Below are 54,641 nucleotides of genomic sequence, written 5' to 3'. Positions count from 1 at the left end.
GTAACGACTATCTACTGCCACCCCGAGCCCTGAAGCCCCGGGAGCAGGCGCCGTCGCCCACATGTCCCTTCATCTAAAACCTACAATGTCAAAGAACCGGTCCCTCGCGGAACCCGCCGAACAGTAAAGCCGGACAACTAGCGCTCCCCGCTTTCTTGCGATGGGGGAACAAGCTGTCCGTCTCTGCTGGCGACCGCTGCAAAACCGTGTGGTCCGCTGCGGTGAGAGGCCCTCTAAAAGCACCCCGTGATTCGGTCAAACACTAATTTCAAAAAAACGACATACTCGCCAAAAACACGGCCCGCCGCCGCTTTCCAATGGCCGCCGCCTTCCTGCTGCCTGAAGAGGTGCGGCCGGAGGCGAATCCTGGACCCGGGTGCCCAGGCTATATCCAACCCTTGCCGAAAGGCCTTAGAACGCCCCCTCAGGAAGGAGGTCTGCGGAAGTGGCTATCGACGATGAGGACATCAGCGGCGAGGACATCGTGCCGCTGCTCCATAGGCCAAACAGCCAGGCCCTGATCGAGGCGCTGGTCCATGGCACTTTCTATCTGGACGACCCGGATGACACGGCCACGATCCTCCGCGTGGATCCCCATACACGCGCGGTGCAGCTTCGCCTTGCCTCGGGCCGAACACGCAGCGTGCCCCTCGCCTCCGGATATGTGCTGATGACGCCTGCGCTGGCCGCTGCGATCGCGGAATTGCGCACGCCCGCCGACGCAGCGCGCGACAAGGCCGAGCGCGCGCTCATCGCATTCGGCTTTCGCGCCCGTGTCGAGGAAGACGATCGCCTGCCCCTGCTGGCGGCGGTAGAGGCCGCGCAGGCCTACCGCTTGCCCTGGCGAGAGGACCGCTTCGAAGGCCTTCGCCTGGCGCGCAAGTACGGGACCCCGCGTGAGGAGGCCAGACTTGCCGCCGCCTGGCTGGAAGGAGCGGGCGATCCACCTCCCGGCGACCTGGTTATCGCGCTGGTATCGGCCTTGCGGGAGTCGGGCCGGTTGGTGGAGGCTATCCCCCATACCGAGTTGGTGACGCGCAAGGCGAGCGGCCTCGACAAGGACGAGATGCGCATCCTCCTGATCCAGCGCGGCAACCTCTGGCTCGATCGCTACGAACTGGGCCGCGACACGGAACTGCTCGAACGCGCCCGGCAATGCGCGAGGCGAAGCTGGGCCATCGAGCCGAGCGAACAGGGCAGCGCGCTTTACAACCGCATTCGCAAGCTGGAGGACTGACACGCGCCAGCGCTCCCGGAACCGGCCGCCTTCAGATCGGCAGTTCCGTCGTGGCCTTGATCTCCGAGAGCGCGACGATCGAGTTGAGTTCCTGCACCCCCGGCAACTGGGAGAGCTTCTCGAAAAAGAACTTCTCGTAAGCCTCGATGTCGGCAGCGACGACGCGGATCAGGAAGTCGATCGAGCCCATCAGCACATAACAGTCCAGCACCTCGGGAAATTCGCGAATCTTGGCCGAGAATTCGTCCAAGTTCGCGCGGCCATGGGCATTGAGCTTCACTTGCGCAAAGACATGCGCGTCCAGCCCCACTTTCTTGCGATCTACCAGGGCGACCCGGCGCTTGATGAAGCCTTCGCGTTCCAGCCGGTCGATGCGGCGCCAGCACGGGGAGGATGACAGGCCAACCCGTTCCGCGATCTGGGCCGTGGTCTGACTCGCGTCGCGCTGGAGTTCGCGGAGAATCTTCCGCTCGTAGGGATCAAGATCGGTCATTTCTTCCCCATATCAGCATTTATGAGGTCAGTCTTGCTCTCAATCAGCCCGATCGGCCCGGAATGAGGAGAGAATGCCCTCGGCGGAACTGTCATAAGGCAGGCGGCAATCACGCCATCCTGACTGGAGTTCGAAAATGGTCGCCCGCGCCAGCCGCATGACGCCGCCGATGGAATATGTCCGTCTCTACGACGAAGCAGCCGGTCTCGACGGGGTGATCGCCATTCACTCGACCGCACGCGGCCCGGCCGCCGGCGGATGCCGCTTCTGGACCTACCCCGACGAAAGCGCCGCCATGGCCGATGCCGTGCGTCTGGCCGAAGGGATGAGCTACAAGAACGCCATGGCCGAACTGCCCTTCGGCGGCGGCAAGGCCGTATTGCGCCGCCCGGCCGGCGATTTCGATCGCGCCGCTCTGTTCGAGGCTTTCGGCCAGGCCGTCGCGCGGCTTGAAGGTCGTTACGTGACGGCCGAGGACGTGGGCACTTCCGTGGCCGACATGGAAGCGGTCGCCCGTTATACCGACCATGTCGCGGGCCGCACCGCCCTGCCCGGCCGCGCCGGCGGCGATCCCTCGCCCTGGACGGCGCTGGGCGTGTTCGAAGCGATGCGCGCGGCCGTCGCGCTTCGGTCCGGCAGCGGGCTTTCGAGCATGACCGTCTCGGTGCTGGGCGTCGGCAATGTCGGCGCGCACTTGTGCGATCTGCTGGCCGAGGCCGGTGCCGAACTGATCGTGGCCGACATCGACCCCGCGCGCTGCGCACGCATGGCGGAACGCCATGGCGCCCGCGTGGTCCCCATCCACGAGATCGCCGGGGTTGCGGCCGACGTCTTCGCGCCTTGCGCGCTCGGCGGCGCGCTCGATGAGGCCACGGTGGACGCGCTCAAGGCCCAGCTGGTCTGCGGCGCGGCCAACAACCAGCTCGCCAGCGAGGACATGGCCGCGCGCCTGCTCGAGCGCGGCGTGACTTACGTGCCCGACTATGTCGCCAATGCCGGCGGGATCATCAACGTGGCGGCCGAATACTTGCGCGAGAGCGCGGACGAAGTGCGCGAGCGCGTCCTCCAGATCGGCCCCCGCGTCGCCGCCGTTTTGGACGAAGCCGCAAGGCAGGGCCTCGCCCCTTCGACCGTGGCCGATCGCACCGCGGAACGCCTGATGCAGGAACGCGTGGCCGAACCGGCCTGACAGCTTCCGGAAAATCCGTCGTCCCGGGTCTGACCCGGGACGACGTTCTCCCTATAGGCGTCCGTCCGGGCCGATTTCAGCCAAACCCCTTTCAGCCCAGGCCCCCTTCAGCCCAAACAGGGCACTTCGAATTCGGTGGCGACGATCCGGTCCCGCCCGCTCACCTTGCTGAGGTAGAGCTGCTTGTCGGCCTCGGCGATCCAGCGTTCGGGCGAAGTGTCGCCCGTGCAGCGCGCGCTGGCGACGCCGACGCTGACCGTGACGCAAGGGCTGACGTTCGACGTTTCATGCGGGATCTGCAGGGCATTGATCTGCCGCCGGATCTCCTCCGCCACCTGCATCGCCGTAACCGGATCGGCGCCCGGCAGGATGCAGACGAATTCTTCACCGCCATAGCGCGCCGTCACCGCCGTCATCCGCCGCAAGGCACGGTTGAGCGAGGCGGCGATCATGACGATGCAGCGATCCCCCGCGACATGGCCATATGTGTCGTTGAACTGCTTGAAGAAATCGATGTCCAGCATGATGACCGAGAGCCAGTCCCCGGTCCGGCACAACCGCACCCACTCGCCTTCCAGCGTCCGTTCCAGCTGGCGGCGGTTGCTGAGGCCGGTGAGCGCGTCGGTTACCGCCAGTTCGGCCAGCTTGTCGCGCAGGCGCTTCAGCTCGACATGGTTGCTCACCCGCGCGCGCAGGACGGCGGGCTGGATCGGCTTGGCCACATAGTCGATCGCGCCCAGCGACAGGCCGCGCATCTCGTCCTCGGCATCGCCGAGGCCGGTCATGAAGATCACCGGCACGTCCGCCATGACGGGATCCGTCTTGAGCTGGCGGCAGACCTCGAAACCGTCGAGGCCCGGCAGCATCACGTCGAGCAGGATCAGGTCGGGATCGACCGACCGCGCCGTCTCGATCGCTTCTTCGCCGGTGGTGGCGAAGCAGACGTCGTAGTCGTCTTCGAGCACGGCGTTCATGATCTCGATATTCGCCACATCGTCATCGACGACGAGAATGGTCGCTTTGGTCACGAAGGGATTCCTTGAGAGACGGGGCCTTCAGGGGCCGGGTTACCTTGCGGAGCGCCCGGCAATTCGTCCAGCAGAGCCAGGGCAGTGGCATAGTCCAGCCGCTGCAAAGCCTCGTGCAGGGGGTGAGCGGCGCGTTCGGCTTCAGTGAGGCCCATATCGCGCGCCAGCCGGTCGAAGGCGCCGCGCGCGCTCAGGCTGCGGCGCCGCAGCAGGGCGCGCAGATCCTCGCGCCCGTCGGCCAGGTTGCCGGTGCGCGCGGCACCGGGATCGACATCGGCGGTCGGTACGACGGGATTGATCGCGGGCGTTTCGGCCAGCGACCGCGCCGCGGCGACGGCCCTGGCCAGTTCCGGTTCGAGCGCCGCCAGCGCGGCAGCGGCCGGTGCCGGATCGTGGCGCGCCAGCCAGTGTTCGACATCGGCGGCACAGGCCTGAAGCTCGCGCAGTTCCAGCGATCCTGCCACGCCCTTGAGGCTATGGGCCACGCGCCGGGCATCGGCAACTTGCCCCGCCGCGATCCGCTGCCGGATGTCCTGCGCGGCATCGGCGTAAGTTCCCGCGAAACTGACGATCAGCTTGCGGAGCAGAGACGCCTTGCCGTTCACGCGCTTCAGCGCCTCGGCAATGCCGAAGGGGCCGAGCCGGTCGGGCAGGTCGGTCATGGCCGCGCACGCTTTCGCGGTTTCTGCCGCGTCCGTTCCCACTTGCGCCTCCGCCACCACGCTCGCCGCAGGCGCGATGCCTTCGCGCGCGGGCTTCAGCCAGCGATTGAGCGTGCGGATCAGCTGAGCCGGATCGACCGGCTTGGCGACATGGTCGTTCATGCCCACGTCCAGGCAGCGTTGCCGCTCGGCATCGAAAGCATGGGCGGTGATGGCGATGACCGGCAGTTCCTCTGCGGGCCAGGTGCGGCGGATGACCGCCGTGGCCTCGATCCCGTCCATTTCCGGCATCTGCACGTCCATGAGCACGCCGGCATAGGCCCTGCCGTTCTGGGCCACCTTGTCGCAGGCAACCCGCCCGTTCTCGGCGCAATCCACGACAAGACCGGCATGAGTCAGCAGTTCGGTCGCGATTTCGCGGTTGATCTCGTTATCCTCGACCAGCAGCACCCGCAGGCCGCGCAGGCGGGGATCGACTTTGCCTTCCACTTCGGCGCCCAGCGTCTCGACCGGGGGCGGCGCCAGGCTGGGACTGCCCCGGCGCCGATGCGGCGCGGCATGGCCCGGGCCATGCTCGATGGCGGCTTCGGCATGGCCCGGGCCATGCTCGATGGCGGCTTCGGCAAAGAGCGAGGTGATGGTCTCCAGCAGGGCATGGGGCTCGATCGGCTTGGTCAGGAAGGCGGAGACCCCCGCCTCGCCCGCTTCGGCGGCCATTTCGTCCACGGAATACGCCGTGACGATCAGCGTCACCGGAGACGGCGCGCCGTGCTGCATGCGGCGAAGCTCGCGCACGGCTTCCATGCCGTCCATGCCGGGCATCTTCCAGTCGAGCAGGACGAGGTCGTAGGCCTGGTCGCGCCCGGCCGCGCTGCCGAAGGCGGAAACGGCTTCCTCGCCCGAAGCGACGAGGTCCACGCCCATGTCCCAGCCTTCGAAGATCTCCTCCACCAGATGCCGCGCCGCCGCGTTGTCATCGGCCGCGAGCACCCGCAGCCCGCGGATATGCGGCGCGGGGACGGCACCCTCACCCAGCGCCTTGCGCGCGGCGAAGCGCATCCGGCAGGTGAAAGTGCTACCCTGCCCGGGAGCGCTGTCCACGCGGATGTCGCCGCCCATCTGCTCGACGATCTGGCGGCAGATGGCCAGGCCCAGCCCGGTGCCGCCGAAGCGGCGGGTGGTGGAATTGTCCCCTTGCGAGAAAGAGCGGAACAGGCTGGCCTGCTGCTCCGCGCTCATGCCGATGCCGTGGTCGCGCACGGAAAGCGTCACTTCCAGCGCCTGGTCCCCGGCCGAGAGCAAGTCGAGGCCGATGGTCACCGCGCCCCGGTCGGAGAACTTGACCGCATTGCTCAGCAGGTTGAGCACCACTTGCGAGAAGCGGAGTTCGTCTCCCACCACGCTGACGGGCAGGCGATGATCGATCTGCGGCACGATCTGCACGCCCTTCGCCGCCGCCTCCACCGAGAGCAGCTGCACTTGCCCGGCAATAGCGGCGCGAAGGTCGAAAGGCCGTGCTTCCAGAGTGAGCTTGCCGGCCTCGTTCTTCGAATAGTCCAGAATGTCGTTGATCAGGCGCAGCAGGGATGCACCGGCACTGCTGATCCGCTCGACATAGCCGCGCTGGCGCTCGTCCAGTTCGGTGCGCGATACCAGGTGGCAGAAGCCCAGGATCGCGTTCATCGGCGTGCGGATCTCGTGGCTCATATTGGCCAGGAACATCGACTTGGCACGGGTCGCCTCTTCAGCCTCGTGCGTGCGTTCCTCCAGCGCGGCGTTCTTGGCGACGATTTCCTCGCTCATGCGCGCGCTGCGATCGAAACTGGCGTGGAGCATGTTGTTCAGCCAGACCAGCACGCCGGTCTGGAAAGCGACGATCGTGGCATGGAGCGCCACCCGCTCCAGGTTGCCCGCGCCCGGGAACACCGCATAGGGCAGGAGATAGAGCAATACGACGTGATGCGCGGCGATGGCGGCCGCGGCCACCAGGATCGCTTCCCGGTCCAGCCAGGCGATCGTCAGCGCCAGCATCGCGAAGAAGTACATGTGCATGTCCATCTGCCACGGGTGCCCGCGCAGCAGGAACAACAGCATGGCCGGTTCCGCCATGAGCGCCACGGCCGAGAGATAGCGCGTGGCCGGCGCCGTGCCGAACCGCCGCCAGGTGACATGATAGGCCGCGGCGACGATCGCTGCCGCGATCCCGGCCCGCAGCGCCGACCAGCTTCCCGAAGTGCTCAGCGTCTGGGCGACAGCAGCCTGGATGAGGACATGGCCCCAGAGCAGCGGGACCAGGATATGGCCGAACTGGTTGCGCAGCCTGTCGACAGCGGCGTTCACAGCACGGGCTCCAGGCTGGAATCGGTGCATCCGGCCGCGAGCGGCGCAGGCGCCACCAGCCAGGCGCCGGCCGCGCGGGCCCTGGCGGCAAAGGCAGGATCGGCCGAAGCGGCGAAGACCACGTTGGCGAAGTTTCCGGTGCGGACCAGCGTGCCGTCCATGCCGCGAACCAGTGCCACGGTCCGTCCCTGCGACCAGCCGGGCGGCGTTATCACCACGAACTTGTCGTCAGTGGCGTCGCTCCAGATCGAGGCCACGAGCAAGGCCAGCAGCCCCGCGCCCAGCAGAGAGAGGGCGGGCAACAGATCGCGGACTCGAAAAGCCTCGCCTTCCAACTTGAACGGCCGCGCCGTGTCATGGACATCCTGACTTCGCACTTCAACGTAGCTCGATCGCAAGTTTGTCCCCCCCGGGTCAAAGCGATAGCTTAAGCGCATCAGGTATTGTTTTCGTAAATGTTTCTCAAGTCGCCTTTGCCTATTCGCGATCAACCGAATGCTGCATTCGATTGTCGCACTCAAAGGAAACGATACTTTACCGTGTAGGAACGATTTCTCGGGGCCGGGGCGCGTCGACCGGAAGCGTCACAAGGGGGATGGCACTGCGAAAGGCGCGGTCGCGCGGCGCCGGGGGCGCTACCGATTCGGCGCCGACCTCGCGGTGGCTGGGCCGGTTTCGGCCCTGACGTTTGGCATCGTAAAGCGCGCAGTCCGCCACCCCGAACAGCGTCTCAAGGTCGATCGCGCCGCCCGACTGGGTCGCGCAGCCGATGCTGAGCGTGCCGCCGTTCCCGCGGCCACCGCCGACGCTGGCAAAGCCGCGGCAGAGCGCCTTGGCCAAGCTCTGCGCCGCGAAGGAATCGGTGCGGGGCAGCAGGATGGCGAATTCATCGCCGCCCAGTCGCGCCCAGATCGCGTGCCCCGGCAGGGTGGAATTGAGGAAAACGCCCAAGGCCACCAGCAGGCGGTCGCCTTCGGGGTGGCCGTACCCGTCGTTGATCGACTTGAAGTGATCGATATCCAGCAGGAGCAGCGCTGCCGGAGCGCCCTCCTCCTCCAGTGCCGCGCGGGCGCGCACGTCGAACCCGCGGCGGTTGAGCAGGCCGGTCAGCGGGTCGTGCTCGGCCAGGCGGACGATGCTGCGCTCGCGCCGACGCCGCAGCGCGCCGACGATCGACAGCGCCAGCGCCACTTCCATCATGATCCCCTCGAACAGCGAGACCGAGATCATCAGGCCGGTGTAGTGGAAGAGGTTGACGAAAGCACCGGGGACGAAGGCCGTCAGCGTCTTGAACAAGTAGAAGCCGCCGTGCGCCAGGAATGCGAAAGCCAGAAGCGCGGAATCCGGATTGCGGTGCTGGCGCAGGCCGCCCAGCATGTGCCCCGATTTCAGCGATAGCACAGCCACCAGCAAGGCGTTCATCATCGAGAGCACTTGCGTGCGCGAGGCATCGTCGGGGATTGCCAGCATCAGCCCCCAGACCGGCAGCGTCAGGCACCAGCCCGGCGACACCCGGCGGCCGAGAAACGCGGCCGTGCCGTAGAGAAACGCCAGATGCGCCGTCACCAGCAGGCCGTTGGCCAGCCAGACCCCGGCGATGAAGAAACCCGGCTCGCGCAGGGGGGTGATCGCGCAGCCCAGGACGATCGCGGCGAATCCCGCGCTCCAGTAAGCCAGCGACCGTTCGCGCAGCAGGTGCCATTCGAACAGCAGGAACGCCGAAGCCACGAAGGCCACGGCATTCGTCATGAACAGCATTGTGCGCGGATCTATGGTCATGGGAACTTCGCGTCGGGAAGGATGGCGCTTGGTTAACGGTTGTTCGTAAACAAACCGTTCCACCGGCCGCATGAATCGTTTGCGGTGGTCGCTCCCCGGGTTCCGGTTCCGAAGATCTCGTTTTTCTCGACTTGCGCGGAGCGGCCGTGCGCAGCCGCTCCCTTCAACCTCGCATGCGGGCGCTTCGATCCTCAGGCCGTCACTTCACGCCCGATTTTGCGCGCTGGCGCAATTGCTCGGTCAGGTACTCCAGCAAGGGGCCTTCGAACTTCGGGTTGATGATCAGGAAGTGCCGGCGCCGGTCGTGTTCGTCGGGCAGGCGGCAAAGCACGCTTTCGCCGACCAGCCGGCGCACCAGCCGCAGCGCCGTGCTCATCGGCGCGCCGGAGGCGATGCAGGCGCTGGAAACGGAAACGCGCCGCCCCTCGATCTTGGCGAGCAGCAGGTCGAGCAGCATTTCCCAGGCCGGATCGCCGAACAATTCTCCGCCGCCGATCTCGCGGCGTTTCATTTCCTTGCGCAGGAGTTCGCGGATGAAGTCGGTAAGCTGTCCGGCCTCGGGGATCGCCGGGATTTCGGAAAGCGGAACCCTGACGACAGGCTCCGGCTCGCGCACCAGATCTCCCGCGCGGATCTGCGGCTGCGCGCCGGGATCGTCCATCAGCATCGCCAGCCGCTGCAGTTCGGTGCTGAGGCTGGACATCTTGCCGAGGAGCGATTCACGCGCGTCGGGCGTCTGGCGCAGGCCCTTGATGCGCTGCAGGGCCTGGCGCAAGTCCGACTGGTTGATCGGCTTTTCCAGGAAGTCCACCGCCGATGCCCGCATGGCGTCGATGGCGACATCCTTGCTGGCATAGCCCGTGGCCATGATGAACTGAAGGCGCAGGCCCCGCGCCTCGGCATTCTGGCCCAGGGCGTGAATCAGCGCGATGCCGTCCTGCCCGGGCATGTTGTAGTCGACGATGGCGATCGAGATCTCGTTGCTCTCGAACAGGGCCATGGCCTCTTCCGCGCTCGTGGCGACGATCGGGTCATAGCCCATGAGCCGCAGGCTGAAGGCGCATTCGCTGCCGAAATCCTCATCGTCGTCGACGATGAGAACCGGCTCGGGCCGCATCGTTTCATCGCCGACGGCATCCTCGTCCGCCCCCCCGTGGGGCTGGGCCGGGTTGAGCATGGCTCCTAGGCGGGACCGCCAGCTGGGATTCATTACGTTCATCGGCACATCCAACCTCGCCTGAGCGAAGGTTGCCCCTTTCAGATTGACGGCAGAACCTGCTGAAGGCCCACGCAGAAGATGGCGACAGCCACGATCGCCCCCGAGTCGGGACGGCGCGCGGCGGTGCGGAATTGCTGTGCGCTTGCCAGTACGAGCAGCGTCATGGCTGTGATCGCGATCATGGTCAGTGCGCCGACCAGACCGAGCCAGGTAGCCCCGGCGGCAAGAAGCTTGATCTGGCTGCCCGTGAGCACCCTCAGCCCCATGCCCGCGCGCAGGGCGGCGACGCTGCCGGCCACCAGTATCAGGCACCCGGCGCCCGCCGCCATCGCCCAGGCAAGCGCGGGCGCGCCGCCTTTCAGCGCAGCGAAGCTGAGGCCGCCGATAGCGATAACAACATAGAGAAGATCAGGCGGCCTTCGCCCCTCCCAAGGCAAAATCACCGCCGGGAGAAGCAAGATTATCAGCAAGGCCAGATTGAAATAACTCAGACCAGCCATTCAATATCCCCCATTTGTCACGACGACGCTTGCTTCTACGTTCGACGATGGCAAGGGAACGAAGTTCCCGTATTTCATTATTGGACTGCCGCTCATGTCATAGCTGACTTTGACCTTGAACGCACCCACTCCATCCGATGAAGCGGTTATTACAGCGGACGTGCCGCTGCCGAGAATGCGGCCATAGCCATCGACAACCTGCTTCGCCCGCTTCTGCGCCAGATCGACGCGCTCGCTGGTGGAAAGCCCAGCAACGGCAGCCCGCGCCCCTTCGGCCGCAGCCTGCCGCACGCCGATCAGCGCGCTGAAGTAGATCGAGTAGATGATGATCCCGAAGACCAGGGCCAGCAGCGCCGGAGCGAGAAACACAAACTCCAGCGCCGCCATTCCGCGGTTGCATTTCAACAGATACAAAGCTGATCTGCGGAACTTCATCCGGCAACCTCAGAAGTTATTGATCATGTCCTGAAACGCACCTGTAAGTCCGCTGCCAAATGCCGTGCCGATGCTGCTTATAGCGCCCACAACAATCGCTCCCAATACTGCATATTCTACGGCCGTCAGACCACGTTCGTCAGTCATCAGACGCGCGAAAAGCTTACGAATGGTATTCATGGCTCAATACTCCCCAATTCCTCCGATTAAATTTCCGCAACCGGTTGGAGGACTCCGGTGGCAGTCTTCATGAAAACTAAATCAAAACAGGCACTCCGCACCGCGCACCGGTCACCCAGACCGTCGCGTGTCCCAACTGGATGCCCAGCACCGAAAGCAGGTTGTTCAGCAGGGGATCGACCACACCGCTGACAAGCCCGGCAACGGGCTGGACCACCCCATTGACCAGCGAGAGGCGAAGCTGCGTGTTGCAAGTGCCGAGGCACGTTCCCAGGGGCTTCACTTCCAGCCCTCCCTGATCGAGAAGACTGGTGGTCAGCGAGGTGACCGTGGCGCCCAGCGAGACATCGTTGCCGATCGTCACCGCCTTGCCCTGAAGCGATGGGCTGCCGACCGTGCCGGTCCCTCCCGGCCCGAATACGAGCGACGAGCTGGCGCCGGTCACGGGCTGCACCGCGGCGCGCGCCGTCACCTCCAGCAGGGGGATGAACAGGAGCTTCGAACTGATGATCGTCGCCGGGGTGATGTCACTGGCGGTCAGCGGCGGCATGACCTTTGTGAGTGCATTGGCCGGGGCGCTGCCGAGATAGACGTTCACCAGCCCGCTGTTGGCCTGGACGGTCACCTGGGTGTCGCGGCCCTGTTCGGTGCTGCCGGTACAGTCGATGGCCGAGACCTTGGCGCTGCTGGCGGCGACATCGACGATCAGGGGGACGTTGGCCTTGGCCAGGTCTCCGAGAACGGGGATCGGAATGTCGATGATCTTCAGGTTCACGCCCAGCCGGATCAGCGAGGTGCCCACGCTGGTCTCTCCGGCGGGGCCAAACGAAAAGCGCGGCATGGCATCGAAGCCGGAGACGCCCAGTTTGATGCTCGCCACGCTGTCCGGCAGTACCAGTCCGGTCAGGGTGGAAAGGTCGATCACGGCAGGGTTCGCCTGCGACGCGAAGGAGACGAGCTGATAGGCGTTCAGGCCGGCCCGCAGCGCGGGCTGCGCATCGGCGCCGCCCACCGGCATGTTCTTCCACACGCCCACCGAAAAGAGGCCGGAGAGCGGCACCCGGTAGCTGTTGGTCACCTGCCCGGCAAAGGCGGTCAGGCCGGCTCTGGTCTTCGCATCGGTGGTGGCGGCGGCCGCAGCGGTGGCGATGTCGCGAAGGCCGTAGCTGCCCTTTATCAGGTCTCCGTAAGTCCCGGTGAAGCCCGTCCTGCCGGCCAACGCGTCGAAGAACAGGCCGGCATCGACATTGCCGTTCATCAAACCTTCGATGTCGGTGCTTGTCAGGCGCAACTGGATCCCCAGCAGCGCGCCGAGCAGGTTGTTGACGAGGGTGACGAGCGGGTTCGAGATCGTCAGCAGCCCCGAAGTCACACTCACCCCTGCCTCATCGATGCGGGCGGCGGAGGCGGTGGCGGTGAGGTCGGGGATCGGGCCGGCTTCGCCCAGGACGCCGGTGAGGAAACGGCGGCTTGCCTTGCTCGTGACCACCCGGACCGCATTGGCGAGGCCGTTGCCGGGGCAGCGCGCCATCGTCGGGTCGAAGCGCTGGTCGGTGGCCTGGCCGATGTCGGCGCAGTAGCGGCCGATCTGGACCGACTTGAGCACGGCGGGATCGTAGCCGTTGCGGGTCAGGTAGTCGCGCGCGCGGGCTTCGGCGCGGTAGGGGTCCATGGCGGCCGCCAGAGCCGCCGCCTCGGTGGCCGCGCGCAAGTCGCGGTTGCCCTGGTAGTAGAGCCCGACATCCAGAGCCAGCCCCGCCGCGCCCAGCAGCGAGACGCCCAGCACCGCCACCATCGGCCCGATCACGCCGCCCTCGTCGCCCTTCAGTTCGCGCAGGGGCCGCAGTCTGGGGAAGGGGCGGAGGCGGGCCACGGTCAGTTCTCCCGCGCCGCGATGGCAGGCGCTGCGACCGGGGTCGCCGGGATTGCGGAGGGTGACGCCGAGGTCAGCAGAAGCGCGGCCTGTTCCGCGATCTGCGCGCGCAGCGTGGACCGGGCGGCGGCATCGCGGACGGTGGCGAGCAGCGCCTCGGCCTCGGCCCGGCGCCCGGCGACGGTCAGCGCCAGCGCGAGATTGTTGCGCACCACTTCGTTGCCCGGCGCCAGGTCCCGCGCGGCCTTGAGCGCTTCCACCGCCTGCCCCGCCTCTCCGCCGCGCAGAAGCGCGTAGCCGAGGGCATTGCTCGCCAGCGGATCGGCCGGGCTGACGCGCAGCGCGGTGCGATATTGCTCCGCCGCCGCCGGCCAGCGTCCTTGCGCGGCCAGGACATGGCCGCGCACGGCCTCGGCCTCGGCGCTGTGGTCCGAGGCGGCGATCTGCGCCAGGGCGGCCTGCGCCTGGTCGTTCTGGCCGAGGTCCAGCAGGCAATTGATCCGCAGGATGCGCGATTCCCGGTCACCGGGATATTGCCGGTCGAAATCATCGAGGAACGCGAGCGCCGCGCGCTGGCGGCCGTCCTTGCGGGCCTGCTGGATCAGCACGAGGTAAAGCTGGCGGGTCGAGCCGGACGCTTCCGCGCCAAGGGCTTCGGCGGCAAAGGCGCGGCCCGCCAGCGGGGGGGAAAGCAGGGCGGGAACGGGCGACAGGACCGCGGCGGCGAGCGCAAGCGCGGCCGGGGTCACGGGAAAGAGGCGGCGACGGATCATCACTTGACGCTCCCCAAAGTGTCGAGAATGGCGGCTACCGGCGGGCCTGCGAGGACGATGAACAGCGCCGGCATGAAGAACACGAGCATCAGGATCACCATGCGCACGGTGATCGTGCCGATCGCCTCGCGGGCGCGGGCGACGCGGCGCTGGGAGAACTCGCGGATGAATTCGCGCAGCGCCGGGACCAGCTCCATGCCCTGGAACAGGGACTGCCGGAACACCGTGGCCAGTTCGCGCGCGCCGGTCACGGCCACGCGGGCGGCCCAGCGGTCGAACGCGAGCTGGTAGTCCTGCCCCCGGTCCAGATCCTCGACCAGCATGGCCACCAGCCGCGCGTGATGCGGCACGGCGACGCGCTCTTCGCGGGCGATGGCGCGGAAGCACTGGTCCAGCGAGACGCCGCTCTCCAGCATCATCAGCATGAGATCGAGCAGGAAGGGGAACTCGGCGGTCAGAATGCGCTCGCGCGAGGCGGCCCGCATGCGCAGGGCGTACTTGGCGCCGATGTAGGTCAGGCCGGACAAGGCCAGCGTGGGGAACAGCGGGCGCAGCGGATTGCCGCTGGTGGCCAGGCAGGCGAGCATCGAGGCGAGCGCCACGGCGGCCGTCGCGGCCAGGCGCAGCCAGGCGAAGGCCTCCAGCGCGCCGGGTTCGAAATAGCCGGCCTTGCGCAGCTTCTGCTCCACTTCCTCGCGGTCCCGCCCGCGCACCACGAACACGCGGGGCAGCGGGAAGCGGGCCCCAGTGGAGGCGCCGCCGGCGCGGCCGGACTGCCCGTCTATGCGCTGGCGCAGGCGGGCGTCGGCATCGAGCATCCGCACGCCGAAAACCACCAGCACGAGGCTGCCCGCCGCCAGGGCGAAGAGGAGCATGGGGCCGAGCGCCGGCATCAGAACTCAAGCCTCAGCATGCGGCGGATGATGAGGATGCCCGCCACTTCGAGGCCGATCGCCAGGAAGGAAAGCGACCGTCCGCGCGAATCCGAGATGAAGAAGTCGAGATAGGCCGGGTTCATCAGCACGAGGCCGATCATGGCCAGGAGCGGCATGGCGATCAGCACGCGCGAGCTGACTTTGGCCTCCGACGTGGCGGCGGCAAGTTCGCGGCGGATGCGCAGGCGCTCGCGCAGGATGTGCGCCAGGTTGGTGAAGACCGCGCCGATCGAGCCGCCGTAGCGCAAGTTGGTGCGAATGGCGGCGGCGATCATCGACACTTCGGGAACCTGGATGCGGTCAGCCAGCTGCTGCATCGTCTCGGCCACGGGCGCGCCCATTTCCAGCCGCCGCGCGGCCGTGTCGAAGAAGGAGCGCACCACCGGAGAGGCATCCGCCAGCGCGCGGGCCAGGGCCTGCGAGAGCGAGTTGCCCACGGCCTGGAGCTGGCGCACGCCGTCGAGATAGAGCGGCAGGGCCTCGGTCAGGGCGTCCACGCGCTTGCGGGCGCGGCCGCGCAGCCAGGACAGCGCCGCCATCGGCAGCCCGAGCAGTACCCCCAGCGCGAAAGCCGGGCCGGCCAGCACCAGCACCAGGAAGACCAGGCCCAGGCCGACCAGCGCCAGCAGCCGCACGGTCTGCACCGTGATCTCCAGCTGGGCCTGCGCCAGCAGCGGCGCGATGCGTTCCGGCACCGAAATCGCCACCGAGGAGCGCACCGGCGCGGAGCCGGGCGTGGTCAGCCCGGCCAGCCGCCGGTCGATGGCCGCCAGGCTGCGCGCCCGCTCACCCAGGAGGGCGAAGAGCACGCCGCCCAGGATCAGCAGGGCCAGGATCAGATAGGCGGCGCCCTTCACCATGCGGTCGAGGCTCCCCGGCCGCTGGCAAGGCCCGAACCCGTGGAGCCTTGCGCCAGCCCGGGCATCGGATAGTCCTTGAGGCGCGCCGCATGATAAGGCCGCGGCGAGAGCGTCTGGAACGTGCCCTCCCCCGACATCGGCGGCTGCTCCTCGAAGCGGAAAAGCTCGTTCAGGGTGAAGGCGTCGCCTTCGGTGCCGGTCACTTCGCTGATCGAGGTGACGCAGCGCATGCCGCTGGCCAGGCGCTGGATGTTGACGATCACATGGATGCTGTTGGCCACGAAACGCCGCACCGCGCGCACGTCGTTCTGCTGCCCCGCGAAGCCGAGCAGCATTTCCAGCCGCGACAGCGCATCGCGCGGGGAATTGCCGTGAAGCGTCGCCATCGACCCGTCGTGGCCGGTGGACATGGCCTGGAGCATCTCCACCGCCTCCACGCCGCGCACTTCGCCCAGGATGATCCGGTCCGGCCGCATGCGCAGGGCGTTGCGCACGAGATCCCGCGCGCTCACCTCACGGCTGCCGTCCACGCTGGGCGGGCGGGTTTCCAGCCGCACGACGTGGTCCTGGCAGAGTTGCAGCTCGGCCGCGTCCTCGATGGTGACGAGGCGTTCGTGGTTGCTGATGCAGCCCGACAGCACGTTGAGCAGGGTGGACTTGCCCGCCCCGGTGCCGCCGCAGATCAGGACGTTGAGCCGCGAGCGCACGGCGGCGGCGAGATAAGTCGCCATCGGGCCGCTCATCACGCCGCCAGCGACGCAGTCGTCCAGCGTCAGGGCCTGAAGGCGGAACTTGCGGATCGAGACCAGCGGGCCGTCGAGCGCGATCGGCGGGATGACGATGTTGACGCGCGATCCGTCCGCGAGGCGGGCGTCGCAGAAAGGCGTCGCCTCGTCCACGCGGCGGCCGATGGGGCCGACGATGCGCTGGATGATGTTCATGAGATGGGCATCGTCGCGGAAGCGCGTTTCCACGCGCTGCAGCAGGCCGCCGCGCTCGGCGTAGATGGCGTGAGCGCCGTTGACGATGATGTCGTCTATCGAACCGTCGCGCAGCAAAGGCGCCAGCGGGCCGAGGCCGACCACTTCGTCCTCCACGTCCTCGATCAGCAGGAGGCGCTCGGCACTGTTGAGGGCAAGCTGGCCGCGGCGGCTGCGGCTGTTGATGACTTGTTCGATCTCGTGGCGGAGCGTGCGCTGGTCCAGCGATTCCGCGGTGATCCCCTGGGTCTCCAGCTGTTCTATGACCTGCTGGCAGGTGATCGCCTTGACCGCCTGGTAGCTGTCGCTCATGCGCTGGGCCGAAGGCTGCGCCACCGCGGACTTGCGGCGACCCGCGGCCAGGCCCTCCTGCAGTTCCTCGGTGGTCAGGAGGCTCATGCGCTGCGCTCCACGGAGCGCAGGATGGCCCGGCGCATGCGGTCGATGCTGCCGCCGGACTTCGTCGGAGCGGCGATGTTGCAGGCGCGGCGCACGGCCTGGCCATAAGCGCCGCTCTCCCGGTCGTAGATCAGCGGGCGGCCGGCATTGAGGGCATTGGCGGTGCGCACCCGGTCCGTCGGCACGCCCATCACGGCCTCCACACCCAGCACGTCGGCCATGCGCCGGCCGTCGAGCAGGATGCGCGGATCGTAGTCCCAGACCAGCAGGCGCATGCGATTGCCGCTGGCAGTGTCGAGCGCGATCTTGTCGAGCAGGCGGCGGCAGGCTTCGAGTTCGCGGATCGACTGGCTGCAAACGATCTCGATGGCCTGCGCCTGAGAGGCCAGTTCGCGCAGCAGGCCGCCATGGCGCAGGCTGCCTGCCGAAACCACCACTTGCGCGAAGTTGGCGCGCAGCAGCTGGATCAGGCCGACCACGTCGTTGGGGCCGACACCGGCCGGCTCCGCGCCGGTGCCGCCGTCGAACGTCAGCAGGGACAGACCGCTGGCCTCGTGCCGCGCCAGGGCGTCCGAAAGCAGGCTGGTGTCCATGCGGTCGAGATCGGCGACGGCAGAGGCCACGCCGTAGTCCACCTTGAGGTCGAGATAGGCCTCGGCCGTGCTGGTGGGCAAGGTGAAGTCCACCAGCAGCGTCGGCATCTGGGCCAGGCTGCAGGCCAGCGCCATGTCGGTCGCCAGCATCGGCAGCGCCTCGCGGTCGTTGCCGAGCACGATGGTCAGGCGGCCCAGCCGGCCCTGCGTGGTGAGCGCGGTGTTCATCACCCGCGTCAGGATTTCGGATATTTCGGCGCCCGCCGCCGCGCGCGGCAGCACGTCCGCCGCGCCGGCGCGGATCGCCTGCAGCACTTGCCCGGCGTACATGTCCTCGGTGGCGACCACCACCGCGCGGCCCGGTGCCATCTGCGCCACTTCCCCGATCGAGGACGAGAGCGAGCGCTCCGCCGGAACCGAGGCATGGTCGATCACGACGATGCCGGGGCCATCGAGATCGCTGTGCTCCAGCGATTGCACCATTTCGACGGCGACATGCTCGCCCATGGCGTCCGTCAGGCGTTGGGCCAGCGTGCGGTCTACGGAGAGGAGGTGGATCTTGGGCATGTCAGGGCCTCACGACGCCGAAGGTTTTCACGGACTGCTCGACGCCGTCGTTGCCGACGATCATCTGGCCGAGGCTGGGATCGGGATTGCCGGGCGCCGAGGGCAGCGCCACCGGCGCAGTGCCGGGCTCGACCAGTCGCGGCGTCGCCACGATGATCAGCTCCTGCCGTTCCTTCTGGGTCTGCTGCCGCTTGAAGAAGGCGCCCAGCACCGGCAGGTCGCCCAGGAACGGCACTTTGTCCTTGGTGATCGCGCTGTTGGTATAGTTGAGTCCGGCGATCACGAAGCTCTGGCCGCTGCCCAGTTCCACGGTGGTTTCCGCGGAGCGGCGGCGGATGCCGGGCACCACGTAGCCCTGAAGCTGCACGCCGTTGCTGTAGTCCAGTTCGCTCACTTCGGGCGCCAGTTTCAGCACGATGTGATCGGAGGAGAGCACATAAGGCGTCACCGTCAGGCGCACGCCGAATTCCTTGTACTCGATCGACAGGGTATTGCCGTTGCCGCCGCTGTTCTGCGGCACCGGCACCGGAAACTCGCCGCCGGCCAGGAAGCTGGCCTGCTCGCCGGAACGCACCAGCAGGGTGGGCTGCGCCAGGAGCTGGGACAGCCCGTTGGACGAGAGCGCGCTCAGCACGGCGCCGATCCCGTGGTTGCGGGCTGAAAGGAACAGGTTGAAGGCGCTCTGGATCGGCACCGAAGCGTCGATCGACAGCCCGGTCCGGTCGTTGCTGTAGCTGTTGACCCCGCTGGGCGAGATCACGGCGCCCTGAAGGTCTCCGGCCAGCTTGGCGAAGCTGAAGCCCAGCGCCTTGAGCGTGGAGCTGGAGACGGCCGCGAACTGCACGTCCACCGCCACGACTTTCTCACCAGGGCGGTAGCCCGCGGCCTGGCCGGTAAAGCCCGCGCCGCCGATGCGGACGTTGCGTTCGCCCATGACGGTGCCGTCCTGCGCGAAGACGGTCAGCACGGCATCGCCCACCGCCAGCGCCTTGATGCGGATCGACTGCGCGGTCGGGGCCGAGACGCCGATCACGTTCTCGCGGCTCACTTCCACCCGGCCGATCGCCTTGGGGAAGGACAGGGTGCGCTGGTCGTCCACTTGCAGGAGTTCCTGCTGCTCCTCGCCCCGCGCCTGGGCGTGGGCGGGAGCGGCCAGAGAAGCGCCGGCAAGGCCGGCTCCGGCCAGGACGCAGGAGGCGATCAGGGCTTTCACTGCGATGCACTCCCGGAATAGATGACCTGGCGATTGCCGCCGACGACGAGTTCGATGGCCTGCGCGCCGCCGGACTGGCTACCCGGCCTTGGCGCAGGGCGCGCTGCGGGCGTGGGGCGGGGCGCTGGGGCGGGGCGGGGGGCCGCATAAACGGGCGCCGGCACCGGATAGGGCATGGCCGGGCGCGGCAGCGGCGCGGAGGCCACTTGCGAAACCGCCACTTCGACGCTGTCGCCCGGGTTGCGCAGCGAAAGCGTGAGCGCGCCCGTGCTCTTGGCCAGCGAGAGCTGCGATACCTGCTCGGGCGAAAGGGCCAGCGTCACCGTTCGGGCGGGCGGCGGCTCGGCCGCGACCGTGCCCGTCACGCCAGTTGCAGGCTGGGTGCCGACCACCGCCTCGCCCACGGCCAGAACCGGAACCATCTGCAGCAGCGTGCGCGCGCGGCTGACGCCGCTGGCCCGCGCGCCGCTGAGGGCGTCTTCGCCGGGATAGACGACTTGCACGTCCACCCGGTCTCCCGGCCGGACCAGACCGGCCACGGCGATTTCCGCCGTCGTGTCGATGCTGATCGCGCGCATGCCCATCGGCACGCGGATCGCCAGCTTCGTTTCCTGTCCCACCGCCGTGCGGGGGATCAGCGCGTTGGCGCGAATGTCCTGCGTGGCCACTTTGCCGACGATCTCCGCCGGGGTCACCGCGGTGGGGAAGCGTGCGGGATCGGACCGGGCATTACGGATCATGTCGGCGGTGATGGTTTCGCCCACCTTGATGTCGCGCGTGGTGGCGGCAAGCACGGTGTAGGAAGGCTCCGACTTGCCCAGCGGGATGCGGGCGGCGGCATCGGCCACCGGCCTGGCAGCCCGTCCCAGTTCGCGAACCCCCAGAAAGGCAAAGCAGCAGGCCGCAACCAGCCCAACGCCGATTGTCAGCTTCGCCTTCGAACCGAGCCGCATGCCCATTCCCCCTGGTCCCTTGCGTCTACGCAAATCGGATCGACTGCCCCGAAGATCCGAAATGGAGATTTTCAATCATTCGACGGCTGAAATCGCCGTCTTGCGTATGAATGATAGCGGCTCTCGAATATGATCCGAGATGGAGAAATAGCCGATACGACCGCAATCAGCGGGAGTCTTTCTCAAGCGTTAAAGCCCCGGAAAGTATACCTTTGCTCATTTCCTCCAAATCAGGCGTCAATCCTGATCTTTGGCCATTTAGGGGTACGCCAAGACTATCGCCAAACATGTTCGGATCGGTTCTTTCCGATCCACGCAAAAGCCGGTTATGCGTTAGCAGGGAAAACATAAGGCAAGAGCAGAACAGAATGGATCGCCTGCTTTGCGCATTCTCGTCTGACGCTTCTCTTCGGCTTCCGCCGACATTTGCGAAGATTATCGCCGGATTAACATTCTGAAAGCGGCTTGCGGATCCAGCTGAACGGCGCTTTGTTAGTCTATTTACTTACGACCGCATAAAACCTTCTATCAGGTTTATTTCGCGGTTGCGAAAACCCGTCGGGCTGGCAATCATCGATCCGTCCGGACTCGCAGACGCAGGGCGTCCGATCCGGGCTCGGGGGCCAGACTGCAATGATAGTGCCGAACAACAACGTCGTGGAATTTCCGCCGGCTGCTCCGGCGGGGACCAACTCTTCCGGGGCCGGGCCGTCGGGAGTACCGGGGGCCAACGACGATGGCCTGCCGGGAGGCAAGAGCGCCTCCCGCGGCGCAGGCTTCGCGCCGCAACTGGCCATGCGGCTGCGTGCCTGGGAAGACGGCACGCGTTTCTATCCCGGCGCCATCGCGCTCTGCGCGCTTTGCCTCGGCCTCGTTTCCAGCCATGCCCCCGCCGCCGGCGTGATCGGTTCGGCCGCAGCGGGCGCTCTCTTCGTCCTGCACAAGACGATCAAGGCCGCGCTGGTCACCGCCGCCCTCAGCGCGGGCTTCTACCTCATTCCCGAAGCCCGGATCGCGCCCGCCTACTGGACCACCCTGGGCATGGTCGCCGCGGCCGGGTTCTTCCCGCGCAGCCTCGTCACCGTGCTGCTGCGCGCGCCGCGCTGGACCTGGGTGCTGGCACTGCTGGTCGCCATGGCCAGTTTCTGCGCCACGCTGATCGTCCCCGGCCTGCCGGCGACCGTTGCGGTCTTCACCGGATCGCTGAGCGCCGCGTTCCTGGGTGCCGGCCTCGCGCGGCACCTCGCCATGGTCGACGCCCGGCTGCTGGCCTGGGGCGAGGACGGCCTGGTGCCCGTCACCCGCGACCTGCTGCTCGGGCGCGTAACCGCGGGCATGCTGCACGACCTGGCGCAGCCGCTGAACGTGATCTCCATGGCCAACGGCAACATGCGCTACATCGTCGAGCAGCTCGACATCGGCGAAGAGAGCCGCAAGCAATTGCTGGACCGGGTCGCGCGCATTTCCACGCATACCGAGGCCGCGGCCTTCATCCTCAGCCTGTTCCGGTGGTTCGGCCGCGATGGCGACAAGGAGCGCAGCGCGCTCAGCGTGCGCAGCGCGCTGGAGCGGGCCGTGGCCGCCACCAAGTCCAACGTGCGGCACCACGGCGTCTCGGTGGAACTGGACGGCAATGCCCTGGACCATCTCCTGCCCGAACATCACGGCGCGCTGGAGATGATGGCGGTGGCCGCGCTGCTCAGTGCCTTCGGCAGCTTCATCGGGCCGGGCAGCGAGAAGCGAAAGGGCAAAGTCCTGCTGCGCGCCGCCATGACGCCGGTTCACGTCGTGGTGACGGTCCAGTGCATCGACGAGAACGAGGCGCCTGCCCCCGGCTGCAAGCTGGACCATGCCACGCTCTGGCTGGTCGAACAGGTCGCGATCGAGGCGGGCGGGGACTTCCGCTCCATGCTGCGATCCAGTCAGCCCACGCGTTTCGTGATCCGCCTAGGCCGCGACGACATCTGAAGTTGCCGGCCTGCCCGACGCGGAAGGCAGGCAGATTTCCACCCGGGCGCCCACGCCCTGATTGGACACCAGCCGGATGCCGCCCTTGGCCTTTTCCATGATCTGACGGCAGATGTGCAGGCCCAGGCCGGTGCCGTCCTGCGCTTTGGTGGTGAAGAACGGTTCGAAGGCCAGCCGTTCGAGATCGGCGGAAAGGCCCGCGCCATTGTCGGTCACCACGCAGCGCATCTGGCCGGGCTTGCCTTCCAGGGCGATGGCGATCCGCCCCTCCCCGTCCCAGCCTGCCGCGCGGCGCGACTGGATGCTGTCGGCGGCGTTGCGCAGGACGTTGACGAAGACCTGCTCCAGCTCCACCCGCCCCAACGCGACACAGGCGGAGAGGCCCGTGGGTTCCAGCTCGACGGCGATCTCCGCCCGCTCGAACAGCGCTTCCAGGAACTCCACCGCGCTGGCGGCCGCTTCCATCACGTCGGTATGGCGGGCGACGATCTTCTCGTCTGCGGCCTGACCCAGCGTGCGCTTGATGATGACCTGGGCGCGCAGGACCTGCTCGGCAATGCGCGAGGCGCTGGTCTGAAGGCGCGAGCGCGTGGTGTCCGGCCGGTCCAGCATGAGACGCAGGCTCTCGTTCGCCATCGAGATCGTGAAGAGAGGCTGGCGCAGTTCATGGGCCAGGGTCAGCGCCCTTTCGCCCAGATCCGCCATGCGGGCGCGCTCGGCCATGGCCTCGTGCCCCATTTCCTCGTGGGACACGCGCGGCTCGGGCGCATTCAAGAGCACCGCGCTGGCCCAATGCATGCCGCCCAGGTTGCCGCGCAGGATCACGGTCAAAGTGCTGCGCGGGCCGGTGCGAAGATCGGTCGTCACGTCCGAGCGGCCGCTCAGCGCGGCAAGGCGCAGGACATCCTCGGAATGGATCGCCAGGGCCTCGGGCTGCTCGCCCTCCCCGGCATTCTCGCGGCGGAACAGGATCGTCTTCGCGGCCGCATCCAGGCGCAGGTCGCTGACGACCCGCAGGCCGACATGCTCGCGCAAAGCCTCTATCAGGCCGCTCGCGGCGGCCGTATCATCGCCGATCCCCGTCACGCACCGACACCGTTGGCCAGCATCTTGCGGATCGTGCCGATCAGCGCCTGCGGCTGCACCGGCTTGGTCAGGAACGTGTAATGCGACGTGCCGGCCACCAGATCCTCGCGCATCTGGTCACCGGTGATGAAGACATATTCGAATTCCCGCGCGCCCAGCTTCGGGTGCTTGCGGACGCGGGATACGATGTCGAGCCCCGATTCGCGGTCCAGCCGCAAGTCGCAGGCGACCACGCTGACGGCCGGATGGCGCTCCAGCATGTCCACGGCTTCGGTGAGATTGGCGGCACCGACGCCGGGAATGCCGTGAAGCGACATCAGGGTCAGCAACTCTTCGACGATGGCCGAAAAATCATCGAGAACAAGTACCCTGGCCTGGTCGTCCCGCATCCGATCCCGTTCCTCCGTGTGACGTCCGCCACCAGCAGCCACTGGTGGATCGCCACTGGACATCGTTACTCCTATAAGCGCGGGACATTATCAATAAATGAAAGCGGGATGCACGAACTTTCACGTCAAGCCGTTCGAACGGCTTAAAAAAATGCCTGCAATCGAATTCAGAACTCGATTACGATTTTCACTTTCGCCGGTGCGACATTGAAGTGGGTCGCGATCTGATCGCGATATTGGGCCATGAGAAAGGCCAGGTTATCGGTGCGCGGCAGGCCGTCCAGTTCGTCGACCGTGGTGCCCAGCGCTTCGGCTATTCCCTTCAGGCGGGCATCCTGCGGACGGGCGCGACCGTGCTCCCAGGCCCAGACCGTCGGCTTGCTGACGCCGATCCGCTCGGCCAGTTCGCCCTGGCTGAAGCCGTTCTGCTTGCGCAGCCGCCGCAGGCGCCGGGCCAGCGATTCCTGCGCATCGTCATCGGTATCGGACGCGGCATCGGCAGCGTCCTCCTCTTCCGCTTCCTCGGCCGCGAGCGGCGCCGCGCGCAGCCGGGCCGCGCCCAGCACCGCCGCGGAGATCGGCGTCTCGAAACGGCAGCCGTAGAAGCTCTCGCTGTGCCACATCACCCGGGCGCGCACGCGTTCGTGTTCCGACAGGTCGATCTCGATCACATCGTCGACCGTCAGCTCGACGTCGCTTTCGACAAGCAGGCCGCCCTGGGAGAGGTTGTGCACCACCACGTCCGCCTCCTGCCCGTCGGCCCGTACCTGCGCATCGAGCAGGAGGCTGAAGCGCGGCAGGTTCGACCGCGCATCGCGCTCGAAACGGGCGGGCAGGCTCTGGTTGCCCCAGTTCATCGGGCCTCCTTCATCGGCATGCTCTCCTTGATCGGAATAGAGGGGCCGGGTCATGCGCAGCTGCGGATGCTGGAGTAGGCGGGACGGCCGCGCTGGATCGCCAGGGCCATGGCCTCGATCGGCGGGGCGCCGGCCGGCAGATCATCCAGCGTCTCCGCATGCGAACCGCCCAGCGCATCGAGCGCGCCGGCCACGAGAGCACCGCTCACGCGCGCTTCGCATTCGTCGAGCATGTCCAGCGCGATGCGCAGGAGTTCGCGGGCGTGCTGGACTTTGTCGTTCGTCATCTCGGCTTCCTTTCCAGTCTTTTCGTTGGATTATGGGTCATCAGAAAACGGGGCTCTGTGCCGCGAGCGGCCAGGACAGCGGCCTGAAACGGGCAGGTTCGGTCGCGACGGTTTCGAGGGCGGAAGGGGCGCTGGCCGTTCGTGCCCGCGGGATCCGGTCCTGAGCCGCCCGATCCGGCGCCGACCACACCCGCCGTGTGCCGACGCGGCCGAGCCGCGCACCGGCAATCCATTCCGCGCCCTCCTCCGCTGCCAGCCGGATCTGCGCCGGGGTTTCGGCCCCGGTGAGGATCACGGTGCGGCACAGCGTGCGCGCTTCCAGCGCCAGCCGGCCGACGCGCGCGCGGTTGCGCTCCGAAAGGAGGGCGGTGCGCAGAAAGGCGCTGTCCAGCTTGACCTGGTCGGGCCGCAGCACGGCAAGTTGCCGCACCGAAGCATGGCCCGAACCGAATCCGTAAAGACCGAGACCCACCCCCAGTTCGCGCAGGGTGTTGAGAAAAGTCAGCGTCCCCGGCCAGAACCGGCAGGCAGCGGACTCGGGGAATTCGAGCACGAGCCGCTCCGCCAGCTCGGGCCGGCGCTCCAGCCGCGCCAGAACGTCGGTCCAGGCCGCATCCGCGCCGCCAAGGTCGAAGGAGAGGCTCTGCGGCGAGATCGCGATGGACAAATGCGCGTGCGGATCAGCTTCGAGGGCGTCCAGCACCCGGAGCACCAGATTGCGATCCAGCAGGTGAGCCATGCCCAACCGCTCCAGCGCCGCATAGGCAGCGGTGCAGTCGAACTGCTCGCCCCGCTCCCCGGCATAGCGCAGCAGCGCCTCGTGCTGGAACAGGCGGTCCGGATGGCGCGGATCGAAGATCGGCCGCCACGCGAAGAAAGTTTCGCCCCGCGCGATCTGGCCGAGCAGCCGCTCCGCCCGCGCCATGTCGTCACGGTAGCGGGCGAGCATCTGGGCACTGGCCTCGTTCGCCAGGTGAAGGCTGGCCGTATGGCCGGGCGCGGCCAGTCGCTCCAGCCGGGCGCAGGCCGCGGCAAGCGCGGCCGAGAGGTCTTCGCCCAGGACGCCGGGCACCGGGTCGCTATGGCCGATCGAGACCGAGAGCAGGATGCGGCCCGCGCCATGGACCAGGGGGTCCAGGCAAAGCTGCATGCCAAGCGCCTCGATCTGGGCGCAGACGAAGTCCGGTTCGAGCATCGCCGCATGGGCCAGCAGGGTCATCCGGTCCCGCTCGGCCTTGTGGAAGCGGACGGGGTTGAGGTTCCGCTCGATCGCGCCGGCCAGGTGCGCCATCGCGGCGCGGAGTCCGTCCTCGCCGTGGATCGCGGCAATGGCCTCGGCATTGTCGAGACGTGCGACAAGCAGGGTGTTGCAGCAGCGGTTGGGCGGGCTGATCCTGGCGAGGTCGATCATCGGTCGGGTCCAAGAGCTTCGAGAGGGAAAGGCGGCCGGGGGAAAAGGACCGCCGGGAGGGGGAGAGCGGTTGGGCCCAGCCGGCGCGGGTGGGGGAGATCCCGCGCCGGGGGCCGGATCGGGTCAGCTACCCGACGCGCCGCCAAGCAGGCCGCCGAGCAGCGCGCCGCCTGCCGATGCCCCACCGGAAGCGCTGCCCGAGGCGCCCCCCGTGAGGCCGCCACCAAGGCCGCCGGTCAGCCCGCCGACCAGCGAGGACACCGCGCCCGTCACCGGCGCCAGCACCGAACCTGCCGCGCCGCTGCCCGTCGATCCCGGCGCCAGACCGCCGACGATGCCTTCGACAAGACCGGTCACCGGCGCCAGCGGCGAACCGCTCCCGCCTGCTCCGGCATTGCCGAGACTGCCGACCACGCCTTCAACAAGGCCCGTGACCGGCGCCAGCACCGATCCGGCGCCCGTGCCGGCGCCAAGGCCGCCCGTCACTTGCCCCAGCGTACCGCCCAGCGCGCCGTTCACCGTATCGAGGACCGGCGCGGTCACGGTGGCGACCGTGGCCGTAACCGGCGCGACGACCGGCGAGACACCGCCCGTCACCTGGTCCACCAGTCCGCCGACCTGCTCGCCCAGCAGGGCGCCGGCCAGGTTGCCGACCGGCGCCAGCCCGGCGGCCACGCCCTCGGTCGTCGTCGGCAGCGCCACGTCGACCACCTTGCCGTCGGAGAGCACATTGGCCGTCACCAGCTGGCCGGTGGTCAGGCCGGGATTTTCGGCCAGGACGTTCAGGCCCACCAGGGTATCGCCGTTGCTCGGCCCGGTGACGGGATTGTTGCCGAGGTCGACGCCGAGCAGCGGGCCGTCGAATGTCCGTGCCGGGCCGGAGCCATCGGCCCCCCCTGCACCGGCCAGGCTGCCGGTAACGCCGTCGACCAGCCCGCCGAGCTGCCCGGTGACGGGCGCCAGCACGCCGTTCTCACCGGCGATCGGCGCGAGCACGCCATTGACCGTGTCGAGTAGCGGGGAAGTGACGCTGCTCACCGCCGAAGTGACCGTGGCCACCGTTGGCGCGAGACCGTCGGTCACTTGCGTCACCGTACCGCCCACCTGGTCGCCCAGCAGGGCGCCGGCCAGCGTGCCCACCGGGGCGAGCGCCTGCTTGGTATCGTCCGCGGTGGTGGGAAGCGTGACCTGCACCACTTTGCCGTCGCCGGTGAGGACATCGACGGTCACGCCGCTCGTGTCGGTGGTCGCCTTGTCCGGATTCACGTTCACATTGACCAAGGTGCCCGATCCGCTCTGGCCTAGCAGATCGGTGCCGCCCACCGAGACACCGGCGGCCGGGCCGGTGAAGCTGGTGGTCGAGCCGCTGGGATCGGTCGGACCCGTGGGGCCGGTCGGGCCGGTGGGACCGCTGGGGTCGGTCGGACCCGTCGGGCCCGTCGGGCCGGAGGGGGTGCTCGGGCCGGAAGGCGTGCTGGGACCGCTGGGCGTGCTGGGGCTGGTCGGCCCGGAAGGGGTGCCGGCCTGGAAGTCCATTCCGCTCGTGCAGGCCGCTACCAGCAGCAGCGGGATCGTGGCCGTGCCCAGGAGGGCGTGTCGCTTGAACGAGGGGTAATGACGGGTCGGCATGGGTCTTCTCCAACGTGATCTCAGCCGCGATCGGCCTGTTGAAGAGATGATAGGTCGGCCCCGCCGAAGCACCGCGCCCAGAAGCAGCCGCCTCGGACCTGACCGCATCCGGGCGGGCCGGGAGAACGGAAAGTCGTTCGGGAACAAGCCGGAAAATTCGCGGAAGAGGTCTGCGCAAACACGCAAAGCACCGGAAATTCGCGCAAACCGAGGGAAAATCGGCGGCTTTGGAAGGGAGAGGGAGGAAACCGGGCCGCGGAAGTTGCCCTATGGTTAAGCACTCAGTCCGGTTCATTTTCGTTACGTTTCGATAGCCCCCGATAGGCCTGATCACGGTTTGCAGCGGCGGCCGTAACGGGGATCGAGCGACGGCTTGGGCGGCGGCTTGGGCGGCGGCTTGGGCGGCGGCTTGGGCGGCGGCTTGGGCGGCGGCTTGGGCGGCGGCTTGGGCGGCGGCTTGGGCGGCGGCTTGGGCGGCGGCTTGGGCGGCGGCTTGGGCGGCGGCTTGGGCGGCGGCTTGGGCGGCGGCTTGGGCGGCGGCTTGGGCGGCGGCTTGGGCGGCGGCTTGGGCGGCCAGAATCGAAGAGGCAGCCCCGTCGCCGGGACTGCCTCTTCTCCCCCACCCCCCTTCGGTCAGAAGGCGGGGGTCGTTCGCGTGCCCGGCCATGGGGTTGTGGGGCGCCGGGCACGCATGACGATCAGTTCGTGCGGCCGCCAAGCCCCCCGAGCAGCGAGCCTACGAGACCGGTGACCGGTGCGAGTGCGGAGCCCAGACCATTGGACGCCCCGGTCCCGGCTCCGGTGCCGGCACCCGTTGCCGCACCGGTGACACCGCCCACCAGCGCGTTGACCGCGCCTGTCACCGGAGCGAGCGGCGCCGTGCTTTCGGCCGCGCCGCCGGTCAGGCCGCCGACCACGCCTTGCACCACGCCGGTGACGGCGCCTGTTACCGGGGCCAGGGCGCCGCCCTGGTTCGTGCCGCTCAGCAAGGTGTCGACCGCGCCTGTCACGGGCGCGAGGGCGGCGCCTGCCCCCGTTCCGCTGCCCGTCAAGCCGCCGACGACGCCTTCGACAAGTCCGGTGACCGGCGCCAAAACGCCCCCGGCTCCGCCCGTCGCGCCGCCCGCCAGGCCGCCGACCAGCGAGTCGACCGCGCCGGTGACAGGGGCCAGCACCGCTGCCGCGCCGCCGTCACCCGATCCCAATCCTCCGGTCACGCCTCCCGTCACACCGCCGACAACGCCGCCAAGTGCGCTGTTGACGGTGCCCAGCAGAGGCGATGTCACGCTGTCCACGACGGCCGTCACCGGCGCCACCACTGGCGCAAGGCCGCTGGTCAACTGGTCGACCGCGCCGCCGGCCTGCTCGCCCAGCAGAGCACCGGCCAGGTTGCCGACAGGTGCAAGTCCGGCAGCGACGCCTTCCGCCGTAGTCGGCAGGCCCAGTTCCGCGATATTGCCATTGGACAGCACACTGGCCGTCACGAGCTGCCCCGTGGTCTGGCCCGCCCCTTCGGCGAGGACATTGAGGCCCACCAGAGTATCGCCGGTGCTCGCCCCGGTCAGGGCCGTGTTGCCCAGGTCGACACCCAGCAGCGGACCGTCATATGTCCGTGCCGGGCCGCCCGCACCGCCCAGCGAGCCGGTCAGTCCCTCGACGAGACCGCCGACCTGGCCGGTGACAGGGGCCAGCAATCCGGTCTCACCCAGCACGGGCGAGAGCACGCCGTTCACGGTATCGAGCAGCGGCGAGGCGACGCCGTCCACCGTGGAGGTCAGCGTGGCCACCGTCGGCGCCAGTCCGTTGGTGAGCTGCGTCACCGTGGTTCCGGCCTGATCGCCAAGCAGGGCCCCGGCCAACGCACCGACCGGCGCGAGCGCCTGCTGGGTCTGCGCCGCGGTGGTCGGCAGCGTTACCTGCACGGCCTTGCCGTCTCCAGTGAGCAAGTCGACGGCCAGGCCGGTGCTGCTGGTGGAGGCGGTATCCGGCGCGACATTGACGTCGATCAGCGTGCTCGAACCGCTCTGGCCGAGCAGGCTGCCACCGCCGACGTTCACGCCCGCAATCGGTCCGGTGAAGCTGGTGCTGCCGCTGGGATCCGTGGGCCCGGTCGGGCTCGTGGGTCCGGTGGGACCAGTCGGGCCGGTCGGTCCTGTCGGGCCTGCGGGGCCTGCGGGGCCGGTAGGACCAGTTGGACCGGTCGGACCGGCCGGCCCGGTAGGGCCTGCTGGACCAGTCGGGCTGGTTGGGCCGGTGGGGCCAGTTGGTCCAGTCGGACCGCTTGGGCCGTCGGGACCGGTGGGGCCAGCGGGACCGCTGGGGTCGGTTGGCCCGGTGGGTCCTGTGGGACCGGTCGGACCGGCCGGACCCGTCGGGCCGCTCGGATCAGTCGGACCGGTAGGGCCGCTCGGATTGGTAGGGCCTGTGGGGCCACTGGGATCGGAAGGGCCACTGGGATCGGAAGGGCCACTGGGATCGGAAGGGCCGCTGGGGCCGGATGGGCCAGTCGGGCCGGTGGGGCTGGTCGGGCCTGTGGGTCCGGTTGGACCGCTTGGGCCCGAGGGCGAGCCGCCACCGGCGCCGACGCGGAAGCCGACGCCATCGGCACAGGCGCCCAGGAGAAGAAGCGGGATAGCCGTCGCACAAAGCAGAAGGTGCCTGGCGGATCGGCGCGATTGTTGACGCGGCATCGTGTTAACCTCCATGAAAATGCCCACTGCGTCGGAGCCTAGGCACAGTTCGGAGGCGCTTCGCGGCCAGATGGAACCGGCCTGAAACTGCCGATCCCGGACTTGCGACAGTCCCGCATCGGGAATGAGCAAAGGTGCTATCGCGCACGGAAAATCGGGCCATTGCGGGGCTGGTGCCACGCAAAGACCACGCTCATCGTCGGATCGGAGGGGAAGGAAGCACGCAAGGCGCGCAAGTCGGCCAAACCGCCTGCCGAGCGGTTAGAACCGAAAAGACTATTGTTTGGAACAGGCTGCCGAAGACGGCGCCCGTCATGGCTGGAGAAAATCTGTCAGCCACGAATTCAACCGCCGCCACCTTCGAAGCCCCGCCGGTTAGCCGGCGAATCGGCTCAGCCAAAGACTGAAAGATTGGGAGAAATCCCGCCCGGCCAGAGGGGTGACGAAATACCTGGTCTCCCCCCGTCAGCGCCGACGAGTTGCCCTTCACCGCCGCGAACGGCCACGGAAGCCGCTATGGCCGGCTCGGTCAGGCGGCCGGCTCTGGCTCTACCGAGAGAAGGCGGCGGCTGTCGATCAGGGCGTCCCGCAAGGTAACGAGCAAGGCGTCGATGTCGGTTTCTTCGGAAACGAGCAGGTCCACGGCCAGCCCTTCCCTTCCGGCCCGGATGCGGCCCACGCGTGCATCGCCGAGAACCAGGGGCCGATCATTGCCGCGCCGGATGTCGCCTTCCTTGGCGGCGTCCTTCAGACGGGCAAGAACGGTGGCGGCCGGGATCATTCGCTCTCCCCCGGCGGCGAGGCGTTGCTGCTCTTCCCCGATCAGGCGTGCGCTGACCAGCAGGCGTTCCCGCTGTTCGGCACGGCGCAGCAGCGGCGTCAGCACTTCGGAGTGGCGCACCCGCAGTTCGTCACGCGTGGCGAAGGCATTGACGACTTCGTCCGGCATCTGCGCGAGGGACAGCAGGCGGCTCAACTGGCTGTTCGACAGGTTCAGCGCTTCGGCCATGCGCGATTGCACCCCGCCGTAGAACCTGTCGACCGCATTCTGATAGCTGCGGGCGCGGTCCAGCTCGGTGATGTCTTCCCGCTCGCGATTTTCGATATCCGCGAGGCGAAATGCTTCTTCGTCAGTGAGATCGACGATGAGCGCTGTCAGCCGAATCTCCGGCCGGCCATTGTGATTCAGCCAGTCCACCGAGAAGCGACGGCGGCTGCCGACCAGCAACTGATAGGGATGATCGGCGCCGGGTGCATTGTGGCGAACGAGCACGGGAATGCGATTTCCGTCTTCCTGCGCGATCGATTCGATCAGCGAGCGGCAGCTTTCCGCCGAGAGGCCGGGCACATCGCGCGGGTTGCCATCCCAGACGCTGCAATCGGAAGGGCGAATGGAAATCGCCGTGCGGGCCCTGCCGCTGCCCTGCGCAAATCCGGCAAGGCGCTGATCGAGCCGCGACAGCGCTTCACCGTCCACGCCCGCCGCTTCGGCCGGATGAGGTTCGTAGGACAAGGTCGTCAAAATGTCCCGTACAAACCCGCCCATGTCACTCTCCACAACCTCTGACCAAGCCCTTTTCATATCCGCGCTTTTCGCAAAGCGGGTGTTAAACAATGTTCGTATCGGCGGAGTTATGGCACCACTTCGGTGCGGTTACGGTCCCCTGCGCGGCTGCAGGCACTCTCGACGCCCGCCCCGTTGCCTTCGCCGCCCCGGATCAACGCCAGTTGGGGCCTTCGACCCAAGTGACAAGGCTGCGCCGTGTCCCTTCGATGACGGGCAATACGCGGTGCTGAAGGAAGGACGGAAAGATCAGCAGACTGCCACGCGGCGCGAATTGCTCGGCCGGGTTGGCGATCCCGAAGAACTCGAACGCACCGCCGTTGTAGTCGCTGGCGTTGGATAGCTGGACGACGACAGACAGCTTGCGCGCAAAGGGGCGGGTGGATTCGAGCCACACGTCCTGATGCCAATCGTAATGCCCTTTGTTCGTGGCGCGGTATTCCGTGAACTGAAGTTCGTAAGGCGCTTCGATCTCCACGCCGAAGTTCGTGCGGTTGGAGGGGCGGACGAAATCCATGACACGCGAAACAATGTCCTTCTCGCGCCCGGCGTCCAACCAGCGGACTGTCGAAGTGCGATGCCCAAGATCACTGCGCAAGTTGCCGGAGAACCCGATCGTTGCGTCCTGTTCCGCATATCCCTCGGCACGCTTGATGATGGCGTCGCACTCGGCATCGGTGAACGCACTGGTCCAGACTTCCCAAACATTCTTCATCGTCCGCCCCATTCCTTCGACGCGTGAATTTCATGATCCAGTGAAACGGCTCGCACGGAAAGCGCCGGGCGTTTTGCGTACACGCAAAAGCGCAAATCAGACCGTCCGATTGACGCTGAAGAAGAACCGCGCCTTTTTACTGTAGAACTCTGATGGAGACTTGACAGGTACTGCAATTTGTGCAGTCGCAGTCCAGCCCTTGACCGGCGTTACCCGTACCCCGGCACCTGCGGTCGCCAGCGAAAAGTCCTGAGCCGCCAGTCGGTAGGCTGGTCGCTCGTAGCTGTGCGCCAGCGCTCCATCGGTATAGGCAAAGACGGTCAGGCCGCGCGTGGCACCCGCTGGCTTGCCCGCGACGCGCCAGGACAGTTCCAGACTGCCTGCGGCTGCCTTGTCCGAGGTGATGATGCCGATGCGGTAAGCCATGCCCGCGCCCTCGCCGCCCAAGGGGAAGCGCTCGGTGGTCGGCAACCGGTCGCCGCTATATTGGCCGCGCAGCGTGGCCTTGACGGAGACGGCCTTGGTCAATTCCTTGATCGCCGTGAGCTGCACATTGGCCTTGCGGAACGAGGCATCGGAATAGCCCTCGATCGGCCGCGCGCCCAAGGCGTCCAGGCCCTGGCTCAGACTGGTGGAGATGGCATAGCCGCCGGTCTTGTCGATCGACGACCATACCGTGCCGAGCCGCAAAGCCCGCGTCTTGAAACCGCCGAACGCCGTATCGAGGAAGTAATTGGTGCTGTTCGTCCCGTCGAGCGAAAGGCTCAGGGAGAGATTGCGGCGATAGGAGCGGATCAGCGGGTGCGAGATGGCGATGCCGCCCTGCTTCGCTTCGCCGATGATGTTCAGGTCGCGCGTCTTGGTGCGGACATAGGCGTCGCTGACGCCCAGAGTGGTGCCGTTGGAGCCGATCGGCGTGGCGTGGCTCAGCGAGTAGAACTGGTAGCGATCCGGGTTGAACGGCAGGTTCCCCGAGAAGCGCGTGGTATCGCCTTCGCGCAGCACGCCGTTCACCGCGACCGAAAGCTGGGTCTGCACGCCCGTGGTGACATTGACGATGCCGTTGTTGTTGACGTTCAGCGTGACGTCCACTTGCTTGCGGTCCACCTTGAGGTCGAGCGCCAGCTCGCCGGGGGTCGGCGTCTGCTTCAGGCTGGCCTGCACGGTCTGGCCGGGAATGTCGCGCAGTAGGGAAATGGTGCGCTCGATGGTGGACTTGTGAGTCGGCGTCTCGCGCAGGAGGCGCTTCACTTGCGCGTCGATCAGGCGCGTCGGGGTGCTGCGCGTCTTGCCGTCCAGCGTGTAGCGGGTGATGCGCCCTTCCAGCACGCGGACCGTGAGCACGCCGCCGGTGGGCACTTGCTGCGGGATCGACACGGCGAAGAAGGCGATGTCGCTCTGCCCATAAGTAGTGCTGATGGCGTTGGCGATCTTCTGCAGGTTGTCCCGGTTCAACGGGGCGCCGATGAAAGCGGCGACGGCCTTGTCGAGCAGCGGCTTGGGCAGAGTGGAGCCTTCGTATCGCAGGCCGGTCAGCGCGACGCCGGCTCCGCCCGAAGGTGCCGCTGGCGTGGCGACCACGGGGGTTTGCGCCTGGGGCACTTGCGCCGGTGCCGGCACCCGCGGCACGTCGGGATCCTGCCGGTCCACACGGTCGCGGTCGATGATCGGGGCCTGCGGAGAGGGCGCGGCGATCTGCGCCTGCGCGGCCTGGAACGGCATCGACGGAAGCAAGAGGCCCGCCATCAGCAGGCCCAGCTTTCGCGCCAGCCTCCGGGACCGGCCTGGGGGTGAGGGAATTGCCGAAGCCGTCATGGTTCGTGATCGCCTGATGGTGTTTGCGGGGGTGAAGTGTCGGAAGAGCTTTCCCCGCAAGATGAAGAACATGGACTCGCCCGGCATCCCGAACTGGAGCCGGAGCGGCTGCTTCGAGGCGGTTATGCGGGTTTGTCGGCCGACGGTCGGGGCAGCCCCGTCGCCGAGGCTACGCAAAGCCGGCTTCAGGGCGCGGAAAACGGCAGGGCCGGCAGGAAATCGGTAACCATATCCGGATTTCCGCCGGGATTGGTCGTGGCGATGACGATCACCGGGATGAGTTCATTAACATCCTGATTTATAGCTATTATCTAAGATTATGAGGGCCGAAGAGAGCCCTAAAAACGACCTTGGACAGGTTACGCAAATCGCCGCCAGGTCGGCTCCAACCGCCTGTCGGCCGGGGAAAGGCCCGCAAGGCGCCGGAAAGCGGATATAGGTCGTTTCGGCTACAAATTAGCCCTTGGACGCAGGCGTTGCCCTGCCCGTTCGGCGCCGATCACCGCTCCTGCGGACATGCAAAGCCCATCGCCGCCCAGGAAATGATAAGCGATCCGTTCATCCCGCGGCGCTATAAGTATAGCAGCCAGTCGCCTCGCCGTCGGCGCTCCCCGGGCAACTACCGAGGGGCTCGACGATTTCAACGAGGTGAAGAGAGAATATCCGCAAAGCGGATTGGGAGAGAGCCATGACCCCGTCACCGGGCGAAACGTCATCCGCGGAGACGGTGCCTGTCGAAAGCCTGGCGGAGCGGGCCTATGTCGAACTCGTGCGCAGTCTCTACGAGACGATCGCGCAGGCGCTCTACATGCTCGTGATCTTTCTCGTCTGTTTCGTTCTCGTCTACCATTCCAGCGAGGACCGCGCGGTTCTGCTGGTCGGCTCGGCCGCGCTGCTCACCTGGATCGCCCGCATCGAGGTGGCCCGGCGCTTCCGGCAACGCGCCTTGACCGGGGTGATCGCCAAGGCCGAGGCGCGGCGGCTCGAAGTGGCTTTTGCCGTTCCCTATGTCGGCTTCGCGATCCTGCTGGGGACTTTCGGCGCGCGGGTCTTCGCCCTGCCGGACCCGCAGGCACACATGCTGGTGATCTGCACCGTCATGGGCTTCTGCGCGGGCGTGGTCACGGGCGTCGGGCGAAGGCCGGCCATCGCCAATCTCTCGATGCTGGCGGCGGCGGGACCGATCGTCGTCACGGCGGCCCTGCACGGCACACCTTTATATATAGGGACGGCCCTGATCACCGCGGCCTATCTGGTCGGCGGGATGCAGGCGCTGAAAATGCGCTTCGAGATCGTCAAGGCGGAGATCGGCAAGCGCCTGCTCTCGGTCTCGCTGGCCCGCAGCGACAGCCTGACCGCCCTGCCCAATCGCCTCGCCTTGCGCGAATACTTCGACGAGAACACGCGCCTCATCTCGTCTTCCGGGCTGATCGCGGTGCATTATCTGGACCTCAACGGCTTCAAGCCGGTGAACGACGATTACGGCCACAGCATCGGCGACATGTTGCTCGCCCTCGTGGCGGACCGGCTGCGCGGGGCGATCCGCAGCGGAGATATCGTCGCCCGCCTGGGCGGAGACGAATTCGCCGTGCTCCAATATGGCCTTCATCGCGGCGAGGAAGCGGAGTTCCTGGCGCAAAGGCTGGTGGCGGCGATCGCCCAGCCCTTCCTGGTGGGCGATCTGACGCTGGCGATCACCGCGTCCATCGGCACTGTCGTGACCAGCAACGGCAGGGAGGATCTGACCGTCTTGCTCGACGAGGCGGACGCCCGGCTCTACCTCGCCAAGCGGGGGCGCTTGGAAAGAGTCGCAGGCAAGACCATCAATGGCGCGGACTGGTAGCGGCGTGCGAATCACCTTGTGACACCGCGCGGTACGTGACTGCGGCCGGCAATTGAATCCTTCCGCCGCTTCGTGGTTTATTGCCGAGACCTTTGCCTCATGGCCGCACTGATCGGACGCAACGCCCCAGAAACCCACAGATAGTCATGCTTTCCCGGATTTTTGCGCTCGACTGAACATCGCCCCAGGCATATACCTGCAAACTCGTTCAAAAGTATTTTGCAGGCGGGACATGCATTCACAAGTCGACCGTATCTCGGAAATGGCGCAAGCCGGAGAGAAGATGATCGAACGGCTGCGGCGCAAGGCCTTCTTGCCCGAAAGCCGCAAGGGCCTCAACGTTCGTTTCGGCATTGCCGAGGCCGCGACACTGCTCGGCTGCTCCACCAACCGGATTCGCATGGCCGAGGACGACGGGCGCCTGCCGCCGCCGCCCGCCGCCGGCAACGGTCGCCGCTTGGGCTATACGGTGGAGGAAATGCTCCACATGCGTGAAGTTCTGGGCGCCTCCCCTGCCCGCGCGCCGCTCGATGTTCCGGCGATGATCGCTGTGCAGAACTTCAAGGGCGGCGTCGGCAAGTCAACGGTCACAACGCACCTTGCGCACTATTTCGCGGTGCAGGGCTACCGTGTGCTCGTCGTCGATTGCGACAGCCAGGCCACCACGACCACGCTGTTCGGCTTCAACCCGCACTTCAACATCACGCGGGAAGAGACGCTCTACCCCTACCTCTCGATCGACCCCACTCAGGCCGACCTGCTCTACGCGGTCAAGCGGACGCCTTGGCCCAATGTCGACCTGATCCCTTCGAACCTCGAACTCTTCGACGTCGAATATGAACTCGCCGCGGCGGGTGCGGATGGTCAGTCGGTGTTGGCCGCACGCTTCCGCAAGCTGAAGCAGGGCCTGATGGATCTGGCGCGCGAATATGACGTGGTGATCCTCGATCCGCCGCCGGCGCTGGGCACGATCTCGCTCGCGGTGATGCAGGCCGCCAATGCGCTGCTCGTGCCGCTGGCCGCCACCACGCCCGACTTCTGTTCGACGGTGCAGTTCCTCTCGATGATGGACCAGGTGCTCGAACAGCTGGTGGGCGCGGGCATCTCGGTGGACTATTCCTTCGTCCGCCTGATCTGCTCGAAGTTCGACGGCAACGATCCCAGCCACGAGATGGTCCGCTCCATCATGGAGCAGACGTTCGGCCCGGCCCTGCTGCCGGTGCCGATCCTGGAAAGTGCCGAGATCAGCCATGCCGCCTTGCGCATGATGACCGTCTACGAGCTGGAAAAGGCCATCGGCACACCGCGGACGCACAAGCGCTGCAAGGCCAATCTCGACGAGGCCCTGGGCCAGATCGAACAACTGGTACGCACCGGATGGGGCCGCTCGCAGCGGGTGGACGAGGACTTGCTGGTCAATGGCTAAGCTCCTCGCAACGGACGAAAAAACGTTTTCCTACAAGGATTTTGTTCGTCATATGTTCCGGCGCGATTCTCGCCCTTCTTCTCGCCAGCTATCTTTGAGGTAAGCCATGGCCCGCAAGCAATCCGACTATCTCGCCGCCCTGCTTTCCGACGACGACCTGAACCTGGATGACGACATGGCGCCCGCCGCCAATGTCGCGGCCGAGGACGGCTCGTTCCCTGCGCAATCGGCCTTGTCCGCATCCGGGCAGGTATCCGGGCACACAGGCGGCCTGGAAGGCAGGCCCCGCACCGAAAGGACGCGCGGCACCACTCTGCTGGGGCGCGAGAGCGCCCTCGCCCGTGTCGCCACCGGCGAAGTGCGGCAGGTCACCCAGCTGCTGCTCGATCCGGCACGCGTGCGGATCTGGCCGGGCAATGCCCGTTCCTATGCCCACCTCTCGGAAGAGTCCTGCCAGGAACTGATCGATTCGATCATCGCCGAAGGGGGACAGAAAGTCCCTGCCGTCGTGCGCCGGGTCGAAGGCGATGCCGATCACGACTACGAAGTGATCGCCGGCACCCGCCGCCACTGGTCGATCTCCTGGCTGCGCGGCCATTCCTATCCGGACATGCAGTTCGTGGCGCAAGTCGCCCAACTGGATGACGAAGCCGCTTTCCGCCTGGCCGACCTCGAAAACCGCGCACGCAAGGACGTTTCGGATCTCGAACGGGCCCGCAATTACGCCCAGGCCCTGCGCGACCACTACGGCAACCACATGACCCGCATGGCCGAACGGCTGAAGCTCTCCAAGGGCTGGCTGTCGAAGATGCTCAAGGTCGCCGCCATTCCCGACGCGGTGCTCTCGGCTTTCGCTTCGCCGGCCGACGTGCAGCTCAAGCCCGCCTATCCGCTGGCCCAGTTGCTCGACGATAAGGACAAGGCCGCCGCCGTGCGCAAGGAAGCGGCGCGCCTCGCGCGTGAGCAGGCCGGTCGCCGCGCCGATGGACGCCCTACCCTTCCCGCCGCGGACGTTCTCAAGGCCCTGCTCTCGGCGCCCGACGCCGAGCGGGTGAAGCCGGATCCGATGGTCATCGTATCGCGCCATGGCCGTACGATGGCCTCGGTGCAGACCAGCAACCGCCAGGGCGTGACGCTCCGCCTCCACGCGGGTTCGGGCGCAAGCCGCGACGAAGTGGTCAATGCCGTGCGCAACCTGCTCATCCAGCTCGATGGCGAGGGACGCGGGCTGCAGACATGACACCGGGAGGGAAGAAGGCGGCCTGGCTTTTCGAGAACGTCGAAACGCCCCCCTCTTCCCTCCATTGCCGGAAGACGGATCGAAAAGCAGGGGCGCCACCCCTGCTTTTTTCATGTCTGCACCCGCTGCGCTTTCGGTGTTTCCCCGGGGAAACACCCCCTGCCCCCGCCCCCGGCTCGCAGCCGAGGAGCCATCGCCGATCCGGACTCGCTCACAGGCCGCCGCACAGGCGCCCGAAACCACGCACAAGTTCTGCACAAGCAAGCGTTCCGGCCATTTGCCCAGCCCCCCGCGCGCCGCCATTATGCCGGGAATCACCCGAATCCGCCGATTCTTGTTTCCCCGGGGAAACAGGGAAACGCCGTGTCCGGGTCAACCTGTGTCCACCGTCCTGACTTCGGAATGAGATAATGAGTCGCCCACGCAAAGAGACGGCCTCTGAACAGTTCGACCTGTTCCTTCCGTATATCGCGGACCTGCCGATGCGCGACCAGCGCGAGATGATGGAGCGTCCCTTCTTCAGCCTCGCCAAGTCCAAGCGCGTCAAGCCGATCGATTACACCAGCCCCGACAGCAAGCTCTGGGTCCACGTCTCGGCCAACCCGGACTACGGCATGGCCACGATCTGGGATGCCGACATCCTGATCTACTGCGCCAGCATGCTCGCTGACATGGCGCGCCGCGGCGTCAACGATGTGCCGCGCAAGCTGCACCTCATGCCTTATGACCTGCTGCGTGCCATTGGCCGGCCGACCACGGGCCGCGCCTACGAACTGCTCAGCCAGGCACTCGATCGGCTCGTGGCTACGACGATCAAGACCAACATCCGTGCCGAGAACCGCCGCGAGGCGACCTTCTCCTGGCTCGATGGCTGGACCCAGCTTGTGGACGAGCGCACCGAACGCTCGCGCGGCATGACCATCGAACTGTCGAACTGGTTCTGGGAAGGCGTGATGATGAAGGGCGGCGTGCTCTCCATCGATCGGGCCTATTTCGACATCACCGGCGGCCGCGAACGCTGGCTCTACAAAGTCGCACGCAAGCACGCCGGCGGCGCGGGCGAGGGCGGCTTTGCGATTTCCATGCCGGTGCTCTTCGAGAAGTCCGGCGCGGAAGGGCAATACCGCCGCTTCAAGTTCGAGATGCTGAAGCTGGTCGAGAAAGACGACCTCCCCGGCTACGCGCTGTCGCTGGAAACCGCGCGCGACGGTGAGCCGATGATCCGCATGCGCCGCGTCGACGGCAAGGGCGGCGCGGAAAAAGGATTGCCTGCCAGTCCCGCCGCGAACGAGGACGAAATGGAACAGGCCATCGATCGCGCCTTCGCCACCCCCCGCGCGCCCCTGCCCACCGACGCGGCCACGCCTCCCAAGGCCCCTGCCCGTCCCCGCAAGGTCTCCGCGACAGCTGCCGCCCGCACCGCCGTTTCCCCGGGGAAACCGGCCGCATCCCCTGCCGTCTCGGCAACGTCTCCGGCCGCCCGCCCGGGCGCGCCGAATGAACCCGTGGTCGACGCCAGCCAGCTCATCCGCCGCACCGTCATCGGCCTGTCGGAAGCCGCAACGCGCGGTTTCATGACCGACGAGACCATCGACCACTTGCGCCGCACGTGCCCGGGCTGGGACCTCCACGCCCTGCATGCGGAGTTCGAACGCTGGATCGCCGCCTCTCCCGACCGCACCCCCGCCGACTGGCAGCGCGCCTTCGTGGGCTGGGTCAAGCGCCACCACGAAAAGCACGGTCGCAACTTGCGGGGCTGACCGCTCCCCGATCCTGCCGCAGACCTCAGAACGAAGGCCCCGAAGCGACAACCGCTTCGGGGCCTTTCTCTTTGCCCATTCCGGCACCAGCTCTGGCCCAGCATCGCTGCGCGCTCCCCGTCTCTGCGTCCCGGACACGCCCTATTCGGCAAGACGCGGATGTGGCGGCAGGCGCCCCTCCTTCATTTCGACGCCAACCGCGATTGCTCTCAAGTTGAGGGAAGGCGATGAAGCGGCCCGAGGACCTCTCGCGGTGGGGAAAGGAAACTCCAGATTCCCAGTCGCACATAGGCCCGTTTGCGCAGGTGATCCTGACGACCGCAAGCGCCCGTTCTTAACGCGTCCCCTCTTCTCGCGTCTGTCTCTGGTCGTTCGCCGGTCGGGCCGTTCCCGAAGTGTCGCGTCTGGAGGTGAAGCGAAGCGGCAACGCGACGAAGGCTGGCGCGAGAGCGGCGCGATTGAACCTTTCCACACCGACCCCTTTGGAAAGTGATTCAAATATCCGACGGAAATTCAGGCCTTCGACACACCGGGAACGCCTAAACCGCATGTTTCGACCCTTCGGGAACAGCACGTCGACCTTTCAGGAACACGCGTTCGACCTTTCGGGAACAGGTCCTACGACACTTCGGGAACGAAGCAACGACACTTCGGGAATGGCCCGAAAATGCGAATCGCGGGACTCGCGGCGCTGCAGCGCAGATCCCGGCGGTCTAACTTCTTCTAACAGAATCCCTCTAAACACCTTTCTAACCGCTCCGCACGAAGTTTGCCTTTTGGGAGAAATGGGGGAGGGGGCTGCGCCGGGTTGAAAAGGGGTGCCAAGAGTGCGGGCCTTTCCCTCCGCTGCCTCGCGTCCAAAGCCACTCCGGATGAATCCGCAAGGCAGCCGCGTTCGCTGGCCGCGGAAACCCCAGTTGAATCAATTTCCGAACCTTGAGGCGCATATTGATTCAAACCGCAGCACCCGAGGTCCGGTCTCACGTCTGGCATGTCAAATTTTTGCCCTGAGAAGCCCGTAGAGCGCTTTCAGGTCCCTGGTGGGCCCTTACCCTGCCCCGGGCCTGTTTCAGCGCTCTACGAAGGCCGCTCTCAGGGCGCTGGAAAACCGCGATTTTCCGCGAAAATTCGTGCGAAGGCCGTTGAAATCGGTCCGGAGGGCTGTTTTTCGCCCCGGTCCTCCAGAATTCGGCCCAGGTCAGGTGAACCTGCAACCCCGCCGGCAAACTCGTCACCCTCGCGCGAAGAGGCAAGGCGGACAACCCGGGTCATCTCTTCTGGGCTGTGACCGTTTGCCTTGCGCCGCGTCTGGATCGGCAGAGGCCGTTAAGCCGGCGCCCTCCAGACGAAAGGTGGCGATTGCAAAGAGCGCCGCCGTCGACCGAGGGCATAGTCACTCGTCGGCGTCAATCGCCGTCATCTCTGGCGGCCGTGCGCTTCAGCAGGTCCTCGATGGCGCGCATGGAGGCTTCGTAATCGTCGATGGCCTCGCGCGAGGGGGTGAACTTCTCCTGCGCCGGTGGCGGTGCGGGCGCTTCGGGTTCCCAGGGCAGGTAGGCGTGGACGCGCGCGGCGTTGCGCGAAACATGGGTCTCGATGAGGCCGGCTTCGCTCAAGGTGGTGGTGAGGACGCGCACGCCGGGGCGCGAGACGCCGATCAGGGCTTCGATCTGCGCGCCGCGCAGCGGGCCGAACCCGGCGAGATAGCCGGCCAGTTCCCGCGCGCGGCCGGAACTGCGACGGTCGTGCAAGCCTGCCGAGATGCGCGCGCCGTCGCGTTCGGCTTCGGTCAGCCAGCGATCGATCCGCGAAAAGGCGCCGTGCAGGGCGGCTATCGCCTCCTGGGCAACATCGGGGTCATCGCCATCGGGAAGTCCCGCGGGTAGCACCACGAGGCCCGGTAGAGGCAGCGCGGCAGGGAGCCCGTGACGCGGCGAGAGGTAGCGCCCGGCGAGGATGTCCAACGCCCAGCCTGCATGGCCGGTAGGGCGCTGTTCCATGGCCATGCCGCGAACCAGAGCGAGGCTGGGCATCTGGCGGGCGAAGTGCGGCGAGCGGGCCGCGGCAGCGAACAGGCGGGCGGCCGCATGAAAGGGGAGGGCGTCCTCCGGGCCGTCGATGGCGGCGATCAGCGCGTGCGCCGCCTGGACCGCGGTATGGGCGTCCTCGTGCTCGGTTCCGAGGTGGACGTCGCTGGGGGCGAGGAAGGCCCGCAGAAGGGCTTCGGCGGCCAGGGCGAGGGGAGGCCAGGGATTGTGCCGGAATTCGGTTAGAATGGCTTGGCAGAGGGCCTTGGGAGGGCGTAAACTGGCGGGCGAGCCCTCCGAAAGCGTGTCCAGCCCGGCAAACCAGGTGAAGAAACGGCTTTCGGTGAATTCGTGGCCTTCCTGTCGAAGCGCGGTCAGGAGGCTTTCGCGGATCGACCGGGCGGCCAGAACCGGCAGGGCGGCGTCACTGGCCCGCGAAATGCCGATCTGGGTGCGGCCCAGGAGCAGGGCGCAGAGCGTGATCGGGGCGGGTTCCAGGGGGTGTGATGGATCCGGCTGCATAAAACGCCCTTGAAACAACGGACTGCACCAAGTGAAACTTAAATCAAGTTAGCTTTGCACCTGCTGGTGTCAAGATTTGCTTCACTATCGATAATCGAAACGTGGTATAGTCAAGGTGCGGAAGGCAGGCGCGATCCTCGGGCGCGCAGCGGTCGGACGCGCCGTTAACTGCGGTAAGGAAGCGGCGCTCGATGCCGCTCGCGACCTTGCCGATAGTCTCGCTGGCGGCGGAATTCCGCCCTTTTTTGGGGACACCTAGAAGGAGTGTGGGTGCCATTACAGCGGACGGGCGAGGTGAGCGGGTTGTAGCGATGGAAGAGGGCGGGCTGAACTCGGGCGCTCGCCCGATGGAGGAGCATGACTTGCATCAGGCCGGCAAAGGCGATCGCGCCGCCATTCGTGCCGCTGGAATGTCGGCGGCGGGCAGTGGGGAGAACGATCCGATCGTCACCGTCCATGCGGCGGGAAAGCAGTCTCTGCCCCAGCGCCGGGCTGGTGGCGCCATCGATCGCAATGCTCAGCTCCTGGCGCTTGTCGGCAGTCTGTTGGCATCGGACCACGCCCTGGATGCTGCGGCTTTCCGCGCTGCCATCGCTCCCCGGGCCGCGGCGAGCGTGAAGGCGCTGGCGAGCGATCTTGACGATTACGCCACCTTTTGCCGGGAACGGCGCCTGACCGGGCTTCCGGCCAGCGAGGCGCGTCTGGTGCGTTATATCGAGGACTGCGAAGCACGGGGGCTCAAGCCCGCCACGGCAGCGCGGCGGTTGGCCTCGCTGGGGGCGGTTCACGAGATGCTGGGATGCGCCAATCCCGCGCTGGCCGACAGGGTGCGCGGTACCTTGCTGGCGATGAAAGGGCGCGCCAAGGCCGGACAACGGCAGTTGGCCGCGCTCCGTTCCGGCGACGGCGGCGAGGGGGCGGCGCAGGACAGGGCGATCACGCTGGCGGTGCTCTTGGCGGCCTGCGAGGCCGATCCGCCGGGCTTGAGGGATGCAGCGCTGCTGTCTCTGGCCAGCGATTGCGGGCTGCGGGTTTCCCAACTCGTCGCCTTGACCCTGAGCGATCTTACGCTGGAGGCGGAGGAATTGCGGATTCCGCCCCGGAAAAGCAGTGAGACGGTGCGCGTGGTTCCACTGCCGGGCGATACCTTGCGGCGGCTCCGTGCCTGGATCGCGGCAGCGGATCTGCGCGAGGGCCCGCTGTTTCGCCGGGTGGCGGTGCGGCGGGTCAAGGCGCGCAGCGGCGCCGATGCCGTGCCGCTGCGCAAGCTGGCGTGGAACCACCGGCAGGGCGAGGGCCGTCTTGGCGCCCGCACGGCGCGGCCCGCGCGCGTCGATTATGCCATCGGCGAGCAGGCGCTGACGGCAGCGGCGGTGCGCGCGATCGTCAAGGGGAGGGCCCGCCGCGCGGCGGAGCGGGGGCTGGTGGCATTGGACGGTGCCGCACTGGAAGCGGCGATAGCGCGCCTGAGCGGCGGATCGATGCGGCTCGGCTTTCGCGAGGACCGCTCGGCCGAAGTGGAGCAGACGCGATGAGCGATCCTGCGTCCTGAAGCTTGAACCCTGCGTTACTTCGCCGCGTGTTGGAAGGCTCCAACCGGGCTGGCGATGATCCCGAGGATACCGGGCTGGCGAAACTCGGACGCCGCCATGGGCGCGATCCGCGAATTCGCGTCATCCACTCCGCTGTTCCGCAGCCCGTCATCCCCGCCGAGAGGCGGTGTGGCGCGCGGAAGAGGCCATTTCCAGCGGTTACAGGCACGGTGAATTGATCCGCTTCTCCGACATTTACCCCAACCAATAGGGGGAATCCCCGATGTCCTGCGGGGCGGGCGGATCGTACCAAGCGAGTCGGGTGGGCAGCGAGGTTTTATGCACCGATCTGCACGCATTCGTTCGAACATGCTCCGGACCACGTCGCTGGGGCGGCTCCCCGCGGCAGGGCTTCGGCCTGTCCTGGGGCCCGTCCTGCGGCCCATGCTCCTGCCGCTGCTGGCTCCGGCGCTGCTGCTCTCCGCACCGGCCCTGGCCGAGGCGCCGGGGCTGCCGACGGGCGGGGTGTTCACGGGCGGATCGGGCACAATCTCCGTCGCCGGCGCGACGATGACGATCACTCAGGGCTCCAACCGGGCGGTGATCGACTGGGGCGACTTTTCCATCGGCACCGACCGCAAGGTCCGCATCGACAATGCCGCGGGCGCCACGCTCAACCGGGTGATGGGCGGGCAACTCTCGCGCATAGACGGCACACTTTCGGCCAGCGGCTCGGTCTACCTGATGAACCCGGCCGGGATGATCGTGGGACCGGGCGGCAAAGTGCTGACGGGCGGCAGTTTCGTCGGCTCCACGCGGGCGATCGATCCGGCGGCCTTCATGGCGGGCGGATCGCTGCGCGCGCGCGGGACTTCGGCCGGGGGGATCGAGAACCAGGGCACCATTACCGCGGGCGTCGGTCAGGACGGGGGCGAGGGCAGCGTGGTCCTCATCGCCCGCTCGGTGACCAACAGCGGCCTTATTACCGCGGCGAACGGGCGCGTGACGCTGGCTGCGGCCGACGACGTGCTGCTGGCGACCACCGATGGCAAGGCGGACGGGATTTACGTCTCCTACGCAGCCGGGACCGGCACGGGCGGCGACGTGACCCAGACCGGCCGGATCGAGGCGGCTGCGGCCGCGCTCAAGGCGGCGAACGGCAATGTCTTCGCGCTGGCGGGCAACCGCGAGGGCCTGGTCCAGGCCACCGGCACGGCCACGATCGACGGCGAGCTGTGGCTGACAGCGCCTTCAGGCACGGTGGTGGTGGACGGAACGCTGGCGGCCAGGGCGGCCGACGGCAGCGGCGGCACGATCAGCGTCAATGGACAGCAGGTGCAGATCGCGGCGGGCGCGCTTATCGACGCCTCGGGAACGCGCGGCGGCGAAGTGCTGGTGGGCACGGCCGCCTTCGCGAGTGGGAAGGATATCGCCCAGGTCACCCGGATCGAAAGCGGCGCGGAGATCCGCGCAGACGGCACCGAAGGCGGGGGCGCGGGCGGGGGCAGGGTGGAGACATCCGGGCGCGCATTCACGCTTGGCGCGGCGACGATCCTGGCGGGTCGCGGCGGGCAATGGCTGCTCGATCCCGACGACATCGTGATCGATACGGCGGCGGCGACCACGATCGTCACCTCGCTCAATGCCGGAAGCGACGTCACGCAGCAGACGACGGCGGGCGGCACCGGGGGCAGCGGCAACATCACCGTGGCCGCTCCGGTGATCTGGACCGGCACGGGCGGCCTGACGCTCGACGCGCTCAATGACATCGCGGTCGACCAGCCCATTTCCGGCGGCGGCTCGGTCACGCTCACCGCCGGCAATGCGCTTGGCGTCAACGCAGCCGTCACCGCCACTGCCGTGACGGCCAGCGCGGCCGGAGCCACCACCCTTTCGGCCGCAGGGCAGCTTGCCGCGACAACCGGGAACGTGACGCTGACCACGGGCAGCTTCATCAACCAGGCCGGTGCGGGCGCGCTTTCGGCGGGTGGGAACTGGCTTGTCTATTCGGGCGACCCGGCCGCCGACAGCACGGGCGGCCTGATACCGGACTTCTATCAATATGCCGCGCCCGCCGGCACGGCTCCGGCAGCAGGCGGCAATGGGCTGCTTTATGCCGCCGCGCCGAGCGTGAGCTTCACGCTGGGGCCGGTAGTGAAGGATTACGACGGCACCACCACTGCCTTCCTCGATGATGGCAACGTCACCGTCACCGGCCTCATCAATAGCGACGACTGGACGCTGGACGGCACATATGCGGACAAGAACGCCGCCACCGGCATTGCCGTTACCGCCACCAATTTCGAAGCGACCCACGGCGGCATTCCCGTCTTCGGCTATGCCGTGGCAACGCCCAGCGTCACGGCCGCAACGGGCACGATCAACCGCATGGCGCTGACCGCGGCGATCATCGGCAATCCCACCAAGACCTACAACGCCACGACGGCGGTTTCTCTCACTTCGGCCAATTTCCAGCTGACCGGGGTGGCGGCCGGAGAGTCCATCGCCGTCGGCGCCGCCGCCACGGCGGCCTACGATGCGCCCGATGCCGGTGCGCGCACCGTGAATGCCACCTTCGCGGCGCCCAACTTCACCGCCGGGGTAGGGACCAGCCTGTCGAACTACATCCTGCCCACCATCGGCACCGGCGCGGGGCAGATCGACCCGGCCTCGCTGATCGTCAGCGGCATCGTGGCGGACGACAAGGTCTACGACAGCACCACGGCGGCCGTGCTGAACACCGGCTCCGCCACGATCTTCGGCGTGGTGGGCAGCGATGACGTGACGCTGGACTTCTCCGGTTCGAGCGGGGTCTTTGCGAGCAAGAACGTGGGCAATGCGATCGCAGTGACGGCCACCGGCGTCGTGCTGAGCGGCGCGGACGCGGGGAACTACGTGGTGGCGCAGCCGAGCGGGCTGGCTGCCAACATCACTCGCGCCGCGCTGGTGGTGTCCGGGCTCACCGCCAACGACAAAGTCTACGACGGCACGCTGTTCGGCAGCGTCAACACGGGCGGCCTCCAGGTTTCCGGCCTCTTCGCGGGGGACGACATCATCCCCGTCGCCGGTCCGGGCGCGCAGATCACTTTCGCCACCAAGAACGTCGGCACGGGCATTCCGGTGACGATCGACGGCCTCAGCCTGAGCGGGGCCGATGCGGGCAATTACGACCTCAGCTTCTCGTCCACGCTAAGCGCCGCGATCACGCCGCGTCCGCTGTCGGTAACCGGCAGCGGCATGCCGACCAAGGTTTACGACGGGTCGACCTCTGCCATCGTGACATCCTCGCAAGTGGCGCTGGGCAATCTCGTTTCCGGCGAATCCATCACGCTGAATCAGGCCTCCGCGCTGGACTATGCCTCTAAGAACGTCGGCATCTGGGACATCGCCGTCTCGCTCAGTCCGTCGGACTACGTGGCAGGGCCGAATACCCTGCTGTCGAACTACAGCCTCCCCACGGTGGGTGCGATCCAGGGCGAGATCACTCCCGCGCCCTTGAACATCACCATCATCGGCAATCCCACCAAGACCTACGACGGCAATGCCAATGCCTCTCTGGGGCCATCGAACTTCCAGGTGGACGGCTGGGTCACCGGGGAAGGCGGGACAGTCACGCAGAGCCAGGGCACCTATTCCTCGTCCAACGCGGGGATCTGGACGGTTTCGGCCAATCTCGACGCCAGCAATTTCACCACCGATCCCGGCACATTACTGTCGAACTACATCATCCCTTCGCCGGTTACCGGCCTTGGCACCATCGTGCGGCGCAACCTTGGCCCGGGCGTGATCGTCGTCGACATCACCGGCAATCCCACCAAGGTCTACGACGGCAATACCATCGCCACGCTGACCCCCGCCGACTACACGCTGAGCGGCTTCATCGCCGGCGAAGGGGCCACGATCACCCAGACGGTGGGCGAATATGGCAGTGCCAATGCCGGGCCGCAGGCGGTGACCGTGCAGCTTGCGCCGACCGACTTCGATCCCTTCGCCAACACCAACCTCGCCAACTATACCCTGCCCACCGAGGCCACCGGCATCGGCACGATCCTGCGTGCGCCGCTGACGGCCAGCGTGATCGGCAACCCCACGCGCGTCTACAACGGCACCACGCGGATCGGGCTTACCTCCGGCAACTTCGCGATTTCCGGCCTCGTCAGCGGGGAGAGCATTTCCGTGCTGTCCCGCGTGGGCAATTATGACAGCCGCAACGCCGGTGCGCGCTCGATCCTGGTTGCACTGGCTTCGGCATCGGAGTTCGTGGCCGGGCCGAACACGCTGCTGACCAACTATGCCCTGCCCACCGAGGCGGTGGGCCCCGGCACGATCACGCCCGCGCCGCTGAACGTGCTGGGCATCAGCGCCCAGAACAAGGTCTATGACCAGACGACGCTGGCGCAGCTGGCCGGCACGGCGACGCTCTACGGGCTGGTTACCGGCGATGACGTCACGCTGGACCCATCGGCCTCCACCGGCACGTTCGCCACGGCCAATGTCGGCAACGGCATCGCGGTGACGGCCTCGGGCTACACGGTGGCCGGGGCGGACGTGGGCAATTACACCCTGTTCCAGCCCAGCGGCCTGGTGGCCAATATCACCCCGCGCGGGCTGACCATTGCCAACCTCACCGCGCTCGACAAGTTCTACGACGGCACCACCGCCGCCACGCTCTCGGGCGCGGCGACGCTCTCGGGCGTGTTGGCGGGGGACGACGTGGCGCTGGACGGCGGCAGTTCCTCGGCGGCCTTCCTCCAGTCCAACGTCGGCACGGACTTGCGCGTCAACGTGGGCGGATACGGCATCTCGGGCGCGCAGGCGGGGAATTACACGCTTTCGCAGCCTTCGGGGCTGACGGCGGACATCAATCCGCTGGCGCTGACCGGGAGCATCGTCGGCAATCCGACCAAGACTTACGACGGCACCACCCAGGTCTCGCTGACCGCCGCCAACTATGCGCTTTCGGGCTTCATCACCGGAGAGGGCGGCACGATCGCGCAGTCCGCGGGGGCCGCTTACGACAGTGCCAACGCGGGCGCCCGCACCGTCACCGCCACGCTGGTGGTGTCGGACTTCAGGGCCAATGCCGGTACGCTGCTGTCCAACTATGTCCTGCCCACCAGCATTTCCGGCCCCGGCACGATCACCCAGGCGGCGCTGAGCGCGATCATCATCGGCAATCCCACCAAGGTCTACGACGCCACCACGGCCGCCACGCTGACCACCGCCAATTACAGCCTCAGCGGCTTCGTGGCGGGCGAGAGCGCGGACGTGACGCAGGCTCTGGGCTCTTACGACAGCAAGAACGTCGGCGCGCGGGTGGTCACGGCCACGCTGGGCGCGGGCGACTTCACCGCCGGGGCAGGCACCCAGCTTGCCAACTACATCCTGCCGGTTTCCGCCTCCGGTGCGGGGACGATCACGCCGGCCAGCCTGCAGGTGGTGGGCATTTCCGCGCTGGACAAAGTCTATGACGGCACCACGCTGGCCGGGCTGGACAGTTCGCTGGGCTCGCTGACGGGCATTCTCGGCAGCGATGTCGTGACGCTGGTTTCCAGCGGGGCAAGCGGGCAGTTCGCCACCAAGAACGTGGGCGTCGACATTCCGGTCACGGCCACCGGCTACACCGCCGCCGGGACCGATGCGGCGAACTACATCGTGCTGCAACCTGTGGGCCTTGCGGCGGACATCACCGAAGCGACGATCCAGCTTGCCTCCGTCACGCGGGTCTACGATGCCACGACCGGCCTTCCCACCGTGGGCAGCGCCTACACGCTTTCGGGTGTCATCGCGGGAGACACGGTGAGCGTCGATGCCGCCGGCATCTCGGGCAATTACGATACCAAGAACGTGGGCACCGGCAAGCTGGTGACGCTGTCCGGCCTAGCCATCACCGGCACCGATGCGCTGAACTACACGATCGCATCCAGCGTGACCAATGCCGCCATCGGCACGATCACGCCCGCAACCCTCAACGTGATCGGCGCGACCGCGCTGGACAAGACGTACAACCAGAGCGCGCTCGCCGCGCTGAACAACAGCGGCACCGGCCTCAGCGGCGTGCTCGGCAGCGACGTGGTCGTGCTGGACACCGCCGCCAGCACCGGCACTTTCGTGGACGGCGCGGGCAATCCCACCGCCAACGCCGGCTTCTGGAACGTGACGACCAGCGGCTACACGGTTTCCGGGGCCGATGCGGGCAATTACAACCTGGTGCAGGCCCAGGGCCTCACCGCCCGGATCAACCCGCTCCAGATCATCCTGGCTTCGGTGACCAAGGTCTATGACGGCACCACGGCGCTGCCCTCTGCCTCCACCGGCTACAGCTTCACCGGGGTCCTGACCGGCGACACCGTCAATGCCGACACCTCGGGCGTCTCGGGCCAATATAATGCCGGTGCCAATGTCGGCTCGGGCATGTCGGTGACGGTCCGCAATCTCGCCCTGTCGGGCGCCAGCGCGGGCAATTATGTCGTCAGCAACGATGTGACCGGCCCCATCGGCACGATCACGCAGGCCCAGCTGACGGCGGCGATCATCGGCAATCCCACCAAGACTTATGACGGCAACAGCTTGGCCAGCCTGACTTCTGCGAACTACCAGATCAACGGCTTCGTCACCGGCGAAGGCGCCAGCGTCACGCAGACCACCGGCGCCTACGACAGCGCCAATGCCGGCGCACGCACGGTCACCGCCGTGCTCGGCAGCGGGGACTTCTCGGCCACCGGCGCCACGCTGCTGTCCAACTACGTCCTGCCTGTCTCCGCCAGCGGCGCGGGCACGATCGACCAGCGTGTACTGACGATCAGCGGGGTAGTGGCGAACGACAAGGTCTACGACGGCACCACCGCCGCCACGCTGAACAGCACGAATGCCGCGCTGGTCAATGTCGTCAGCGGAGACACCGTCTCGCTGGTCTCCACGGGGGCGGCGGGCACGTTCGACAGCCGCAATGTCGGCACCGACATTCCGGTGACCGCCTTCGGCTATGCTCTCGCCGATGACTTCGGAAACTACGTGCTGGTGCAGCCCACCGGGCTCTCGGCGGACATCACCCAGGCACTGATCCAGCTGGTCGGGGTGACCAAGACCTATGACGGCAACGTGACGCTGCCGACGCTGTCTTCCGCCTATACCCTGACCGGCGTGGTCTCGGGCGATGACGTGACCGTCAATACGGCCGGGATCACCGGCGAATATGCCGACAGGAACGTGGCGAGCGGCATCAATGTCTCGCTGATGGGGCTGGGGCTCGCAGGCGGCGACGCTGCCAACTACAGCATTTCCGGCACGGTCCTGGCCCAGCCCATCGGCACGATCACCCCGGCCACACTGAACGTCTCGATCATCGGCAATCCCACCAAGACTTATGACGGCACGACCGCCGCGACGCTGGCTGCGGGCAATTACCAGATCACCGGCTTCGTCACCGGAGAGGGCGCGACGATCAACCAGACCCAGGGCGCCTATGCCAGCGCCAATGCCGGGATCAACACGATTACCGCTGCGCTGCTCGCCGGCAATTACGACGCCAACAGCGGGACGCTGCTCTCCAACTACGTGCTGGCGACAAGCGCGAGCGGCGACGGCACGATCAACCCGGCCTTGCTGGGCATCTCGATCGTCGGCAATCCCACCAAGACGTACGACGGTACCATTGCCGCCATCCTGGGCACGGCCAACTACCAGCTCACCGGCTTCATGGGCAGCGAAAGCGCTACGGTAACGCAGGCATCGGGGCGGTACGACAGCGCCAATGCCGGCGCGCGCACCGTCACCGCAGACCTCGCCAACAGTGACTTCGTCGCTGGTTCGGGCACGCTCCTCTCCAACTACATCCTGCCGACCACCGCGAGCGGGGCGGGCACCATCAACCAGGCCGTGCTCTCGGCGGCGATCGTCGGCAATCCCACCAAGACCTATGACGGCAACACGGTGGCGGCCCTCACCGGTGCCAATTACCAGCTCACCGGGTTCGTCACCGGCGAAGGCGCCAGCGTCACGCAGGCCATCGGCGCTTACGACAGCGCCAATGCCGGCGCACGCACCGTCACCGCCGTGCTGGGCAGCGGGGACTTCACGGCCAATTCCGGCACCCTGCTTTCAAACTATGTCCTGCCGCTCGGCGCCAGCGGCGCGGGCATCATCGGGCAGGCCACGCTTTCCGCAGTGATCGTCGGCAATCCCACCAAGACGTACGACGGCACCACCCTGGCCACGCTGGCCTCCGGCAACTACCAGCTGACCGGCTTCGTCTCGGGTGAAAGCGCCAGCATCACGCAGGCGCTGGGCGCCTATGGCAGCGCCAATGCGGGCACCCGGCTGGTCACCGCCCTGCTCGGCAGCGGGGACTTTGTCGCCGGGGCCGGCACGGACCTTGCCAACTACGTCCTGCCGGTGGAGGCCGCCGGCCTCGGCACCATCGACCGCGCCGTGCTTTCCGCCGCCATCGTCGGCACGCCCACCAAAGTCTATGACGGCAACGCCGCCGCCCGGCTGACCAGCGGCAACTACGCACTCACCGGCTTCGTCACCGGAGAGAGCGCCAGCGTGACGCGCAGCATCGGTGTCTACGACAGCCCCAACGCCGGTGCGCGCACCGTCACCGCCAGCCTGGTGGCGGGAGACTTCGTTGCCGGCGCCGGTACACTGCTGGACAACTACGTCCTGCCGGTCAGCGCTACGGGCGCGGGGCTGATAGGGAAGGCCACGCTGGCGGCTTCCATCGTCGGCATTCCGGTCAAGACCTATGACGGCACGACGCTGATCACGCTGGTTCCGGGCAATTACCAGATGACGGGCTTCGCCGTGGGCGAGGGCGCCGTCGTGACGCAGGCCAGCGGCACGTTCGCCGCGCCCGATGCCGGGTTCCGCCAGATCACCGCCACGCTCGGCGCGGGGGACTTCGCGCCCCAGTCGAACACTTTGCTCGACAACTACATCCTGCCCACCCAGGCCACCGGCATCGGCTTGATCGAACGGGCCGTGCTGACCGCCACCATCCTCGGCAATCCCACCAAGGTCTACGACGCGACCACGGCTGCCAGCCTGACGAGCGCCAACTATGCGCTCACCGGCTTCATCGCCGGGCAGGGCGCCACGGTGACCGAGACGGTCGGCACTTACGACAGCGCCAATGCCGGCGCGCGCACCGTCACCGCCGCGCTCGGCAGCGCCGACTTCGTGGCGAACAGCGGCACGTCCTTGCTGAACTACGTGCTGCCCGCCAGCGCCAGCGGCGCGGGCACGATCACGCAGGCCGCCCTGGCCGCCGTGATCCTCGGCAATCCCACCAAGACCTACGACGGTTCCACGGCGGCCCTGCTCACGCCGGGCAACTTCCTGCTCACCGGCTTCATCGGCAGCGAAAGCGCCACGGTCACCGCGACTTCGGGCACATACGCCGATGCCAATGCCGGCATCCACCTGGTGACGGCGATGCTGGGCAGCGGGGACTTCGCGGCAGGGGCGGGCACGGTTCTTTCGAACTACCTGCTGCCGACCACGGCAGCGGGGCTGGGCACTATCGAGCGGGCGGTGCTCTCGGCCGCCATCGTCGGCAATCCCACCAAGCCCTACGATGGCACCAATGCCGCCACACTGACCGGGGCAAACTATGCCCTGGCCGGTTTCGCACCGGGAGAGGGCGCCGCGGTGACGCAGACCGTGGGCACT

The 54,641-nt window shown here is 67.3% G+C and carries 38 protein-coding genes (1 of these 38 running past the window's edge); 10 read left to right on the top strand and 28 right to left on the bottom strand.

Annotated elements, in window-relative coordinates; translation table 11 throughout:
• The first annotated feature begins 445 nt into the window (after nucleotides 1-445).
• Nucleotides 446-1,237, top strand: coding sequence for a hypothetical protein (locus EDF58_RS17510; protein WP_132267843.1), 792 nt, complete (start codon nucleotides 446-448; stop codon nucleotides 1,235-1,237).
• A gap of 31 nt (nucleotides 1,238-1,268) precedes the next feature.
• Here the strand turns inward: EDF58_RS17510 and EDF58_RS17505 are convergent, their stop codons facing one another.
• Nucleotides 1,269-1,730: an Lrp/AsnC family transcriptional regulator gene (locus EDF58_RS17505; RefSeq protein ID WP_132267842.1), complete on the bottom strand. Its 462-nt coding sequence runs from the start codon at nucleotides 1,728-1,730 to the stop codon at nucleotides 1,269-1,271.
• 136 nt (nucleotides 1,731-1,866) lie between these two features.
• Here EDF58_RS17505 and EDF58_RS17500 point away from each other — a divergent pair, with 136 nt between their 5' ends.
• The gene (locus EDF58_RS17500) at nucleotides 1,867-2,919 is read left to right on the top strand and encodes a Glu/Leu/Phe/Val dehydrogenase dimerization domain-containing protein (RefSeq protein WP_132267840.1); all 1,053 of its coding nucleotides are present in this window, start codon (nucleotides 1,867-1,869) and stop codon (nucleotides 2,917-2,919) included.
• Nucleotides 2,920-3,026: 107 nt separating this feature from the next.
• Here the strand turns inward: EDF58_RS17500 and EDF58_RS17495 are convergent, their stop codons facing one another.
• The 16 genes from EDF58_RS17495 to cpaB all read right to left on the bottom strand — a co-directional run bounded on the left by EDF58_RS17495 (nucleotide 3,027) and on the right by cpaB (nucleotide 20,208).
• Entirely contained in the window at nucleotides 3,027-3,947 is a 921-nt protein-coding gene (locus tag EDF58_RS17495) for a diguanylate cyclase (protein ID WP_132267839.1), read from the bottom strand.
• The gene (locus tag EDF58_RS17490; protein ID WP_132267837.1) at nucleotides 3,944-6,949 is read right to left on the bottom strand and encodes a hybrid sensor histidine kinase/response regulator; all 3,006 of its coding nucleotides are present in this window, start codon (nucleotides 6,947-6,949) and stop codon (nucleotides 3,944-3,946) included. The genes EDF58_RS17495 and EDF58_RS17490 overlap by 4 nt, the downstream gene beginning before the upstream one ends.
• On the bottom strand, nucleotides 6,946-7,326 hold the full coding sequence (locus tag EDF58_RS17485; protein ID WP_134093284.1) for a hypothetical protein: 381 nt from the start codon (nucleotides 7,324-7,326) through the stop codon (nucleotides 6,946-6,948). Before EDF58_RS17485 ends, EDF58_RS17490 begins: the two co-directional genes overlap by 4 nt.
• Nucleotides 7,327-7,483: 157 nt before the next feature.
• The gene (locus EDF58_RS17480; protein ID WP_132267833.1) at nucleotides 7,484-8,728 is read right to left on the bottom strand and encodes a GGDEF domain-containing protein; all 1,245 of its coding nucleotides are present in this window, start codon (nucleotides 8,726-8,728) and stop codon (nucleotides 7,484-7,486) included.
• 199 nt (nucleotides 8,729-8,927) lie between these two features.
• Nucleotides 8,928-9,947 carry a response regulator gene (locus EDF58_RS17475; protein ID WP_243654335.1) on the bottom strand — a complete coding sequence of 340 codons (1,020 nt, stop codon included), beginning with the start codon at nucleotides 9,945-9,947 and terminating at the stop codon, nucleotides 8,928-8,930.
• A 38-nt stretch (nucleotides 9,948-9,985) separates the two neighbouring features.
• On the bottom strand, nucleotides 9,986-10,447 hold the full coding sequence (locus EDF58_RS17470; protein ID WP_132267832.1) for a hypothetical protein: 462 nt from the start codon (nucleotides 10,445-10,447) through the stop codon (nucleotides 9,986-9,988).
• Nucleotides 10,448-10,882 carry a TadE/TadG family type IV pilus assembly protein gene (locus EDF58_RS17465; RefSeq protein WP_132267830.1) on the bottom strand — a complete coding sequence of 145 codons (435 nt, stop codon included), beginning with the start codon at nucleotides 10,880-10,882 and terminating at the stop codon, nucleotides 10,448-10,450.
• A gap of 9 nt (nucleotides 10,883-10,891) precedes the next feature.
• Complete coding sequence (locus tag EDF58_RS17460) at nucleotides 10,892-11,062, bottom strand: Flp family type IVb pilin (protein WP_132267828.1); 171 nt, start codon at nucleotides 11,060-11,062, stop codon at nucleotides 10,892-10,894.
• Between the two features lie 76 nt (nucleotides 11,063-11,138).
• Nucleotides 11,139-12,935, bottom strand: coding sequence for a pilus assembly protein TadG-related protein (locus EDF58_RS17455; protein ID WP_243654334.1), 1,797 nt, complete (start codon nucleotides 12,933-12,935; stop codon nucleotides 11,139-11,141).
• Between the two features lie 2 nt (nucleotides 12,936-12,937).
• Entirely contained in the window at nucleotides 12,938-13,708 is a 771-nt protein-coding gene (locus tag EDF58_RS17450) for a tetratricopeptide repeat protein (RefSeq protein ID WP_132267826.1), read from the bottom strand.
• A complete protein-coding gene (locus EDF58_RS17445; RefSeq protein WP_132267824.1) occupies nucleotides 13,708-14,583 on the bottom strand; it encodes a type II secretion system F family protein in 876 nt (291 codons plus the stop codon). The genes EDF58_RS17450 and EDF58_RS17445 overlap by 1 nt, the downstream gene beginning before the upstream one ends.
• A 17-nt stretch (nucleotides 14,584-14,600) precedes the next feature.
• Nucleotides 14,601-15,503 carry a type II secretion system F family protein gene (locus EDF58_RS17440; RefSeq protein WP_132267822.1) on the bottom strand — a complete coding sequence of 301 codons (903 nt, stop codon included), beginning with the start codon at nucleotides 15,501-15,503 and terminating at the stop codon, nucleotides 14,601-14,603.
• A complete protein-coding gene (locus EDF58_RS17435; protein WP_132267821.1) occupies nucleotides 15,497-16,882 on the bottom strand; it encodes a CpaF family protein in 1,386 nt (461 codons plus the stop codon). The genes EDF58_RS17440 and EDF58_RS17435 overlap by 7 nt, the downstream gene beginning before the upstream one ends.
• Nucleotides 16,879-18,042: a histidine kinase gene (locus EDF58_RS17430; RefSeq protein WP_132267819.1), complete on the bottom strand. Its 1,164-nt coding sequence runs from the start codon at nucleotides 18,040-18,042 to the stop codon at nucleotides 16,879-16,881. Before EDF58_RS17430 ends, EDF58_RS17435 begins: the two co-directional genes overlap by 4 nt.
• Nucleotide 18,043: 1 nt before the next feature.
• Nucleotides 18,044-19,255 (bottom strand): pilus assembly protein N-terminal domain-containing protein, encoded by a 1,212-nt coding sequence (locus tag EDF58_RS17425; protein WP_132267818.1) that lies wholly within the window; start codon nucleotides 19,253-19,255, stop codon nucleotides 18,044-18,046.
• Nucleotides 19,252-20,208, bottom strand: coding sequence for a Flp pilus assembly protein CpaB (gene cpaB / locus EDF58_RS17420; protein WP_132267816.1), 957 nt, complete (start codon nucleotides 20,206-20,208; stop codon nucleotides 19,252-19,254). Before cpaB ends, EDF58_RS17425 begins: the two co-directional genes overlap by 4 nt.
• 633 nt (nucleotides 20,209-20,841) lie before the next feature.
• Here cpaB and EDF58_RS17415 point away from each other — a divergent pair.
• Nucleotides 20,842-22,176 (top strand): hypothetical protein, encoded by a 1,335-nt coding sequence (locus EDF58_RS17415; RefSeq protein WP_132267814.1) that lies wholly within the window; start codon nucleotides 20,842-20,844, stop codon nucleotides 22,174-22,176.
• Here EDF58_RS17415 and EDF58_RS17410 read toward each other — a convergent pair.
• The 10 genes from EDF58_RS17410 to EDF58_RS17355 form a co-directional block, all read right to left on the bottom strand.
• Nucleotides 22,156-23,262: a HAMP domain-containing sensor histidine kinase gene (locus EDF58_RS17410; RefSeq protein WP_132267813.1), complete on the bottom strand. Its 1,107-nt coding sequence runs from the start codon at nucleotides 23,260-23,262 to the stop codon at nucleotides 22,156-22,158. The genes EDF58_RS17415 and EDF58_RS17410 overlap by 21 nt on opposite strands.
• Entirely contained in the window at nucleotides 23,259-23,651 is a 393-nt protein-coding gene (locus EDF58_RS17405) for a response regulator (RefSeq protein ID WP_132267811.1), read from the bottom strand. The genes EDF58_RS17410 and EDF58_RS17405 overlap by 4 nt, the downstream gene beginning before the upstream one ends.
• 167 nt (nucleotides 23,652-23,818) lie before the next feature.
• Complete coding sequence (locus EDF58_RS17400) at nucleotides 23,819-24,508, bottom strand: helix-turn-helix domain-containing protein (protein WP_165921469.1); 690 nt, start codon at nucleotides 24,506-24,508, stop codon at nucleotides 23,819-23,821.
• A 50-nt stretch (nucleotides 24,509-24,558) separates the two neighbouring features.
• Nucleotides 24,559-24,795, bottom strand: coding sequence for a hypothetical protein (locus EDF58_RS17395; protein ID WP_132267808.1), 237 nt, complete (start codon nucleotides 24,793-24,795; stop codon nucleotides 24,559-24,561).
• Nucleotides 24,796-24,835: 40 nt separating this feature from the next.
• The gene (locus EDF58_RS17390) at nucleotides 24,836-26,206 is read right to left on the bottom strand and encodes an EAL domain-containing protein (protein ID WP_132267806.1); all 1,371 of its coding nucleotides are present in this window, start codon (nucleotides 26,204-26,206) and stop codon (nucleotides 24,836-24,838) included.
• A 123-nt stretch (nucleotides 26,207-26,329) separates the two neighbouring features.
• On the bottom strand, nucleotides 26,330-27,835 hold the full coding sequence (locus tag EDF58_RS17385) for a hypothetical protein (protein ID WP_132267804.1): 1,506 nt from the start codon (nucleotides 27,833-27,835) through the stop codon (nucleotides 26,330-26,332).
• Between the two features lie 698 nt (nucleotides 27,836-28,533).
• A complete protein-coding gene (locus tag EDF58_RS26390; protein WP_243654333.1) occupies nucleotides 28,534-29,892 on the bottom strand; it encodes a hypothetical protein in 1,359 nt (452 codons plus the stop codon).
• Between the two features lie 1,162 nt (nucleotides 29,893-31,054).
• Nucleotides 31,055-32,071 carry a ParB/RepB/Spo0J family partition protein gene (locus tag EDF58_RS17365; RefSeq protein ID WP_132267803.1) on the bottom strand — a complete coding sequence of 339 codons (1,017 nt, stop codon included), beginning with the start codon at nucleotides 32,069-32,071 and terminating at the stop codon, nucleotides 31,055-31,057.
• A 172-nt stretch (nucleotides 32,072-32,243) separates the two neighbouring features.
• Complete coding sequence (locus EDF58_RS17360; RefSeq protein WP_132267801.1) at nucleotides 32,244-32,804, bottom strand: 2OG-Fe(II) oxygenase; 561 nt, start codon at nucleotides 32,802-32,804, stop codon at nucleotides 32,244-32,246.
• 96 nt (nucleotides 32,805-32,900) lie between these two features.
• A complete protein-coding gene (locus EDF58_RS17355) occupies nucleotides 32,901-34,550 on the bottom strand; it encodes a ShlB/FhaC/HecB family hemolysin secretion/activation protein (protein ID WP_243654332.1) in 1,650 nt (549 codons plus the stop codon).
• Between the two features lie 105 nt (nucleotides 34,551-34,655).
• Between EDF58_RS17355 and EDF58_RS17350 the strand changes: the two genes are divergently transcribed.
• From EDF58_RS17350 to EDF58_RS17330, 5 genes are all read left to right on the top strand, one after another.
• Nucleotides 34,656-34,916: a hypothetical protein gene (locus tag EDF58_RS17350; protein ID WP_132267798.1), complete on the top strand. Its 261-nt coding sequence runs from the start codon at nucleotides 34,656-34,658 to the stop codon at nucleotides 34,914-34,916.
• Nucleotides 34,917-35,307: 391 nt separating this feature from the next.
• The gene (locus EDF58_RS17345) at nucleotides 35,308-36,462 is read left to right on the top strand and encodes a diguanylate cyclase (protein WP_132267796.1); all 1,155 of its coding nucleotides are present in this window, start codon (nucleotides 35,308-35,310) and stop codon (nucleotides 36,460-36,462) included.
• A 232-nt stretch (nucleotides 36,463-36,694) separates the two neighbouring features.
• Complete coding sequence (locus tag EDF58_RS17340; protein ID WP_132267795.1) at nucleotides 36,695-37,888, top strand: AAA family ATPase; 1,194 nt, start codon at nucleotides 36,695-36,697, stop codon at nucleotides 37,886-37,888.
• A 106-nt stretch (nucleotides 37,889-37,994) separates the two neighbouring features.
• The gene (locus EDF58_RS17335) at nucleotides 37,995-39,128 is read left to right on the top strand and encodes a ParB/RepB/Spo0J family partition protein (RefSeq protein WP_132267793.1); all 1,134 of its coding nucleotides are present in this window, start codon (nucleotides 37,995-37,997) and stop codon (nucleotides 39,126-39,128) included.
• A 410-nt stretch (nucleotides 39,129-39,538) separates the two neighbouring features.
• Complete coding sequence (locus EDF58_RS17330) at nucleotides 39,539-40,888, top strand: replication initiator protein A (protein ID WP_132267791.1); 1,350 nt, start codon at nucleotides 39,539-39,541, stop codon at nucleotides 40,886-40,888.
• Nucleotides 40,889-42,294: 1,406 nt separating this feature from the next.
• On the opposite strand, the gene EDF58_RS17325 is transcribed toward EDF58_RS17330, so the two are convergent.
• A complete protein-coding gene (locus EDF58_RS17325; protein ID WP_132267790.1) occupies nucleotides 42,295-43,437 on the bottom strand; it encodes a hypothetical protein in 1,143 nt (380 codons plus the stop codon).
• Between the two features lie 266 nt (nucleotides 43,438-43,703).
• On the opposite strand from EDF58_RS17325, the gene EDF58_RS17320 reads away from it, so the two are divergent.
• Together EDF58_RS17320 and EDF58_RS17315 are read left to right on the top strand one after the other, a co-directional pair.
• Entirely contained in the window at nucleotides 43,704-44,972 is a 1,269-nt protein-coding gene (locus tag EDF58_RS17320) for a tyrosine-type recombinase/integrase (protein WP_165921464.1), read from the top strand.
• 366 nt (nucleotides 44,973-45,338) lie between these two features.
• Nucleotides 45,339-54,641 carry the 5' portion of a YDG domain-containing protein gene (locus tag EDF58_RS17315; RefSeq protein ID WP_165921463.1) on the top strand. 1,302 nt of this gene lie beyond the right edge of the window, so the window shows 9,303 of its 10,605 coding nt (coding positions 1-9,303); its start codon is at nucleotides 45,339-45,341; the stop codon falls past the right edge of the window.

This window comes from Novosphingobium sp. PhB57, from assembly GCF_004342985.1.
Lineage (GTDB): Bacteria > Pseudomonadota > Alphaproteobacteria > Sphingomonadales > Sphingomonadaceae > Novosphingobium.
The sequence above is the reverse complement of the archived record's forward strand: the minus strand, read 5'-3'. Positions and strand labels throughout refer to the sequence as shown.

Coding starts and splice junctions, on each gene's coding strand:
- EDF58_RS17505 (WP_132267842.1), bottom strand. CDS start 1,730: ATGACCGATCTTGATCCCTACGAGCGGAAGATTCTCCGCGAACTCCAG.
- EDF58_RS17500 (WP_132267840.1), top strand. CDS start 1,867: ATGGTCGCCCGCGCCAGCCGCATGACGCCGCCGATGGAATATGTCCGT.
- EDF58_RS17480 (WP_132267833.1), bottom strand. CDS start 8,728: ATGACCATAGATCCGCGCACAATGCTGTTCATGACGAATGCCGTGGCC.
- EDF58_RS17475 (WP_243654335.1), bottom strand. CDS start 9,947: ATGAACGTAATGAATCCCAGCTGGCGGTCCCGCCTAGGAGCCATGCTC.
- EDF58_RS17470 (WP_132267832.1), bottom strand. CDS start 10,447: ATGGCTGGTCTGAGTTATTTCAATCTGGCCTTGCTGATAATCTTGCTT.
- EDF58_RS17465 (WP_132267830.1), bottom strand. CDS start 10,882: ATGAAGTTCCGCAGATCAGCTTTGTATCTGTTGAAATGCAACCGCGGA.
- EDF58_RS17460 (WP_132267828.1), bottom strand. CDS start 11,062: ATGAATACCATTCGTAAGCTTTTCGCGCGTCTGATGACTGACGAACGT.
- EDF58_RS17450 (WP_132267826.1), bottom strand. CDS start 13,708: ATGATCCGTCGCCGCCTCTTTCCCGTGACCCCGGCCGCGCTTGCGCTC.
- EDF58_RS17445 (WP_132267824.1), bottom strand. CDS start 14,583: ATGCTCCTCTTCGCCCTGGCGGCGGGCAGCCTCGTGCTGGTGGTTTTC.
- EDF58_RS17440 (WP_132267822.1), bottom strand. CDS start 15,503: ATGGTGAAGGGCGCCGCCTATCTGATCCTGGCCCTGCTGATCCTGGGC.
- EDF58_RS17435 (WP_132267821.1), bottom strand. CDS start 16,882: ATGAGCCTCCTGACCACCGAGGAACTGCAGGAGGGCCTGGCCGCGGGT.
- EDF58_RS17430 (WP_132267819.1), bottom strand. CDS start 18,042: ATGCCCAAGATCCACCTCCTCTCCGTAGACCGCACGCTGGCCCAACGC.
- cpaB (WP_132267816.1), bottom strand. CDS start 20,208: ATGCGGCTCGGTTCGAAGGCGAAGCTGACAATCGGCGTTGGGCTGGTT.
- EDF58_RS17415 (WP_132267814.1), top strand. CDS start 20,842: ATGATAGTGCCGAACAACAACGTCGTGGAATTTCCGCCGGCTGCTCCG.
- EDF58_RS17405 (WP_132267811.1), bottom strand. CDS start 23,651: ATGCGGGACGACCAGGCCAGGGTACTTGTTCTCGATGATTTTTCGGCC.
- EDF58_RS17400 (WP_165921469.1), bottom strand. CDS start 24,508: ATGAACTGGGGCAACCAGAGCCTGCCCGCCCGTTTCGAGCGCGATGCG.
- EDF58_RS17395 (WP_132267808.1), bottom strand. CDS start 24,795: ATGACGAACGACAAAGTCCAGCACGCCCGCGAACTCCTGCGCATCGCG.
- EDF58_RS17390 (WP_132267806.1), bottom strand. CDS start 26,206: ATGATCGACCTCGCCAGGATCAGCCCGCCCAACCGCTGCTGCAACACC.
- EDF58_RS17385 (WP_132267804.1), bottom strand. CDS start 27,835: ATGCCGACCCGTCATTACCCCTCGTTCAAGCGACACGCCCTCCTGGGC.
- EDF58_RS17365 (WP_132267803.1), bottom strand. CDS start 32,071: ATGGGCGGGTTTGTACGGGACATTTTGACGACCTTGTCCTACGAACCT.
- EDF58_RS17360 (WP_132267801.1), bottom strand. CDS start 32,804: ATGAAGAATGTTTGGGAAGTCTGGACCAGTGCGTTCACCGATGCCGAG.
- EDF58_RS17355 (WP_243654332.1), bottom strand. CDS start 34,550: ATGGCGGGCCTCTTGCTTCCGTCGATGCCGTTCCAGGCCGCGCAGGCG.
- EDF58_RS17345 (WP_132267796.1), top strand. CDS start 35,308: ATGACCCCGTCACCGGGCGAAACGTCATCCGCGGAGACGGTGCCTGTC.
- EDF58_RS17340 (WP_132267795.1), top strand. CDS start 36,695: ATGCATTCACAAGTCGACCGTATCTCGGAAATGGCGCAAGCCGGAGAG.
- EDF58_RS17335 (WP_132267793.1), top strand. CDS start 37,995: ATGGCCCGCAAGCAATCCGACTATCTCGCCGCCCTGCTTTCCGACGAC.
- EDF58_RS17330 (WP_132267791.1), top strand. CDS start 39,539: ATGAGTCGCCCACGCAAAGAGACGGCCTCTGAACAGTTCGACCTGTTC.
- EDF58_RS17325 (WP_132267790.1), bottom strand. CDS start 43,437: ATGCAGCCGGATCCATCACACCCCCTGGAACCCGCCCCGATCACGCTC.